General features: G+C 45.8%; 45 protein-coding genes and 1 rRNA gene (1 of these 46 running past the window's edge). 29 read left to right on the top strand and 17 right to left on the bottom strand.

What is annotated here, in order from left to right; all coding sequences use genetic code 11:
* A protein-coding gene (locus L5L91_RS15125; RefSeq protein ID WP_263237026.1) for an efflux RND transporter permease subunit crosses the window boundary here: on the top strand, window positions 1–2,753 show its 3' portion. 301 nt of this gene lie to the left of the window's left edge; the window shows 2,753 of its 3,054 coding nt (coding positions 302–3,054); its start codon lies beyond the left edge, outside the window; its stop codon occupies window positions 2,751–2,753.
* Window positions 2,750–3,055, top strand: coding sequence for a DUF3240 family protein (locus tag L5L91_RS15120; protein ID WP_105250730.1), 306 nt, complete (start codon window positions 2,750–2,752; stop codon window positions 3,053–3,055). The genes L5L91_RS15125 and L5L91_RS15120 overlap by 4 nt, the downstream gene beginning before the upstream one ends.
* Window positions 3,056–3,129: 74 nt before the next feature.
* Here the strand turns inward: L5L91_RS15120 and L5L91_RS15115 are convergent, their stop codons facing one another.
* From L5L91_RS15115 to L5L91_RS15105, 3 genes are all read right to left on the bottom strand, one after another.
* A complete protein-coding gene (locus L5L91_RS15115; protein ID WP_173248414.1) occupies window positions 3,130–3,765 on the bottom strand; it encodes a paraquat-inducible protein A in 636 nt (211 codons plus the stop codon).
* A gap of 113 nt (window positions 3,766–3,878) precedes the next feature.
* Window positions 3,879–5,069 (bottom strand): HD-GYP domain-containing protein, encoded by a 1,191-nt coding sequence (locus tag L5L91_RS15110; protein ID WP_263198571.1) that lies wholly within the window; start codon window positions 5,067–5,069, stop codon window positions 3,879–3,881.
* Window positions 5,070–5,375: 306 nt separating this feature from the next.
* On the bottom strand, window positions 5,376–6,746 hold the full coding sequence (locus tag L5L91_RS15105; RefSeq protein WP_263198573.1) for an ATP-binding cassette domain-containing protein: 1,371 nt from the start codon (window positions 6,744–6,746) through the stop codon (window positions 5,376–5,378).
* 515 nt (window positions 6,747–7,261) lie between these two features.
* On the opposite strand from L5L91_RS15105, the gene L5L91_RS15100 reads away from it, so the two are divergent.
* Complete coding sequence (locus tag L5L91_RS15100; protein WP_131524435.1) at window positions 7,262–8,620, top strand: isochorismate synthase MenF; 1,359 nt, start codon at window positions 7,262–7,264, stop codon at window positions 8,618–8,620.
* Between the two features lie 21 nt (window positions 8,621–8,641).
* Here L5L91_RS15100 and L5L91_RS15095 read toward each other — a convergent pair whose 3' ends face one another.
* A complete protein-coding gene (locus tag L5L91_RS15095) occupies window positions 8,642–9,379 on the bottom strand; it encodes a substrate-binding periplasmic protein (RefSeq protein ID WP_263222280.1) in 738 nt (245 codons plus the stop codon).
* 218 nt (window positions 9,380–9,597) lie between these two features.
* On the opposite strand from L5L91_RS15095, the gene L5L91_RS15090 reads away from it, so the two are divergent.
* Window positions 9,598–10,257, top strand: a complete 660-nt coding sequence (locus tag L5L91_RS15090) for a 7-cyano-7-deazaguanine/7-aminomethyl-7-deazaguanine transporter (RefSeq protein ID WP_263237025.1) — start codon at window positions 9,598–9,600, stop codon at window positions 10,255–10,257.
* Window positions 10,258–10,357: 100 nt separating this feature from the next.
* The gene (locus L5L91_RS15085) at window positions 10,358–10,816 is read left to right on the top strand and encodes a GNAT family N-acetyltransferase (protein ID WP_263237023.1); all 459 of its coding nucleotides are present in this window, start codon (window positions 10,358–10,360) and stop codon (window positions 10,814–10,816) included.
* Window positions 10,817–11,155: 339 nt separating this feature from the next.
* Here L5L91_RS15085 and L5L91_RS15080 read toward each other — a convergent pair whose 3' ends face one another.
* Both L5L91_RS15080 and L5L91_RS15075 read right to left on the bottom strand, forming a co-directional pair.
* Window positions 11,156–13,309 (bottom strand): cache domain-containing protein, encoded by a 2,154-nt coding sequence (locus L5L91_RS15080; protein ID WP_105250737.1) that lies wholly within the window; start codon window positions 13,307–13,309, stop codon window positions 11,156–11,158.
* Window position 13,310: 1 nt separating this feature from the next.
* Complete coding sequence (locus L5L91_RS15075; protein WP_105250738.1) at window positions 13,311–14,693, bottom strand: sigma-54-dependent transcriptional regulator; 1,383 nt, start codon at window positions 14,691–14,693, stop codon at window positions 13,311–13,313.
* A gap of 284 nt (window positions 14,694–14,977) precedes the next feature.
* Here L5L91_RS15075 and L5L91_RS15070 point away from each other — a divergent pair, with 284 nt between their 5' ends.
* From L5L91_RS15070 to mutM, 8 genes are all read left to right on the top strand, one after another.
* Window positions 14,978–15,802, top strand: coding sequence for a substrate-binding domain-containing protein (locus L5L91_RS15070; protein WP_263237021.1), 825 nt, complete (start codon window positions 14,978–14,980; stop codon window positions 15,800–15,802).
* The gene (locus L5L91_RS15065) at window positions 15,799–16,506 is read left to right on the top strand and encodes an ABC transporter permease (RefSeq protein WP_105250740.1); all 708 of its coding nucleotides are present in this window, start codon (window positions 15,799–15,801) and stop codon (window positions 16,504–16,506) included. Before L5L91_RS15070 ends, L5L91_RS15065 begins: the two co-directional genes overlap by 4 nt.
* 3 nt (window positions 16,507–16,509) lie before the next feature.
* Entirely contained in the window at window positions 16,510–17,220 is a 711-nt protein-coding gene (locus tag L5L91_RS15060; RefSeq protein WP_263237020.1) for an energy-coupling factor ABC transporter ATP-binding protein, read from the top strand.
* The gene (mobA, locus tag L5L91_RS15055) at window positions 17,204–17,794 is read left to right on the top strand and encodes a molybdenum cofactor guanylyltransferase MobA (RefSeq protein ID WP_113940167.1); all 591 of its coding nucleotides are present in this window, start codon (window positions 17,204–17,206) and stop codon (window positions 17,792–17,794) included. Before L5L91_RS15060 ends, mobA begins: the two co-directional genes overlap by 17 nt.
* A 36-nt stretch (window positions 17,795–17,830) precedes the next feature.
* Entirely contained in the window at window positions 17,831–19,642 is a 1,812-nt protein-coding gene (locus L5L91_RS15050) for a bifunctional molybdopterin-guanine dinucleotide biosynthesis adaptor protein MobB/molybdopterin molybdotransferase MoeA (RefSeq protein ID WP_263237019.1), read from the top strand.
* A 16-nt stretch (window positions 19,643–19,658) separates the two neighbouring features.
* On the top strand, window positions 19,659–20,642 hold the full coding sequence (moaA, locus tag L5L91_RS15045; RefSeq protein WP_011787489.1) for a GTP 3',8-cyclase MoaA: 984 nt from the start codon (window positions 19,659–19,661) through the stop codon (window positions 20,640–20,642).
* A 90-nt stretch (window positions 20,643–20,732) separates the two neighbouring features.
* Window positions 20,733–21,188: a hypothetical protein gene (locus tag L5L91_RS15040; protein WP_219254437.1), complete on the top strand. Its 456-nt coding sequence runs from the start codon at window positions 20,733–20,735 to the stop codon at window positions 21,186–21,188.
* A 35-nt stretch (window positions 21,189–21,223) separates the two neighbouring features.
* Entirely contained in the window at window positions 21,224–22,039 is an 816-nt protein-coding gene (gene mutM, locus L5L91_RS15035) for a bifunctional DNA-formamidopyrimidine glycosylase/DNA-(apurinic or apyrimidinic site) lyase (RefSeq protein WP_263167915.1), read from the top strand.
* 72 nt (window positions 22,040–22,111) lie between these two features.
* Here the strand turns inward: mutM and L5L91_RS15030 are convergent, their stop codons facing one another.
* Window positions 22,112–23,587 (bottom strand): capsule assembly Wzi family protein, encoded by a 1,476-nt coding sequence (locus tag L5L91_RS15030; protein WP_263237017.1) that lies wholly within the window; start codon window positions 23,585–23,587, stop codon window positions 22,112–22,114.
* 90 nt (window positions 23,588–23,677) lie between these two features.
* Window positions 23,678–24,169 carry a pantetheine-phosphate adenylyltransferase gene (gene coaD, locus L5L91_RS15025; RefSeq protein WP_105250747.1) on the bottom strand — a complete coding sequence of 164 codons (492 nt, stop codon included), beginning with the start codon at window positions 24,167–24,169 and terminating at the stop codon, window positions 23,678–23,680.
* Between the two features lie 283 nt (window positions 24,170–24,452).
* On the opposite strand from coaD, the gene L5L91_RS15020 reads away from it, so the two are divergent.
* Together L5L91_RS15020 and L5L91_RS15015 are read left to right on the top strand one after the other, a co-directional pair.
* The gene (locus L5L91_RS15020) at window positions 24,453–25,523 is read left to right on the top strand and encodes a glycosyltransferase (protein ID WP_263237015.1); all 1,071 of its coding nucleotides are present in this window, start codon (window positions 24,453–24,455) and stop codon (window positions 25,521–25,523) included.
* Window positions 25,524–25,880: 357 nt separating this feature from the next.
* A complete protein-coding gene (locus L5L91_RS15015) occupies window positions 25,881–27,053 on the top strand; it encodes a glycosyltransferase family 4 protein (protein WP_173497803.1) in 1,173 nt (390 codons plus the stop codon).
* A 48-nt stretch (window positions 27,054–27,101) separates the two neighbouring features.
* Here L5L91_RS15015 and L5L91_RS15010 read toward each other — a convergent pair whose 3' ends face one another.
* The 3 genes from L5L91_RS15010 to L5L91_RS15000 form a co-directional block, all read right to left on the bottom strand.
* Entirely contained in the window at window positions 27,102–28,184 is a 1,083-nt protein-coding gene (locus L5L91_RS15010; RefSeq protein WP_251073431.1) for a CDP-glycerol glycerophosphotransferase family protein, read from the bottom strand.
* A 24-nt stretch (window positions 28,185–28,208) separates the two neighbouring features.
* Window positions 28,209–29,294 carry a glycosyltransferase gene (locus L5L91_RS15005; RefSeq protein ID WP_263237013.1) on the bottom strand — a complete coding sequence of 362 codons (1,086 nt, stop codon included), beginning with the start codon at window positions 29,292–29,294 and terminating at the stop codon, window positions 28,209–28,211.
* Between the two features lie 91 nt (window positions 29,295–29,385).
* Window positions 29,386–30,429 (bottom strand): glycosyltransferase family 9 protein, encoded by a 1,044-nt coding sequence (locus L5L91_RS15000; RefSeq protein WP_263237011.1) that lies wholly within the window; start codon window positions 30,427–30,429, stop codon window positions 29,386–29,388.
* 98 nt (window positions 30,430–30,527) lie between these two features.
* Here L5L91_RS15000 and L5L91_RS14995 point away from each other — a divergent pair, with 98 nt between their 5' ends.
* On the top strand, window positions 30,528–31,283 hold the full coding sequence (locus L5L91_RS14995; protein WP_263198641.1) for a 3-deoxy-D-manno-octulosonic acid kinase: 756 nt from the start codon (window positions 30,528–30,530) through the stop codon (window positions 31,281–31,283).
* A gap of 26 nt (window positions 31,284–31,309) precedes the next feature.
* On the opposite strand, the gene waaA is transcribed toward L5L91_RS14995, so the two are convergent.
* Window positions 31,310–32,575 carry a lipid IV(A) 3-deoxy-D-manno-octulosonic acid transferase gene (gene waaA, locus L5L91_RS14990; protein ID WP_263237010.1) on the bottom strand — a complete coding sequence of 422 codons (1,266 nt, stop codon included), beginning with the start codon at window positions 32,573–32,575 and terminating at the stop codon, window positions 31,310–31,312.
* A gap of 147 nt (window positions 32,576–32,722) precedes the next feature.
* On the opposite strand from waaA, the gene L5L91_RS14985 reads away from it, so the two are divergent.
* The 5 genes from L5L91_RS14985 (at window position 32,723) to glpG (ending at window position 37,189) form a co-directional block, all read left to right on the top strand.
* The gene (locus L5L91_RS14985; protein ID WP_113940155.1) at window positions 32,723–33,370 is read left to right on the top strand and encodes a TetR/AcrR family transcriptional regulator; all 648 of its coding nucleotides are present in this window, start codon (window positions 32,723–32,725) and stop codon (window positions 33,368–33,370) included.
* 286 nt (window positions 33,371–33,656) lie between these two features.
* Window positions 33,657–34,850, top strand: a complete 1,194-nt coding sequence (locus tag L5L91_RS14980; RefSeq protein WP_263237009.1) for a glycine C-acetyltransferase — start codon at window positions 33,657–33,659, stop codon at window positions 34,848–34,850.
* An 11-nt stretch (window positions 34,851–34,861) separates the two neighbouring features.
* Complete coding sequence (gene tdh / locus L5L91_RS14975; protein ID WP_012090660.1) at window positions 34,862–35,887, top strand: L-threonine 3-dehydrogenase; 1,026 nt, start codon at window positions 34,862–34,864, stop codon at window positions 35,885–35,887.
* A gap of 154 nt (window positions 35,888–36,041) precedes the next feature.
* Entirely contained in the window at window positions 36,042–36,347 is a 306-nt protein-coding gene (glpE, locus tag L5L91_RS14970; RefSeq protein WP_006084745.1) for a thiosulfate sulfurtransferase GlpE, read from the top strand.
* Window positions 36,344–37,189, top strand: coding sequence for a rhomboid family intramembrane serine protease GlpG (gene glpG / locus L5L91_RS14965; protein WP_173497797.1), 846 nt, complete (start codon window positions 36,344–36,346; stop codon window positions 37,187–37,189). Before glpE ends, glpG begins: the two co-directional genes overlap by 4 nt.
* Before the next feature lie 88 nt (window positions 37,190–37,277).
* Here glpG and elbB read toward each other — a convergent pair whose 3' ends face one another.
* A complete protein-coding gene (elbB, locus tag L5L91_RS14960; protein ID WP_263237008.1) occupies window positions 37,278–37,940 on the bottom strand; it encodes an isoprenoid biosynthesis glyoxalase ElbB in 663 nt (220 codons plus the stop codon).
* A 387-nt stretch (window positions 37,941–38,327) separates the two neighbouring features.
* Here elbB and polA point away from each other — a divergent pair, with 387 nt between their 5' ends.
* On the top strand, window positions 38,328–41,096 hold the full coding sequence (gene polA / locus L5L91_RS14955) for a DNA polymerase I (protein ID WP_263237006.1): 2,769 nt from the start codon (window positions 38,328–38,330) through the stop codon (window positions 41,094–41,096).
* 1,023 nt (window positions 41,097–42,119) lie between these two features.
* On the opposite strand, the gene yihA is transcribed toward polA, so the two are convergent.
* Window positions 42,120–42,779 carry a ribosome biogenesis GTP-binding protein YihA/YsxC gene (yihA, locus tag L5L91_RS14950; protein WP_006079362.1) on the bottom strand — a complete coding sequence of 220 codons (660 nt, stop codon included), beginning with the start codon at window positions 42,777–42,779 and terminating at the stop codon, window positions 42,120–42,122.
* Window positions 42,780–42,946: 167 nt separating this feature from the next.
* Here yihA and L5L91_RS14945 point away from each other — a divergent pair, with 167 nt between their 5' ends.
* The 5 genes from L5L91_RS14945 (at window position 42,947) to hemN (ending at window position 47,855) form a co-directional block, all read left to right on the top strand.
* Window positions 42,947–43,570, top strand: a complete 624-nt coding sequence (locus L5L91_RS14945) for a c-type cytochrome (RefSeq protein ID WP_105250761.1) — start codon at window positions 42,947–42,949, stop codon at window positions 43,568–43,570.
* Window positions 43,571–44,386: 816 nt separating this feature from the next.
* The gene (locus tag L5L91_RS14940) at window positions 44,387–45,025 is read left to right on the top strand and encodes a class I SAM-dependent methyltransferase (RefSeq protein WP_105250762.1); all 639 of its coding nucleotides are present in this window, start codon (window positions 44,387–44,389) and stop codon (window positions 45,023–45,025) included.
* Window positions 45,026–45,115: 90 nt separating this feature from the next.
* Entirely contained in the window at window positions 45,116–45,676 is a 561-nt protein-coding gene (yihI, locus tag L5L91_RS14935) for a Der GTPase-activating protein YihI (RefSeq protein ID WP_105250763.1), read from the top strand.
* Between the two features lie 73 nt (window positions 45,677–45,749).
* Window positions 45,750–46,217 carry a DUF2489 domain-containing protein gene (locus L5L91_RS14930; RefSeq protein WP_212599427.1) on the top strand — a complete coding sequence of 156 codons (468 nt, stop codon included), beginning with the start codon at window positions 45,750–45,752 and terminating at the stop codon, window positions 46,215–46,217.
* Window positions 46,218–46,478: 261 nt separating this feature from the next.
* Window positions 46,479–47,855, top strand: a complete 1,377-nt coding sequence (gene hemN, locus L5L91_RS14925) for an oxygen-independent coproporphyrinogen III oxidase (RefSeq protein ID WP_263182235.1) — start codon at window positions 46,479–46,481, stop codon at window positions 47,853–47,855.
* 96 nt (window positions 47,856–47,951) lie between these two features.
* Here hemN and add read toward each other — a convergent pair whose 3' ends face one another.
* On the bottom strand, window positions 47,952–48,947 hold the full coding sequence (gene add, locus L5L91_RS14920; protein ID WP_219235140.1) for an adenosine deaminase: 996 nt from the start codon (window positions 48,945–48,947) through the stop codon (window positions 47,952–47,954).
* A gap of 210 nt (window positions 48,948–49,157) precedes the next feature.
* Here add and L5L91_RS14915 point away from each other — a divergent pair, with 210 nt between their 5' ends.
* Window positions 49,158–50,969 carry a DUF885 domain-containing protein gene (locus L5L91_RS14915; protein WP_263237005.1) on the top strand — a complete coding sequence of 604 codons (1,812 nt, stop codon included), beginning with the start codon at window positions 49,158–49,160 and terminating at the stop codon, window positions 50,967–50,969.
* Between the two features lie 95 nt (window positions 50,970–51,064).
* Window positions 51,065–52,048: an alpha/beta fold hydrolase gene (locus L5L91_RS14910; RefSeq protein ID WP_105250768.1), complete on the top strand. Its 984-nt coding sequence runs from the start codon at window positions 51,065–51,067 to the stop codon at window positions 52,046–52,048.
* Here L5L91_RS14910 and L5L91_RS14905 read toward each other — a convergent pair.
* Together L5L91_RS14905 and L5L91_RS14900 are read right to left on the bottom strand one after the other, a co-directional pair.
* Window positions 52,005–54,455 carry a GGDEF domain-containing phosphodiesterase gene (locus tag L5L91_RS14905; protein ID WP_263237003.1) on the bottom strand — a complete coding sequence of 817 codons (2,451 nt, stop codon included), beginning with the start codon at window positions 54,453–54,455 and terminating at the stop codon, window positions 52,005–52,007. The genes L5L91_RS14910 and L5L91_RS14905 overlap by 44 nt on opposite strands.
* 322 nt (window positions 54,456–54,777) lie before the next feature.
* Window positions 54,778–57,671, bottom strand: a 23S ribosomal RNA gene (locus L5L91_RS14900); the annotation flags it as partial.

Raw genomic sequence — 57,671 nt, 5'->3', positions numbered from 1 at the left:
CAGATATCTATTGGGCGCGCCAGCAGGTGAGCGAACGCATCGCCGCCGTGTGGGACAGTTTCCCTGAAGGTGTGACGGGCGGCGTAGCGCCAATGAGTACGCCACTCAGCGAAATCTTTATGTTTTCACTCGAAAATCCCAATCTATCACTGATGGAAAGGCGTCAATTACTCGAATGGGAAATCCGTCCGCTACTACGCACCGTTGCAGGTGTCGCCGATGTGAATATCCTCGGTGGCTATGCCAAAAGCTTTAGTGTGACCCCCAAACCTGCGGCTATGGCGGCCGCGGGCGTAAGTTTTGCGGCGCTGCAACAGGCGATAGTGGAGAATAATCACAACGAAGGTGCGGGCAAGCTCACGATTGGTACAGATACCATCATAGTGCGCGCCGAAGGTCGCATCGATGACATCGACGAACTCAAACAATTGGTGATCAAGGCCGATGATGCCAGAGTGTATCGACTGCAGGATTTGGCCGATATTCAAATTAGCCACTTAGCCCGCTATGGCGCAGTCACTAAAGATGGCAACGAAACAGCCGAAGCCTTAATCATCGCCCTAAAAGACGCCAATACCGCACAAGTAGTCAAAAACATTAAAGAAAAACTCGATCAAATCAGCCTAACCTTGCCAGAAGGGAGCCAGATCAACACCTTTTATGACCGCGCTAATCTGATCAATACCGCGATTGAGACCATCTCCAATGCCCTGTTCGAAGCCGTAGTGTTGGTGATCATCTTACTGGCGCTATTTTTAGGTAACGTGCGCGCCGCATTGGTCGTGTCACTCTCGCTGCCTCTTGCCGCGTTGATGACGTTTTTGATGATGGATTACTTCAATCTTTCTGCGAATTTAATGAGCCTAGGCGGGCTAGTTATCGCCATCGGCATGTTAGTGGATTCATCTGTGGTCGTAGTCGAAAACATGGTGAATCTTATCGCTACTAAGCAGAGATTACCGCGGCTGCATTTGATTTTTCGCACGACCAAGGATGTTGCCATTCCCGTGGTGTCGGGCACTGTGATCGTCATGATAGTGTTCTCGCCCTTGCTGACCTTGAGCGGGCTCGAAGGCAAACTCTTTACCCCAGTTGCGGTCACTATCGTGTTTGCCATGCTGTCGGCGCTGGTGTTGTCGTTAACTGTCATTCCGGTTATCGCCTCTTACCTCGTCAACGAAAAAGCCGCCAAGGAACCTAAGGCGATTGAAAAGCTTAAACAGCTTTATCTGGCCAGCCTCAAGAGCACGTTTAGCCATCAAAAACGCTTTATGGTGATCGCCTTTAGCTTGCTTATCGTCAGCTTAGGCTTGTTCGGGTTAGTGGGAAAAACCTTTATGCCGACCTTAGATGAAGGCGACATTATTCTGCAGCTGGAGAAATCCCCGTCGATTTCGCTCGAGGCTTCGATTGCCATCGACAAACAGATTCAGCAAACCTTGCTGGCTAAAGTTCCTGAAATAAAGCAAATGGTGGCGCGTACTGGCGCGGATGAAATCGGCTTAGATCCCATGGGACTCAATGAAACCGATGTGTTCTTAGAACTTTTGCCCCGCAGTGAATGGCGCTTTGCCAATAAAGAAGCGCTTATCGATGCGATCCGCACTGTGTTATTGGACTATCCCGGCGTTAATTTTAACTTCACTCAACCGATACAAATGCGTGTGTCCGAAATGCTCACCGGCAGCATTGGCGACGTGGCGATTAAGGTCTTTGGTAATGATATCGACACCTTAGGCCAGCTCACGAGCCAGATCCAACAGCTCGTTAATGCCACCAGCGGCAGCGTCGATGTGAAAATGGCGATGATCGAAGGCAGTCCTTTTATCAACCTCACCTTAGATAACGAGCTCGCCCGTGGCTTTGGCATGAGCACCATGGAGTTTGCTCGCTACCTGAAAAGCCAACTCGAAGGCGTGATAGTGACCGAAGTGCTGCAAGGTAAGAAGCGCACACCCGTACTGATGGCTAATAATCAGAGCCACTTAAGCAGCATTAATGAGCTTAAAAATCAGTTACTGGTGATGCCAGATCACTCCTTAAAACGCCTGAGTGATGTCGCCACCTTAAGCTATAAGCAAGGCCCCATCCTTATCGAGCGTGAGCAAGGGAATCGCTTTTCAGTGATCACCACCAACGTGCAGGGGCGCGATATTGTGAGTTTTGTAGAAGAGCTCAACGCTAAAATCGCAAAGGAAATCAAACTCCCGAGCGGTTATAGCGTGAGTTTTGGTGGCGAGTTTGAAAACCAGCAGCGAGCCACCAGCAATTTACTGTTAGTGATCCCCATTGCTATCGCACTGATCACTTTGATTTTATTCACCACATTTGGCTCACTGGCCAAAGCGGGCTTAATCCTCGCCAACGTTCCCTTCGCTATGATGGGCGGCATAGTTAGCCTGTATTTATCGGGGGAGTATTTGTCCGTGCCCGCCTCAGTTGGCTTTATCGCCCTGCTCGGCGTCGCTGTGCTCAATGGCGTGGTAATGGTCAGCTATTACGAACAAACCAAGCACATGTTCAGTAATCTGCGCGAACGGGTAGAACAAGGTGCGGCGCGGCGTTTACGCCCCATTTTGATGACGGCGACAACGGCCATGTTTGGTCTTATGCCGCTAGTGTTTGCCTCAGGTCCTGGGGCTGAAATTCAAAAACCTTTAGCGATTGTGGTGATTGGCGGTCTGCTCACTTCAACCATTACCACACTGTATTTACTGCCAATTCTGTATTTTTGGCTGGAGAAACGTAAATGAGCACAGAACAACTGTTAGTACTGATCGCCCAAAATGATATTAAGGACGACATAGTCGATACCTTGATAGAGTTAGAGTTTCTATCGGGTTTTAGCCTAGGGAATATTTGTGGTTTTAGCCGTGAACACAGCCATTTTAATATCAAGGAACAAGTGGAAGGTTATCGGGAGTTTTGCAAATTCGAAATCATGCACCCCGTTGCACAACAAGCCGCGCTGCTCGCTGCGCTGGCGTTGGTCTGCAAACATAATCCCTGTCGCTATTGGATTATGCCCATTTATCAAAATGGCACTTTGTCCTAACTCACTGCGCCATTAACCGCGTTAAATCTCGTCATCCGGCCTTATCGCTAAGGTCGGGATGCCTTATAAAATAGCTACAAAATTGGCGTTGGACGCCGCACTAAAAAACCACTCAGGATCGATAAAATGCAGTAAGCGGTAAAGAAGTAAAATCCATTTTCAAATTGCGCTTGGGTTTTTAGCATTTCCCCCATGCCACCTGAGGCGTTCCCCGCCATAAAGGTGATGATCAGCGCTACCACAAACACATCGGCCATCGACCACTTGGCGAGTGCGTTGACGACGGCATTAATCCTCAGTTTCAGGCCAATCGAGCTAACACATTGCTGTGCCAACATTAAGCTCAACTTCAAGGCTGGCACTATCACACTGAATAACATGACTAATCCCGCGACGAGCCCATTACCAGAGTGATAAAGCTCGGTCACTGTTCCCCAAATACTACGAGTCTTCTGCAACACTTGGACTTCACCTTTAAGACTATTAAACCCAAGCAAACCACTGACCATGCTTAACATACCGCGGGCACTGTCACGTCCAGAGTCCTCATCAAAGCTTTGGGCAACTTGCTCTATGCCTTGTTCCGCCAGCTTGGCCTTATCGATACTGCCGCTGATACTCAAAATAGGTTGAGTCACCCCAGGGATTAACAAAGCCAAGGATAAGATAATGATAAAAATAGGAAATAGAGATTTCATAGCACTGTTCATAGCATTGCTCGACCAGAGAAATACTTTCAGTTTACGGTTTTTAGCGCAGGCTCTGCAATCATTCACACCAGCCATCGACTCAGATGACCGGCATTTAAGGTAGGATTTGAAGATTAATAGAAAGGAGTCGGATCGATATCTAATGCACTCGGTGACACACCGCGTTCAATATAAAGTTCAGATTTTAATAAATCCACCATAGCGACATCAGTGTAACGTTTTACTTTTAAAGAATAAAAACACTTTACGATTGGATGTAGCGCATCCCTATCTTTCGAGGCCCAAACAATACCAACACGACCATCCGATAATTCAACTAAGGAACCCACAGGGTAAACACCAATACAACGAATAAACTCATAGACCAATTCTTGATCCAAATGGAATGGCGTCAGACTGAGTAAAATTTTAAAGGCCGCGGCAGGGCTCATAGCCTCTTTATAACATCGCGTCGCTGTCAAAGCATCGAAGATATCAACGATACAACTCATACGGCCATGGCGGGGGATTTCATCACCCTTCAAACCCCTTGGATAACCTCTGCCATCTAACTTTTCGTGGTGCATTAAGCAGATATCTTTACTGATCTGTGACAATCCATTAGTTTCGTTCATAATTTCAAGCGCATACACTTGATGCAGCTTCATATGTTCAAACTCTTCTGGTGTCAATTTACCCGGCTTGTGCAGCACTTTATTGTCGACTTTAATCTTGCCAATATCGTGTAAAATCCCGCCGACCGCCATTTCCCGTAGCATGACGCGATCTAGCTTTAAGTATTTACCAAAGGTAACCAGTAGAAAGGCAACATTCACTGAATGTTCAAGTAGATAGGCATCTTTTGAACGGAGTGCAGACATACATTTAAGCGCATCAGCATCCAACATCACTGACTCTATCATGGTATCGGCCAACGCTTCGAAGGGGGCAACTTCGATGGCTTTACCTTCGAAGGTCTCAGATAAGACTTTACGAATGAGGTCTTTCGCTTCGGTAAGCATGACTTTAGCTTGAGCTTGTTGCTTATCGCGGCTAATGAGCGCTTTTTTATTGTCAGTTTGATTATCGTTAGTGATTTTTTTCTTTAACCCACAATGTTCAGCCGAACGATCAGCGTCTACCCAAACAAATTTAATACCACTTTTAGCTAACTTTAAAATCGCATCCTTGTGTTTAATTTGTCCTGCATTTGCAATAGCAAGTTGACCTTTATCATTTTTGTCTATGGCACTGACAAACATACCCAATGTCAGCTGTGACACTGGTAATTTGATAAGTTCAACTGATTCTGCCGACTCACTCATATCTACAACCCCAAGGATGATGTGCCTGAATAAAATATCAACTTAACCATACGACATTAAAGCGACTTACGCTCAAATGTTCTGTTGTTATTTTTGATTATTATAGAACAGACGTGAGGGGCATTCTAAGACGAGGATTAGAAAATCACCATAGACTTTCTTGGTAAATAAAGGGGCTTAAACAAGATACGATGAAATCAGAGCTTAAGGTGTCGATTAGACTCATTTCAATCTCTCATTATTTCAACAAATGCCTAATAGCTAGGCATTCAAAACCAGCGACCCTCACGCGCGAAAAGCTCACAACTACCCCACATAACGCTCAGCCATTTCAGTTGACTCTTCCACCAATAAACCATTGCGTAAACTCAGTTGCCGTGACACTGCACTGTGTTCAATGCTTCTGTGAGTACTGAGCAAAATAGCGCAACCTTGGGAGCTTAACCGCTTTAGCAAGTACCACACTTTGCCGTAGTAATGCTTATCCATCCCCGCCAATGGATCGTCCAAAAGCAGCACCTTAGGGCGTAGGCAGGCGAGTGACGCTAAGGCAATCAAGTGCTGTTGGCCGTAAGATAATTTGTGGGGCGACAGATGGGCTAAGCTAAATAAATCCAACTCGTCCAACATTTGCACCGCTCGCTCTTTGGGGAGTTCAAAGCGCCTAAGGCTAAACTGCATTTCGGCTAGTACGTTAGACTCGAATAATTGTCGACTCGGCCTTTGCATCAACAGTCCCAATTCAGCGCCATAAATCCCCAATTTAGGTCTTCGCCCTAGCACTTTAAGGGGAAGACGCTGCCTTAAACTGTGCACGCCCGCTATAGTTTTCAATAGACTCGTTTTACCAGAGCCGTTGTCGCCCACTAAGGTCACTATCTCCCCCGCCTGTAATTGGAATCCTTGCGGACACGCAAATAACGTGGGACAAGCATCGAACCCAAAATCAAAGGCTTCGGCACTGACCAAGACTTTGCCTAAATGCTCAAATTTAGCTTGATGTCGCCACGCAGGCGCTTCAATTTGCGGCGCATCGCTCACTGTATAGATGCCTTCGGACAACTTGCCTGCCTCTAACTGCCAATAATGCTGAATAATCTCGGCGAATGCCGAGGCGTTATGCTCAACCAATACTAGCGCCATACCATCTTGGATAAGATTGCGAAGCACGACCAGCAGCTCACTCACACCGTGGTCATCGAGTTGTGCCCAAGGTTCATCGAGCAGCAGTAAATGCGGCTCTGATACTAGTTGGGCGGCAATCATTAAGCGATATTTTTGACCGAGGGAAAGCGTGCTGACTTGGGTATCGAGGCGCAGATACAAGCCCACACGCCGCAGTGCTAATTGCACTTTAGGTAGCATTTGCTCGGCGGGAATACCGAGGTTTTCTAAGGCGAGAGCCACCTCGGCACCAACGGTTTGCCTTAGTAGCTGAGTTTGTGGGTCTTGCATTACCAGACCCGTAACCAATTGAGGATAACGCCAGATGTCACCTTCATGCGGGCGATTTAACACGCCCGCCAGTAGGTTTAGCAGACTCGATTTTCCTGAGCCCGTAGGACCGCTCACGCAATGGCATTGGCCTGTACCAATCGCCAAGTTAATTTCCTGTAATACCGTCGGTAACTGGCTGCCATAGTTGAAGCTAACGCCTTCGAGATCTAAGAGTTTCATGCTATATCTGCCTATAAAGATCTAACGAACAGCCTATGACAAGGCTTCACCCTAGTCGTCTTTCATTCCCCACGGCGAGTCATACGTTAATAGACATCTAACTTGTCACGTAGAAAATTTAAGATGTGCCAGCTATTGTGGACCGCGATTATTCTGTCTCAACCGAAAAACGTTTAAAAACCAACCTAGATCGACTAATTACGACAAAGGGAAAGTACATTTAGCGACTAAGAGACAAAATGTCCACCGAGGGTGACTTGCCCGACAAAAAGACCCACTCAAGTCACATTTTTTATCAGCGTAAAATGAGACTATGGCGAAAGTCACACGATAGGGCCTTACATCTTGACACACTCGACCGTGGCCTTTAATTTGAGCGAAAGATTCTTATTTACAGACTAAAATCACTACAGGTAAATGGCTTGTAAAAGAGGATATTAACCTGAGTCGAATTTACTGACGCTGACAGAGTGACCTTCAGCTTTCGCCTTCATCCGTTATCTTTGGAGTTCTATTTGCCCGTTCATGCCCTGTCTGAAGACCTTAAGTCTCTCATCGACAAACTCATTCAATTAAAGCAAGTTCCACCGACGGAACCGATAGTGCAGTTGTCACTAAACACTGTCGCTATGCCTTTAATTTCATGGCTGGCATCCCAGACTCAATATCCAAGGATCTACTGGCATGGGCGCGACAGAATCGAAGAAGTCGCGGCGATAGGGGCGTGCAAAGACTTTAGATTTGAAACCGGAATCAATGATCAGCAACTGGCCATGGCCTACCAAGAGCAGCGAGCCTTATCGACGAATCAGAATATTCGCTACTATGGCGGTGTTGCCTTCGATCGCACTATAGAGTCTTGGCCTGAGTTCGGTAATAGCCGCTTTATCCTGCCGCGCATTGAATTTAGACGCAGTGGGAACAAATTTAGCCTATTAGTGAATCTTAATTTTGCTGATAATGATCACCATAGCGAGATAGATAAGGCCATCGGCGCTATCGAAGCCGTCATGCCTGCTAAGCCACTCTCGCCACCTAAAAAGATCGTTCCACTTGGGCGCAGTGACAAACCTGATTTTGAACGTTGGAAGACATTAGTCGAGCAAGTGGTAGATCCTAAGTTCAATCAAGATACCCCAAAAGTCGTGTTATCCCGCTTAACGCAACTTGAAGTCAACGAACCTATCGATCCTTGGATGGTGTTGGCTTGCTGGCAGGGCCGTAATCCCAATAGTTTCCAGTTTGGCTTTCAATTTAGCCCAGATCGCACTTTTATCTCTTGCTCACCAGAGCGTTTATTCCGCCGCCGTCAGCAGGAGCTATTTACCGAGGCACTTGCTGGTACAACGGTACGCGGTCTCAATCAAGAAGAAGATGTTGCGCTGGCGAACGCTTTATTAGAAGACAACAAAAATAGCGTTGAAAACCAACTTGTTCGCAGTCACATAGTGAATATGCTCACGCCGCTGAGCAATTATGTTGGCGCCGATGAATTAGCGACTATTTTTAAACTGAACCATATTCAACATTTACACCGTGCAATTCGAGCCGAATTAAAGCCGGGCGTAAATGATTTTCAACTGTTGCAAGCCCTGCATCCTACTCCTGCAGTTGGCGGCTTGCCGCGGTATTCAGCGCTAAACTTTATTCGTCAACGTGAAGGTTATATTCGTGGTTGGTACGCCGGTGCCTGCGGCTATTTCAATAAATATGAGAGTGAGTTTTCGGTAGCGATCCGCAGTGCGCTGATCGAACCAGGTCGGATTAACCTATTTGCGGGGGCGGGAATTATTGCAGGTTCTGAGCCCGAAGCTGAGTGGCAAGAGCTTGAAAATAAACTCGCAACCATAATGTCGATTTTATTCGAAATGTAATAAGCCTAGTAAACATTAAGACTATTCAGCGCCGTCAGCCCTTCGTTTTTCAATCGTTTCAAGGTAAAGCCTGTCCTGTTCACCCGAATCGATTAAGCGCTTATGTGCAAGGTCAAAATGTTGTTTCAACATCTGGCCTTTCTCGGTGTTAGCGAAAACAAAATAGGTTTCGGCCTTGAGTACACCTTGAATAATCACAAAATTTTGTGGCGCCTTTAATTTAGGAACAAACGTAAGTAAATTAGGTTTGTAATCTAGCACGGCATCTATACGTCCAGCATTTAAGCTATTGAGCATAGTCAACATATCGCTACTTTCTTCGTAATACATAGGCACAGGTGTCAGCATATTGTATCTGTAGGCCAGCATGGCCTGAACCTTCTTGTGGGATAGGCTTTCAATACCGGTCCAGCCTGCTGCTGCCTCGGCAGTAACAGCCACATCGATAGAGTCCACTTCAACCATATTCTCTGTTAATAGCCCCTTTTTAATATCACCCTTGTAAACGCTGAGCGTGATATCGGTACGATTGTGCTCAACAAGATATAAACTGCGGGCAAAAGGCATAAACTGCACATTGAGTTGCCATTCTGGCTCAGGGAAAATCCGCTGAAGTAACTCGAAGTAGTAACCCGTTTTATCACGATTGGCAAATCCCTCCCAAGTTGACGTTGCGACATTGACCACTATCGGCTGAGCGGCGGAAACAGATACAGGTAACACAGCTAAAAATAAGCAAAAAGTAGCAAAAAGTAGCAAAAAATCGTCTCATGGCTATCCTCCTTCGACGTATTCAAAGTGTAGAAGAGTTTTCATTCTATGTGCACATTTAAACAGCAGACTTGCATCTTAAAACTCGACCACTATAATGGCGACCCGATTTCAGCACGCTGTCATCGGCAATAAAGTCGTAAACATAATAAATTGAATATTAGCGGGTTCCCTCACCCCGCCCTACACAACTAAAAAGGCCACATATGTTAATGTTAACCACAGCGCAGCTTCGCCGCGCTTTATTCCTATTAGTAGGATTCCACATACTGATTATTTGCGTTAGCAACTACTTAGTACAATTGCCATTTCAACTGTTTGGCTACCACACAACTTGGGGGGCATTCAGCTTTCCGTTCGTGTACTTAGCCACAGATCTCACTGTCCGTATTTTTGGCCAACAAGCCGCACGCAGCATCATACTCAAAGCTATGATTCCCGCTTTGATGATCTCCTACGTGATGGGAGTGATGTTCCATCAAGGCAGCTTTCAAGGTGCTGATTCACTTGCAGAGTGGAATACCTTTGTGTTCCGAATTGCCTTTGCCAGCTTCGCGGCTTATTTGATTGGTCAGTTGATGGATATTAAGGTTTTTGCCCGTATTCGAGCCAGTCGCTCTTGGTGGGTCGCCCCAGCAGCCTCCACCTTAGTCGGAAATCTGGTCGATACTCTAGTCTTTTTCAGTATCGCCTTTTACGCCTCTTCCGATAGCTTTATGGCTGCCAATTGGCCCGAAATCGCTACAGTCGATTACGGCTTTAAGCTAATTGTGAGCTTAGGCCTTTTCCTACCGGCATACGGTGTTTTGCTAAAAGTCTTACAGGACAAGATTTTGCGAGCCAATCCGCAAGAATCAATTTCCTGATTAACTCAACTGGCCAGACCTGTTATAATTTAACCAGTTAATAGCTCAGCCCTGCTCCTGTTAACGCGCGAGTGGGGCTGATTTTTTATGAGAGTAAACTATGTATTCTATTGAAATTAAAGCAGAGTCAAGTTTGACTCCCGAGTTAGCCGCTCAGCTTATCGAACTTAGCCAACAAATCCCTGAGCTCGATCACCCACTCACAAACGATGTGTTGGACCAGCGCTTACAGGGCAAGACATGTTTGATCTTAGTCGCATATGTAGAAGGTGAATTGGCAGGGTTTAAACTGGGTTATGAGCAAGAAGAGGATATATTTTATAGCTGGTTAGGTGGCGTTGCATCCGACTTTAGACGTTTAGGCTTAGCGCAGAGTCTACTCGAATATCAAGAAACTTGGGCGCGCCGCCAAGGATATAATCATATTCAAGTGAATACGCTGAACCGCTTCCCTGCGATGCTTAATTTATTGATCAGTAATCAATATTTAATTACTGAACTGACAGCCGATCCTAAAAGCTTAGTCGATCATAAACTGTATCTGTGCAAGTCGATCTAAACCGTTAATGGATGAGAGCAAAACGATATTTGTAAAGATGTGCACTTTTTGCAATAAATAGCTTGCAAACACAATTGAGAATGATTATCGTTAACGTGCGTTCCAAAACTCATCTTTAACAACGATGACTGGTAATCGACGTTGTTATGGAGCTCCTGAGTTTGCAAGCACGACATTGCTCACACACACTCTTTGTGGCCGGACTCATCATCCGGCTTTTTTTTTGCCTAAAAATCAGTAATGCAAAGCCACATAATACAAAGCCAGCAATCGCTCGACATATTTTAATTCAAACTTAATCAGCCAAATACAACACACTGCCTATCTAACGGGATAAGACTAATCTGCAGACATATCGCTGTAGTTGCCCGCAAAGTGTAAGCCATCGTAGGGATTATTTTGCTGATCTTCCTTCGCTTCATGATACAAACCTATGGTAAATAAAGACCCTTTACCCAAAGTTGAACTCACTTCTATCGTGCCACCAATCCGCTTGATAATGCCGTAACTGAGCGAAAGACCTAAACCAGTGCCATCCTTACGTGTGGTATAAAAAGGGTCGAAAATCCGTCCAAGCTGCTCTGGCGCTATCCCTGAGCCTTCATCTTCCACTTCGATTTTGACGCCAATCGGCATATCCTGCTGCACCCAGTCATAGGTTCGCACCCAAATACGTCCTTTACCGTCCATCGCATGCGCCGCATTCACTACAAGATTAATCAAGACTTGCAACAACTGCGGACGATTAACCTGTACTGGACAACTGGCGTTTAACTCAGTGATCAACACGACTTCTTGTTTTTGAATCGAATGTCGCACCAACACCAACATTTCTTCGATAATAGGAGTCATCGGATGCATTTCTAGTGGTGCGTTGAATTCGCCTGGTCGGCTGTATTGCAACAGGCTACGGATGATAGTGCTGATCCGCCCAACCTGTTGAATGACTAGATCAATTTCTTCTTTCACTACTTCTGCATTATCGCCAAGCTCGTAGCGCAGTAATTCCATATTGCCGAGGATAACGGCCGTCGGATTATTGATTTCATGGGCGATACCTGCGGTCAATTCGCCAAGAGCTGTGAGCTTCTCGTTAGTGACGAGCTGTTGACGCGTTTCGTTTAGTAATGCCACGTTACGTTGCAGCTCTAAGGTTTTATCCTGCAGGCTACGAGTACGCTCTTCAACCTTCATTTCAAGCTGTTCTGCCGCCGCTTGAATTTGGGCATTTCGACGCTGTAGCAAGTCAAGCATACTGTCAAATTGCTCGGCTAAGTTCGATAACTCATTATCCCTATCTAATCCTAAGGCGCCGATACGAATATTGCGCCCCGACTGCACAGCTTGTACAACATGGTGAATACGTTCAATGGGCTGCAATAAACTATAAGCACCGCGATAAACCAGCAGGCCAGAGACCAACAGCACTAACATTAGAATCGTGCCTAGCTCTATGATATTGAGTAAATAATTATGGATAAATGGCGATTCAGAAAAGCCGGTATAGATCATACCGACACGTTGGCCGCGAACATCTTCCAAGGGGGCATAAGCGGAAATAAACCAATCGTTAAATACGAAAGCGCGATCGACCCACTGCTCGCCTTGAGTTAACACTTTGTCTTTCACTTCCTCCGACACTAAACTGCCAAGCGCGCGGCCCAGCGTCTCATTGCCTGTGGGATAAAAATGCAGCGGCACGTTGGTGGAAATACGGATGTTATCTAAGAAGATGGTCACAGTGCCGATGGAACGCTCGGGCAAGGTGCCTTTGTCGTATACCAGATCACGAATGTGGTCAACAATTCGAGTATCGCGATTAAACAAGATCCCACCATCGAGATACCAAGCCACTTTGCCTTCCATATCAGGGACGGGCAATAGGCTACGGCTCAATAAACCACGTTCTTCAACGGTTTTAACGGGGCTCTGCGCCCGCAAGGTTGCAACTATCGGAATGCTCGCAGTGATAGCCAATTCGGGATCGATACGTGCTAAACGCTCGGGCGGCAGCACCATCAAGCCGGAGTAAGGTAATAAACCGTCTAACTTAGGAAGGATTTGTCGTAAATCTGGGTCTGCGGCCGCTTCGGCAACACTGACTAAACGCAGATAATCGAGATTTAGCTGTTTTTTCTGTTCAAGGAGAAAAGCATCAATACTGGCTCGGTAGCTGACTTCGCCACTTAATTCTTTACCACTGAAAAGTGGCCTAAAGTCATTTTGAAAGGTCCAAGACGTCACCACACGTTCAAGTTGTTTTTCTTGGCGTACTTGCACTTGCTGCAAAGTGTTTTCGGCAACAGACAAGTCAGCTTTAACCTTCATAAACAGCTGCTTACCTGTATAACTGATGTTCCAGTAAATAGTGATAAACACTAAACTCACCAGTGTCAGTAGAATGGGCAGTAACGTCAGGATTAATATGCGATAGCGCACCTTGGCCTGCATTTGCTGCCAACTGACACCAAAAAAGTGAGTGAAGAATGACACCCTATGACTCCTGTTCGCCACTAAAATCAAACCACTCTTTATACTTGCGATCTAAGGTCTTGCGCGATACGCCTAAATCCCTCGCCGCAGCAGACTTATTGCCAGAATGTAAGTCCACAACACTGGTCACATGGTGTTTTTCCACGTCTTTCAATGGCCAATCCAATGGATAACCCGATGTAGATAAAGACTCACTCTTCAGCTGTTGCTTCCAATATTCCGCTGGCGGTTTGCCCAGCAAAATACAACGCTCAATCATGTTGCGCAGTTCACGAATGTTACCAGGCCACTCGTGTTGCTGTAGTTTCACCATATCTTCATGGCTCCACACGACTTCTCTTACCCCTAATTCAGCGGCAAGTTGGCGAGTGAAATGATGGGTTAACTCCACTACATCTTCGGGTCTATCACGTAATGGCGGGATTAAAATATCGAGCACATTCAGCCGATAATATAAGTCTCGACGGAAATTCCCTGCATCCACTTCATCAATCAGAGTACGGTTAGTGGCCGCGATCACTCGCACATCGATGTTAACTTCTTTCTCGCTGCCCACAGGACGAATTGCTTTTTGCTCTAACACTCGAAGTAAAGCCGTTTGCATTTTCAGTGGCATTTCGCCAATTTCATCGAGAAAAATCGTCCCGCCCGAGGCAAAACTGAATAAACCTTCACGATTGCCTTTCGCACCCGTAAATGCACCGGCGGTATGGCCAAACAATTCACTTTCGAGCAGTTCAGGGGCGATAGAGCCACAGTTAACTGGGACAAAAGGTCCCTGACGTCCACTAAGCAAATGCAATTGCCGTGCGACTAATTCCTTACCCGTGCCCGACTCACCTTGGATCAAGACGACGGCATTGGTCGGCGCCACACGTTCGATGATATGTTTCACCGACTTCATGGCTTCACTGCTGCCAATAATGGTCGATGAATAACCAATTGAAACCTCACGACGCAGCATCAAGTTTTCACGTTTAAGCAAGCGACGTTCGATACAGCGATCGACCGCAGTCATCATCTGTTCGAGATGGAAAGGTTTCATGATGAAGTCAGAAGCACCCGCACGTAGCGCAGTAATCGCGACTTCCATGTCAGCATAGCCAGTCATGAATATGATGTCCGAACGACGCCCCTGCTCATCCAACGCTTCATGCCATTCGATACCCGAACGACCAGGCAGACGAATGTCGACGATAAGCAAATCGAAATGGCAACGGCTACGCAGCTGCTCCGCATCTTCGATACTGCCCGCCGTTTCGACTAAGGCAAATTTCTTCGAGAGTGCCTTATTTAAAAAACTCCGCATTCCGGGTTCATCATCAACAATCAGTACCGATACTGCCGATGGAAGGGGCTTGAGGTTATTATCTATCTGGCTCATATTGTCTGCTTCTGGACATTTTGACTCATTTGCGACCAATTCTAGCACTGAAAATAGATGAATAGGTCACTATGAACCATCAGAAGTTTGTCCTGAGACAATTTGTCTGTAGAGTATTTGTTAAGCTTGGGATCAAGCTCACAAATTAGGTTAAGCTGTGAAGAAAATGACCGCATTCTCAGCTTGGCATCTAACTTGCTTTCAACCGAACGTATTACAATTTACGAGACCTTCCACTCAGTAGGCATTTGAGTTGGAATCCTATTTTCCGCCAAGGAGTACCCATGCTAAACATGAAATCTCATATGAAGTCATTACTGGGACTGGTTGTTGCAGCCAGTATGTTCACTGTTTTACCCGCTCACTCGACTGAAATTATCAAGTTAGCCACCACCACCAGCACAGAAAACTCAGGCCTATTGAAAGAACTGTTACCTAAGTTCGAAAGTGCATCAGGCTACAAGGTTCAAGTCATCGCCACTGGTACAGGTAAAGCCCTGAAACTAGGTGAGCAAGGTGACGTGGATTTAGTCATGACTCACGCGCCTAGCGCCGAAGCTAAATTCGTCGCCGATGGTTTTGGTGTTGAGCCCCGCGGCATTATGGAAAATGATTTCGTAGTACTTGGCCCTAAAAACGACCCAGCCAAAATCCGTGACAGCAAAACGGCCGAAGAAGCCTTCGTTAAAATGGCAAAATCAGGCGTACCTTTTATCTCTCGTGGTGACAACTCAGGCACTCACATCAAAGAGTTAGAAGTATGGAAAGCGGCAAATGTTACTCCTAACTTCAAAGGTTATACTTCAGTCGGTCAAGGCATGGGTAAAACCCTGCTGATGGCAAACGAAATGCAAGGTTACACTCTGTCTGACCGTGGTACTTTCGTGGCTTATAAAACTAAGCTCGATCTTGCTGTTGATTTCGATGGTGGCAAAACCTTAGCCAACCCATACCAAGTCATTCTCATCAACCCTGCTAAATACCCAGATCTGAACCACAAAGGCGCTAAAGCATTCAGCGACTGGTTGATCAGCAAAGAAGGTCAAAGCATGATCAACAGCTTCAAAGTTGAAGGCGAGCAATTGTTCAAGGCAACTTATAGCGAATGAACGACGGCTGGCTAGCACTATTACAGCAGGCGTTAAGCCTGCTGTTTTCTTTAGACCCTGACGTTTGGTCCATCATTTCGATCTCGTTTTCGGTTTCTTTCGCGGCACTGCTGATCACGCTGGTTCCTTCCATGGTGCTCGGCTTTGTGTTGGCGTTTGCGCCATTTCGCGGCAAATGGATAGTCACTAACTTAGTTCAAACTCTGCAATCAATCCCGACAGTGGTTATCGGTCTACTCGTGTATTTACTGCTAACACGCAACGGTCCTCTGGGCGATCTAAAATGGTTATTTACCCAAGAAGGCATGATTCTTGGGCAAATGTTCATCTGTGCCCCCGTGCTAATTGCAATGAGCCAAGCCGCATTCACTAGCGTTGATCGCAGAGCTTGGGAAACCTCACGCACCTTAGGTGCCTCTTGGTGCCGTGCAGTGTGGACAGTATGCCGAGAACTGCGCATGCCCTTACTGCTGGCGATTGTCGCGGCCTTTAGTCGCATTCTGACCGAAGTCGGCTGCTCTATGATGGTCGGCGGCAATATTTTAAACGTGACCCGTAATATTCCTACCGCAATCGCACTTGAAACCAGCAAAGGTGACTTCGCCCAAGCTATCGCCCTCGGGCTAGTGCTGCTAATCTTGGCCTTGATCCTCAACTTTGCCTTAGGTAGTTTACGCGGCAAAGCCATGCCTAGGAGCCATTAAGCAATGACTAAGGTCAAACTGATCGCCCGTGACGTAGAAATGTCCTTTGGCGCGCGCCTGTTATTCAAAGCCGACGTATTATCGTTCTGCCAAGGAGATGTGATTTATCTGCAAGGCGACAATGGCACAGGCAAATCAACCTTGATGAAAATTCTGGCGGGCTTAATGCCACCAACCAAAGGCCATATTGAGGCTGTCGGTTTTGCCCAAAATGCTTGGTGGCGACGCAATCCATTGTTAGGTAAGGCCGTTTATCTGCACCAACATCCTTATTTGTTCGACGGCACAGTGGAATATAATCTCACCTATGGGCTGAATTTCAGCTCAGAAACAAAAGCCAAGGCGAAACAGCGGATTACTCAAGCGATTGAGATGGCGCAGCTAGGGTCGCTGCTGCAGGCAAGGGCCAGTAATCTCTCTGGCGGCGAAAGACAGCGCCTCGCGATTGCGCGCGCTTGGATCCTACAACCTAAACTATTAATGCTCGATGAACCCACCTCCAATATGGACAAGGATTCCCAAGAGCTAGTATTAAAAATGATCCAACAACTCAAACACGAAGGCACAGGAATGTTACTGAGTAGCCATCAGAATTGCGCGTTAACAGCCATCTGCGAACAACAGTGGCACATAGAAAGTGAGCGCGTGATGACCTCTTATCAACAGCCTGAATCTTTGCCAGCACAGGAGCCTTTGTATGTCATCGCAAATTGATGCCGTTATTCTCGCCGGTGGTATGGCCCGTCGCATGGGTGGCGACGATAAAGGTCTTGTCGAATTAAACGGCGAAGCCATGATTAAGCACACAATAGATAGAATAAAACCTCAGGTTAAGGAGATCCTGATCAACGCAAATCGTAACCAAACACGTTATGCTGAGTTCGGTTTTAAGGTGATAAGTGACGAGCATAGTGGTTTCCTCGGACCTTTAGCGGGTATGATCACCGCTATGGGCCAAACAGATGCAGACTACTTATTGGTAGTACCCTGCGACTGTCCACTCCTGCCACTCGACCTTGTTCCGCGTATGTTGGCAGCAATTGAGGCAGAAAAAGCCGAGATTGCTGTCGCCAGTGACGGTGAGTATGAACAACCCGTTGTTTTACTCTTAAAACCTAGCTTACGTGACTCGATGAAAGCGTTTCTTGAGGCGGGTGAGCGTAAAGTGGACTTTTGGTATATCAAACATCACTTCGTCGTAGCGTCATTCGCCGACCAGCCCAATGCTTTTGTGAATGTGAATACGCCAGAACAAAAACAACGACTAGCGATAGAAATCACCCAATAGCTAAAAAGGCTCCAATAACCCAAATTAGAGGTGCAAATGAGTAACCCCTTCGTCAATCCGCTCGCTATTCCCGTTCTCGGATTTTGTGCCTACAGTGGCACGGGGAAAACCACCTTACTCAAGCAATTGATCCCCGAATTAAATCAACGTGGCCTGCGCTTAGCCGTAATCAAACATGCCCACCATAATTTCGACGTAGATATTCCCGGCAAAGACAGTTACGAAATGCGCAAGGCTGGCGCGCGACAAATGCTGGTCGCCTCCCATGTACGCTGGGCGCTGATGACAGAAGACGCGCGCGATGGCGATCCTGAGTTAGTCCATTTACTCAAGCAAATCGAAGCCGACAAAGTCGATATCGTCCTCGTCGAAGGCTTTAAAAAGCTCGCATTACCTAAAATTGAATTGCACCGCGCCGCCCACGGCAAACCTTTTATCTACACCCAAGATGAGAATATCCTCGCCATCGCCTGTTGCGATGATACTCAGTTGCCAAACGACGCACTCCCGAATGAGCTGCGCCGTCTCGATCTCAACAATGTCAGCCAGATTGCCGATTTTGTGATGGAGTACGCCCAAAACTGGGAAGCGCCACTCCAATACCCCATTTCGGCCGTGGATTCCTGCGCCATAGGCGACAATAAAAACCTCAGCGTCAGCCAAGGTTTAGCGCAAATTTTATCCCATGTTTCACCCGTGGCAGAGATTGAAGACATCGAGTTAGACGCCTTAGATAACCGCATACTGGCCAGCGACAGCATTTCTCCCGTCAACGTGCCACAACAAACCAATTCGGCGATGGATGGCTACGCCTTTGTCTATCAAGACCCCATGCCTACCACCTTAAAATTGGTGGGAGAGGTTCTTGCCGGTCATCAATATTCGGGCACGCTTAAAGTCGGCGAAACCGTGCGTATCATGACGGGCGCAACTGTGCCTGCGGGTGCCGATACAGTGCAGCCCCGAGAGCTTGCCAAGGAAGTCGATGGCATTGTTAGCTTTGAAGGCCGCATTCTTTCTGGCCAACACGTTCGCCTCGCTGGAGAAGATATTGCTCAAGGCCAAGTCGCACTTGCAAAAGCCACTCGCCTAAGCGCCGCAGAACAAGGTTTACTGGCCTCACTCGGGCTCAATCACCTGAGTGTATATCGCCGACCAACTGTTGCAGTATTCTCCACCGGCGATGAAGTGAGCCAGCCCGGCGAAGTACTCAAAGCTAACTGCATTTATGACTCAAACCGCTTTACCATCAAAGCGATGGCAAAACGTCTCGGTTGTGACGTTATCGATTTAGGCATTATCGAAGATTCTGAAGCCGCCCTTGAAGCAACTCTCGCTAAAGCCGCCAACCTTGCTGATGTCGTCATTAGCTCGGGTGGCGTGTCTGTCGGCGATGCGGACTACATTAAAACCGTGCTTGCACGCCTCGGCAAAATTGATTTCTGGCGGATTAGCATGCGTCCGGGTCGGCCACTCGCCTTTGGTAAAGTGAATGACAGCTTATTCTTCGGGCTACCGGGCAACCCAGTCGCAGTCATGGTGTCTTTCCTGCAATTTGTGCAGCCCGCTTTACGAAAATTAGCAGGTGAAGTGAATTGGCAAGCGCAGCTATTCCCTGCAATAAGTGATGAAACTCTACGAAGCCGTCAAGGCCGCACCGAATTTATTCGCGGGATTTATCAGCTTGGTAAAGATGGACGTCTGCACGTGAGTAGCACGGGCAACCAAGGTTCTGGGATGTTAAGTTCAATGGTCAAAGGGAATTGCCTCATCATCATAGGGGATGATGCAGAAGCCGTGAATGCAGGTGAAACTGTATTTATTCAACCCTTTGCGGATCTGCTTTAGGATCCAGTGAGTTTTTATGAGTCTAATTGTGGATTCCTTTGGCCGTAAGGTCGAATATTTACGGCTCTCGGTCACCGACCGCTGCGACTTTCGCTGTGTTTATTGCATGACGGAAGATCCCTGTTTTCTGCCAAAGGATCACGTACTCCACCTCGAAGAATTAGCTTGGATTGCCCAAGCCTTTACCGAGCTTGGTGTGACTAAAATTCGCCTGACCGGCGGTGAGCCCTTAGTTCGCACCGATTGCGATCAGCTAGTGGGTCTGCTTGGCAAACTACCTGGGCTTACGGATTTATCCATGACCACCAATGGTTCAAGGCTGACAAAATTCGCTAAACCCATGTTTGATGCAGGATTAAAGCGCCTCAATATCAGCCTAGATACCTTAAACCCCACACTGTTTACTCAGCTAACGCGTAACGGCAAATTAGACAGAGTCATCGACGGTATCGATGCGGCTATTGCGGCGGGATTTGAACGTATCAAGATTAATGCGGTGATTTTAAAACAGCAGAACGATAATGAAGTTATTGATTTAGTTGATTTCTGCCGTGGCCGCAACTTAGACATTGCCTTTATCGAAGAAATGCCGCTTGGCGAAATGGATGAGCGGAAACGCGCCCGTCATTGCAGCAGCGATGAAGTAAAAGCCATCATCAATAGTCACTATCCGCTACAGCTTTCCAACAAACGTACCGGCGGCCCAGCACGTTATTACACTATGGCTGACAGCCCAATCCATATCGGCTTTATCTCGCCCCACAGCCACAACTTCTGCCACGAATGTAATCGCGTGCGCGTCACAGTCGAAGGCCAATTATTGCTGTGTTTAGGCAATGAACATGCCGTTGATCTCAAAAGCATAGTCCGGGAATTTCCGGCTGATATTGAAAGATTAAAAGTCGCTATTCTCGCGGGAATTAATCTCAAGCCTAAGCAACACGACTTTGGCAATAATGAGGTACAAATCCTACGCTTTATGAACGCCACTGGCGGTTAAGCATCACCACTCCATCGCTTAAGGGCTAGCATCTCAATTTGGCCGTGATAAACTCGAAGCATCACCCCATACTTAGCGTTACACATTTCTATGGCATTAACTCGTAAGCAATGGAATAACATCATCATAGTCGCCTGCGCCTTTATGGTCGCCGTGCTGACTTTTATGGATAACAAAACCAATAATGTTCCGAGTGATGCTCAGCGACTGTTTGACGATAATGCACCGCTTTCACAGCTGCAACTCGACGGGTTATGGCTGCACAAGCAAGCATCACAATGGGAGTGCGACACTAAAATCCTCAACTGTGATGAATGGGCAAAGGCGTGGCAAACCATACGGGTATCCCCCTTAACCGCCGCGCCAGAAACCACAGATAATCCGCAAGAATTAGTTATACAGATTGCAGATATCCGCGATGCCCAACTGTGGATCTATTTTCCCAATGAAGGCGCCTTAAAGTCTCCCGCAGGTAATTGGTATTTAGTACCACCGAGTTTAAGATCTAAACTGCAACCGATCCTCGATGCGAAACCCGCAGCTTAATGCCACCCAATTTTACTTAAGATAAGAAAGAATCCATGCCGGAATTACCAGAAGTTGAAGTCACCCGTCAGGGTATTGCCCCCTACCTTGTCGAGCAAACCGTGGTTGATCTTGTGATCCGCAATGGCTCGTTGCGCTGGCCAGTGCCTGACATAGCCAAACAGATTATCGGCCAAGTTATACGCCAAGTGCGACGCCGTGCTAAGTATCTATTAATCGACACTGACGCGGGCACCAGCATAGTGCATTTAGGCATGTCGGGAAGTTTACGGATTTTGCCCCACGATACCCCAGTGGAAAAGCATGACCATATCGACTTAGTGCTCGCCAACGGCCGTATTTTACGCTTTAACGATCCCAGACGTTTCGGTGCTTGGCTATGGTGTGAACTCCCAGAAGAAGCCCATCCATTACTCGCCAAATTAGGGCCTGAGCCACTGACCCATGCCTTTAATGTCGCACAATTAGCGGCAGCTTTAGCGGGCAAGAAAAAAGCGATCAAACTCTGCCTGATGGATAATCATATCGTAGTGGGTGTAGGCAATATTTACGCTAATGAAGCCTTGTTTGCGGCGGGCATTCACCCAGAGGCCGAAGCAGGTAAAATCGATATCGAGCGTTTGACCGTTTTAGTTGCAGAAGTGAAGCAAATCTTAGCCCACGCCATTAAACAGGGTGGCACCACGCTGAAAGACTTCACCAATGCCGATGGCAAGCCGGGCTACTTCGCCCAAAAACTGCATGTCTATGGTCGCGGCGGTGAAACCTGCACAAGCTGCGGTAACTTGCTGAGTGAAATCCGTTTAGGCCAGCGCACCACAGTATTTTGTGGCATTTGCCAAACACGCTAACATTGCGTTATTTATAAGCCAAAATGCCAAGCAAGTGCTTGGCATTTTTCGTTATTTAATCAATTATATCTGTCAAAAACGATACTCAAAACTGCTAAATAGCGTGGCATTGGTATCATTTTCTTGAACTTCAAATTCCGATCTCGATACTGTTCCACCTAAGCTCCACATGCCTTTCCACACAGGCATACGGTAAGAAAGCTCCAGCATCAATAAATCTTCTTTTGGCGGTTGTGGTGCCCAAATGTTCGCCACATTGGAGCCATCTTTATTCAGCTTCGCATAACGCAGCAACGAGGTAAAACCACGGCTGTTATTAAACTGGCCAACTAATCCAACCACGAACACTTGTGCATCGCTATCATAGGTAGAACCCAAAGCACGACCATAGTAGCGAGCACCACTCAGATAGACAGGATCCTCATAGAAACAATTGGCACTATCACCATCGCATTTTACATAGGTGTCCGAATATTCCATGAACAACTTAAACTGCTTACCCGATGTGCCAAAATGGGTATCAATACCCCAAAGTGAGCCGCAGTCACTACCATTTTCACAACTATGTTCGAGATATAATCCAACGGGGATATCCTGCAAAGTATCGGCATAACGCATATCAATACTTTGAGTTCTATGGCCTGCATCGCGGCGCTCATTCGGCGCACAATCATTTGTACCATCGATACAAACAGCATTACTCGCAACCGAATCCCACCAAGAGTCAAAGTTACAATCTTGGCCCTCACCACAAAATAAGGTCGACCAAGACAATCCCACTTCTAACTGTTTAATCGGTCTTGCACTTAAGCGCATATCCCACTCAGCCGTCTTAGGCACAGCACGATCCACTTCAGTTAAGCTAAATCCGGTTTTAAAGGTCCAAGGGCCAATCCAAGATAACCAAGGTGTTTCAAAAGCCGCGGCATTGTTACGGCTCAAGGTTAACGATGACATAGGGCGGGCGTTATTAGAACGATGTAGAGCCGAGTCAAACCCCGGTCCCCACCACTGCTCAACCGCGCCTAAGGTTGCGATCCAATTGCCAAAAATGATGGCAAAATAAGACTCATCAAGGCGGAAGTTTTTATTATCTTGCGGATCATAGGTTTCTGCCACAGTCGCCTTATAAGCAACACGCGATCCTAAATACTCGTAGGAGCCTAGCACTTCACCTTTCTCGCGATAGTCAGAACCATAATGTTGAAAGCGAGCAGGATCAGATGCTGCCGATACTTTTATCCGTGCATTACCACGATTATCGACAGCATTTTGATAATAAAAATTAACCCGTGCAAAGGCTTGTACTAAAGAGGGAGAAAGCAGCTCAGGCTCAATTTTCGCTAAATCACCACCAATGCCTGACCACATCAATGGATAAGTATTCACAGGCACAGTGATCACACCCGCATCAGCAAGTGCTTGAATATCAGCTCTAAGATAAATATCAGAGGCATCGACCCAAGGTGCAGCAGCAAGCATTGAAGAAAAAAACAGGCCAGAGGCAATGCTAGTAGCAAGGATCGTGGGGGAAAAAAAAGCCTTCATAACATCCTTTTAAGTATCATCACAAGGCAACAATGCCCCAAAGTTAACACAAAACTCCTACGTAAAAACTATCTAGTTCGCAGGTAAAATCTAAGGTTTAACCAACTTAAGCTTTGCCGCCAATGCAGCAGTTACTTCAGGGTGAACAAACTGGCTCACATCGCCACCATGCAAAGCGACTTCCTTTACTAAGGTTGAAGAGATAAATGAGTTTTCCTCGGCAGGCGTTAAAAACACGCTTTCCAGATCAGGGCTCAATCTGCGATTCATATTTGCTAATTGGAATTCATATTCAAAGTCGGATACCGCGCGTAACCCACGCACAAGTACACTTGCCTTTTGCTCCTTGGCAAAATCCACTAGCAACCCAGAAAACCCCACCACCTCGACATTATCCAAATGAGCAGTCACCCGATTGACCAATTCAACTCGCTCTTCAAGGGTAAATCTAGGCTGCTTGGAAGGGTTAGCCGCAATGCCAATCACCACATGTTTAAACAGTTTAGCCGCACGCTCAATCAAGTCGGCATGACCATTGGTGATAGGATCAAATGTCCCAGGGTAAATTGCTCTTGTGTGCACTTTGCTGACTCAACTCACATGGATGCCAAAAATCATTGCTCGCCAGTCTACTCGTTTTAGCCAAGCGAGTGAATAATCGCAGCAAAAACGGCTTTAAATACCGATAAAAAACTTAAAAATAAGCAAGAACGCTATTGATTAAGCCCATGTAAAGGCACGAACAGGTATAATGTTGCACGAAATTAAAACCGACCACATACAATGTTGCTCCCCTGTTTAACGATATACACTGAGCAGTGTTAGGTTTAAAAAACGACGTTTGAAGACACGCAGAAGAGCATATATGAAGAAAATCGCGATTTTTTGCCATAACTTTTTCTCCAACGGCACAGTGAAAGTCGCCTTGTCGCAGGCAGAAGTGTTACAGGAAGCAGGACAAGATGTGCATTTGTTTGTGTTTCACAAGGAAGGCGATTTTATACCTCCGCAAAATGTGACCATTCATTATCTGTTTGAAGCGGGTCAAAAACCTTCGCGACAGGAGCAGATACAACAACTCAAAGCTAAAGTGAGCGCCGCCGAAAAAACGGGCAAGTTTTCACTCTTTCTAAGTAATTCAACTGACTGCGATGTTGTTGTTTCCGGCTGTCATTTCGATCCTTGCTACTACTTCTGTCATTGTGCGTTAAAACAAGAGTTATTGATGGAGTTAAAACGCGGTCCAGTACACTTCTGGCGCAGATGGAAAAAAGCCAAGGCTCTGATCGGCAAAAAAATCATCACAGTCTCAAATGGTATTGCCGACGAACTCAGAGCCACTTCTTGGTTAAAACCCCAGAGCGTGCAAACCATCTACAACCCTTTTCGCTTAGAAGAAATAAAAATTAAGACTCAAGAAGTTATCGCCGAAATTCCCAATGAGCCTTATATGATCCATGTGGGTAGAGTCACTCGTCAAAAGCGCCATGACATTCTCTTCAAAGCATTGAGGGATATGCCGACAGCACCTAAACTCGTGCTTCTCTGTAATCGACCAAATAAAGCGCGTAAATTAGCCAAAAAATACGGTGTTGAGCACCGAATTATCACACCCGGTTTTCAACATAATCCCTATGCTTGGATTGCCAACGCAGAATTAATGCTACTGAGCTCAGATTTTGAAGGCTTGCCAACGGTAGTCATTGAGTCATTGGCCTGTGGCACCCCCGTCGTAAGCACTGACTGCCCTCACGGCCCGAATGAAATCCTTACCGGACATTTAGCTAAATATTTGGTTCCCGTTCGCCAACCTGCATTGTTGGCACAAAAGGCTCTGGAATGTCTGGCATCGCCTCCATCGCTTGAAGACCTTGCTATTCTTAAAGCCGTAGATAGTCAAAATATTGCAAAGCAATATTTGAACTTAGCCGAATAAATATCTTTATACGGTAAAAAGTAGAAACTCTATTGAATATAAGTAGAGTTTCTACTTAACCTCCAACACCTGTTACACTCTGATACAGTATGACGGCCCATTTGAATTAGCCCCCGAAAACACAATGCATTAACAAATGCATCAAACAATAGAGTGATAACACACAGAAATACAATACATTTAGCCTGTATAATTACTATTATTGAACATCGATAAAACAGTTTATTATAAGGTTAACCATTCTGTATTTATGAATAAATAAATTCATTGATAGTCTATTTGAAAAATATCAAAATACTTCCCATCAAATAATTCTGCCTAAGTAGAATTAGCAATAAATGATTTTTTGGGGTAGTAATGAGTAAGCTTAAAGTGGCTTTATTAGTTGATGAGTACTTTGGTGGTACAGGCACAGTGTATGGTGGATACGGTTTTCTAGCACGCCACTTAATCGCCAAACACTTACCCAACGAAAATATTGAAGTAGAAGTGCTCATTAAGAAAGACTGCAGCAAACAAAGATTAATACCTCGTCGTTATATGATCGATGGTATTAAAGTTTATCGCTTAGCTGCTAAGTTTATGGATTTCCTTAATATTAGGTTTCTGAAAAAGAAGAATTACGATATATTTCTGTCAATAGAAATGACAACCCACTCATATCGCATTCTAAAAACCATCCCCAATATTGATAAAAAACTCCTATTTTGGGTTCAAGATCCAAGACCTGATTATGAATGGGATGAAATTAATACCGTAAAACTTTTCCCTGAGAAAAGTTATTGGGACAGTAATATTTATCAGTTTGTTCATGACCTTTGGGCGGCAGGGAAAGTCTCATTTATTTCTCAGGCACGCTTTTTAGATCGTAAAGCCAGAGATCTCTACAATCTCGATGATAAAACAGAAATCAAATATTTACCCAATCCTATCGAGATCGATCATAATTTCGATGTAGAAGCACACCCGAAGAAAAATCACATTATCTTTCTGGGACGAATTGAGTCAGTCAAACGTGGTTGGTTATTTTGCGAGATAGCTAAACTGATGCCTGAATATGAATTTTTCATGCTAGGTCAGTCATTTAGGCAGTCAAAGAAAAATCAGTCCATCATGAATGACTACCTAAATATTCCCAACCTACATTTTGTAGGGCATGTAGAAGGCGATCGAAAAAACCAGCTAATCAAAGATGCTAAAATTTTAGTCAACACTTCAATTCACGAAGCTCTACCAATTTCTTTCTTAGAAGCGTTATCTTATGGCACCCTTCTCGTCAGTTGCCGTGACCCCGACGAGCTGACGAGTCAATTTGGCGTATTTACAGGTACAGTGCTCGGAGATGGTTTTGATAAAGTCGATTTATTTGTCGATGGTATACGCCATCTGATGGAAAACGAACAACTAAGACAAGAACTCGCGGTTAAGGCAGTTGACTACATCAAAGCAAACCACAGTATTGAAGATTTCCAGAAAAATATGCAAGAAATCATCTTTAAACTGGTTGAAGAAACGAAACTGCAAGGCTAACAAAATGGGCCGATATTTCAATATCGGCCCATAAGTAACGACAACTAGCTAAAACAACTTCCAATAACCTAGCTTGCGCCGCATCTTAAAATGGCGCAACAAGTTCAATGGTTTAGGTTTTAGCCAGTCTGTGCCTTTATCAATCAAAGCATCTGTTGCGGCTAAAACTCGCTGGCTAGATTGACCATCGCCCGTAGGGTGAATTTGATTGCAATAATCATGGATGTGCGCCATCAAATCATCAGGACGACTCAGTGCTCGCGTTAATGCAGATTCAATATCCTCAACCCGACTGATATCGATTAAATGATCTTTCGGTGACTGATTTTTAAAGGTCACCACTGGTTTTCGCTGCATTAAAAACATCAACAGAATCGATGAAGTGTCACACAACATCACATCCCCCGCCTGCAGCAAAGGGATCACATTATCAGTTTCAACAAACTGTAAATTCTCGTTTTCTAAAGCCTTGTACTGCTCAACAATTTTAGGGTTCATCTTTGGATGAAATTGCACGAGCCAGCGCCATTGGCTCTTTTGCGACAGGGCTTTAATCTGCTCAAATACCACTGGTGCGCAGGTCAAACTTGGGGAAAATGTTGAGCAAAAGAGTACTACTGGCCTTGGGTCATCAGCTTTGATATAGGGATTATCTTTATTCTCAAGAAATAGGGGGTCGAGCGCAGGCCATCCCGTTTCAACGACAGTAAAAGTACCAAACTTTTTCTCTAGTTTCAGAAAGGGCAGAGTCGTCGCAGGGCCTTGGGTACAATACAAATCAAAACAATCTCTGATTTCGAAGTGATCTTCTCGGCCCTTATGATTCATTTTCCCCGCATTAAATCCATGAAATACGCCCACTTTAACTCCAGGAATAAAACGAGGGACAACGTTCCCAGGGACGAATACCGCATCTGGTTTCCACGCTTTCACAGCATCGATGCTCTGCAAGCGCAGTTCATCGGTTTTTAAAAACTTAGGATCGACCTCATTTCCCTCTAAGAACCAGCTAACCTCATCACCTCTTTCCAAAATGACTTGTTGAAGTGGCCTTAACATCGCATAGGAATAGTTTTGCGCTATGTAAAATAAATAACGTCTTTTGGCTTGTTTGGCTTCTTCCACAAGCATGCTCCTAAAACACAAACGGATAAATTATTTTGCCAACGCTAAATATTGTTCGGCAATTAAGGTCGCATCGACTTTGGCCAAAATCTCAACCTGCTCGAGGGATGGCGGCAAGCTAACAACCTCGTCTATCATTTTAGCTAACGCTTTGGGATCACGACGCGGCACGAGATAAGGGACTAAATTTCCGGTTAAAATTTCACTAGGTCCATGTGGGCAATCAGTGCTCACAACAGGAGTCCCACAAGCTAAAGATTCAATCAAGACTGTCGGTAAACCTTCAAAATCAGAGCTGAGCACTAATGCCTTAGCCAGCTTAATCCATGGAAAAGGATTACTTTGAAAACCGGGAATAATTAATCGCTTTTCAATACCAAACTTTTTCGCTGCTTTTATCGCTTTTTTGTGGTTATGGCACAAGAGCACGACAGGAAGTTGATTTTGCGTGAGCTTGAGGGCTTCAAACAACACATCATGGCGCTTTTGCTTAGCAAAACGACCGACATGAATAAGATAATCTCCCTGAGGGATTTGCGGATTATCTTGCTGTGATTGAGATATGATTTCGTTAAATTCAAATGGATTATAGATAGTTTGCATAGATGCTGGATGCAAACGACCTTTATCTTTAATCTCCTTTGCTATGCCATTTGAGACAGTAATCAAATGCTGGCCATTGAGCGCTTTTTTGGATTTTAGCTTCTTGAAATAAGCAAACGGTCCCAGTTTAAATTGGCGGCTCAACTCTTCTTCTACAGAAGAATGGACTATGACATAAAGCGGTGAAACACCAGTTTTGGTCATCATTAAATTGGTTTTATCTAAATTTGATAAAAACAAATCAAACTTGCCCACTTGAGATTCAATTTCCGCGATTTTTGCGCAGAGTTTGTTAACCGAAGCATTCAATCGCCCAAAATGGTCGAAATCTTTATCCTTAGGGGCAAAACATTGATGAATGGGTAAGTCATCTGGGATTTCATAATAGCGATTATCTTCCATAACTAAAAAATGCGGCTCATGCCCTAAGCGAATAAATTGCTTGGCTAAGGTAATCATGACCTTTTCGGCTCCGCCACCCGCTAAACTGTCAATGGCAATGGCTATCCGCATGATTTATCTCCTAAACGATATTCTGAATACCCACCGCTAATGCAGCGATATTTCAAGAGTGCTGAACAAGAATGCACGATACTAACAAGCCTTAACTGAGTGTCTGCTGAACCACTAACTCAAACTTCTCAATCACGGCTTCAACACTGATCAAAGCCATCAAATGCTCGCCTTTGGCGCGAGTGCCCCACTTAACTTCGCCGCTATGTTGGGATGCTATCGCCTCATCATAGGCGCTCGCCACATATTGCTGCGATAGGTAAGGACCTGTGCGCCCAGGATTGGAATGGGCATATAAACCGATCACCGGAGTACCTTGGGTCACCGCCATATGTGCAGGGCCCGTATCAGGCGCTAACACTAAACTGGCGCGTTTTAGCAGCGCCAATAATTGCGTCAGACTGGTTTTGCCCACTAAATTATCGATTTTAGAGGGACAAGTCTGCAAGATTTGCTCTGCTAAATCCTTCTCAAGCTGCGTTGGACCACCGCACAGCATGACTCTAAACCCTTTCGCAATCGCATGGCTCGCAACGGCGGCATAGCGCTCTGGTAACCAGTTACGTTCAGCCTTACTGGCTGCAGCGCAAATGATAAAGACTTTTTCATTGTCTTTAATCTGCGTCTGGGCAAATTCAGTATCCGCAATTGGCACAGGAATATGCCATTGAGGAGTGAGATCGTTAACGCCAATCACCTTAGCGAATCCCATAAATCCTTCGAGCACATGGGGATTTGCCAAGGGCTCCACCCTGTGATTTGTCACTAGCCACTGACCTTCTTTAGCGCGGGCACGATCAAAGCCTATGCGCACCTTTGCCGAAATGGCTAATGAAGCCAAGGTTGCACGTAGCGCAACCTGCATATGCAGCAGCACGTCAAAACGTCGACCTTTTAAGGCCTTACGCAAATTAAAATAACTGCGCCATCCTTGAGATTTATCGAAAATAACAAACTCAATGCCGGGTAAATGCTTCAACAATTGATATTCGAGTTTACCGATCACCCATGTGATTTTGAGCTCGGGATATTGTCGCTGAATCGCCTGCACCATAGCCACGGCATGACAGACGTCACCGATAGCGGATAAGCGCAGCAAACAAAGAGAATTCATGGTATTGGGATTTAAACTCATTGGGATTGAAGCTAAAAGCTCTTAAGGTTATTTGGCGCAAGCTAAGGATCTTAATGTAGAATGGCCCTAGGTGCCACGCTTAAGTCAACAAATCTCCGATGAATGCTCAGATACAGCTCATAAAAACCGCCCAAGGTAACATTGCAGTTTGCCAAGATACGCCAACAGATATCGATCCCGCGTGGTTCACGGTGGATTTTTGGCGGGCTAAAAATGCTGTCGTCGGTTCATCCAAAGGCCGCTACACCACTTGGTTTGTGGCATTTGAGCACAGTCATTGGGTATTGCGTCATTATTGGCGTGGCGGCTTAATGGAGAAATTCAGCAAAGATGCTTACGTTTATACTGGCCTCGAAAATACCCGCGCCATGGGAGAGTTACGCTTATTAGACATTTTGTATCGCGAAGATTTTGCTGTACCTAAACCGATTGCCGCCAACATAGTGCGCGATGGATTATTTTACCGCGCCGATATCATTATCGAACGGGTCGAAGGTGCCGAAGATTTAGTCGCTAAACTCGGCAAAGGGGTAATGAGCACAGAGCAATGGCAGGCATTAGGGGCTTGCATCGCCCAATTCCACCAGCGCGGTGTGTACCACGCCGATCTCAATGCCAAGAATATTTTGTTCCAGCCCGCACAAACTGAACCCTTAACGCCAGAGCGGTTTTATCTTATCGATTTCGACCGCGGCGAGTTAAAAACACCGAGCCCGCAATGGCAGCAATCAAATCTAGACAGACTGTTACGTTCCTTTAATAAAGAACAAGCCAAGCTACCAAACCTTGCCTTCACCGCTGATAACTGGTCATCACTAATGCAAGGCTATCAAGCGGCGATGCAAAGCGCCTGATCCACTAAACGAATTATCCAGTTGAATTAAGCGGTTATTAAAGATTGCGCGAGAAGATATTGTTGTTGCAAGGCACCGCGATTTGCCTCAACCACAGCCAATCCCGCGTTCACCGCCTGCTGGCGTAACTCAGGTTTAGCAAAATACTCAATCAAGTTAGCGGCAAGTTCATCCGCCGAAGCGACAACCCTTAACCCACCAGCATCCGCCAACATCTGCGTAATCTGGGCAAAGTCCCAATGGTTCGGCCCCACCATAACAGGTACGCCCATAGCAACAGGCTCCAAGGGATTATGGCCACCATTATTGATCAGCGTGCCACCGACAAAAGCTTGATCCGCGGCGCCATAAAAGGTCAGAAGTTCACCCATGGTATCGCCTACCAGCACTTGAGTCGTTGCCGCCACAGGAAGATTACCGCTGCGGCGAACAAATTTAAAACCTTGGCTGGCAACAACCTCAGCAACGGCAGAAAACTGCTCAGGATGACGCGGCGCAATAATCAGCAAGGCATCGGGCCACTGAGCCAATAATTGCCTATGGGCGATGAGCATGGCGTCAAATTCTCCAGGATGCACACTGCCTGCGACCCAAATCGGCGAGGTTTCACGCCCCCAAGCTTGACGTAGCTGCTTGGCATTGGCTAAACGCTCAGGCGTAATACTGAGATCAAACTTCAAGCTACCGCATACTGTTACTCTGTCCTGCGATACACCTAACTCGATAAAACGCTGCGCTTCTACTTGAGTCTGCACCGCAATAACATCGAGTCGCTGCAACATAGGCCGACTGAGTTTAGGACGCTTAGCGTATTGCGCCGCCGATTTGACCGATAGGCGAGCATTGGCCAACATCAAGCGCACACCGCGTTTGGCCGCTAAGGCAACTAAGTTAGGCCACAGCTCGGTTTCCATAATGATGCAGGATTTAGGTGACACTTGGTGCAAGAAACGCCCCACACACCAAGGTAAGTCAAAGGGTAAATAACAATGTTGCACTGAGTCACCAAAGGCTTTACGCACCTGCGCAGACCCTGTTGGGCTGGTTGTGGTAACCGTAATGCTTAATTCAGGGTGTGATTGCATAATCAAACGGATCAATGGGATTGCCGCAAGCGTTTCACCCATAGACACAGAATGGACCAGTAAATCCGTCGATTTAAGTCGAGTTAATCCAAAACGCTCCCCCCAACGACCGCGGTAATCAGGGCTTTTAATAGCACGAAATGCTAAATAGACGACTAGCAAAGGGGATAATAAATATAAGATCGTGGAATAGAGAAAACGATTCATTAAAAACGTGCTTATGAGTTTTGCCTGATGAATAGCGGCAATGTTAGCATATGCACCAAATTAGGGATAATTTACCAGCAGTTCGGCGGTCGTTGGTTAGCTTTCTTTGATCAATTATGTGGCGTTCACTAGCAATTTGGATAACTTATGAAAACCCGCGACAAAATAATCTATGCCAGTCTTGAACTGTTCAACGAGCATGGCGAAAGAAACATCACCACCAATCACATTGCTGCTCACTTAAATATGAGTCCCGGGAATCTTTATTACCATTTTCGCAATAAAGAAGACATTATCCGCTGTATTTTCAGTCTATATGAGAATCATCTCGAATCGGGTTTCCAACCCTATGAAGATAAGCAAGTGGATGTAGAACTGTTAATCGGCTACTTCGATGCTATGTTCTATACCTTGTGGCAATTCCGCTTTATGTACGCCAATCTTGCGGATATTCTCGCCCGCGATGAAGAACTAAAAAAACGCTATTTGCACGCACAGCAGCAAGTATTAACGCGTTCAAGCCATGTGCTGCATAAACTCACACAAGATGGATTTCTGTGTGTCGATGCTGACAAAATCACGCCACTGGCGGATACCATTAAGATGATCGTCAGCTTTTGGATTGGTTATCAACTCACACAATCCAGCACGTCCACCATTACTAAAGCGACACTTTATGAAGGCGTTTTAAGGGTGCTGATGATTTTCAAAGCCTATGCAACCCCAACTTCCGTTGCGACTTTTACTCGCCTAGAGCAACATTACCACGCGCTAGCGAGTCAAGAATCCCTATAACATCATCCCAAACGCCTATGTTGGGAACTCGCATTCGGAACTAAACTCAAAGCAATTATAGTACTGAGTGCGAACCCGTTTTCGCTCTACAACGCTTAAAAGAATACTCAGTCAAACAGTGGCAAACTTATGTTGCACATTAGTTTTTATAATGTAAAAACCACTTTAACCCTAAACTCGTTTATCTTGCGAACCTGCATGAAAAAAAGGCTGTAGGCCGATTAGGTTTAGAGTTAGAATGCCGCCACTCCCAAAATCAGAATAAAGTTAACTAAGGAGATATCAGGTGGCCTCTACCTCATTCTACGCACAGATTAATCAACAGCTTGCAGACATCAAAGCCGAAGGCTTATATAAAAGCGAGCGTGTTATTGCCTCACCACAACAGACTGCCATTCAAGTTAATCACCAAGAAGTTATTAACTTTTGCGCGAATAATTACCTAGGCCTAGCGAATCACCCAGAGCTAATCAAAGCCGCGCAACAGGGATTAGACAGCCACGGCTTTGGTATGGCGTCGGTACGCTTTATTTGCGGCACCCAAGATATCCATAAAAAGCTAGAAGCTAGCCTGAGCGAATTCCTCGGCACTGAAGACACCATTCTTTACTCTTCATGTTTTGATGCGAACGCAGGTCTATTCGAAACCTTGTTAGATGCAGAAGATGCGATTATTTCCGATGCGTTAAACCATGCTTCTATCATCGACGGTGTACGTTTATGTAAAGCCAAGCGTTTCCGCTATGCCAACAACGACATGGCCGATTTAGAAACTCAGTTGATCGCCGCGAAAGCCGCTGGCGCCCGTAACATCTTGATCGCCACCGATGGCGTATTCTCGATGGACGGCGTGATTGCTAACCTTAAAGGCGTATGTGATTTAGCCGACAAATACGGCGCACTAGTGATGGTCGATGACTCTCACGCGGTGGGCTTTATCGGCGCAAACGGCCGTGGCACGCACGAATATTGCAATGTGATGGACAGAGTCGACATCATCACCGGCACCTTAGGCAAAGCCTTAGGCGGCGCATCGGGCGGTTTCACTTCGGGTAAAAAAGAAGTCATCGACTGGTTACGCCAGCGTTCACGTCCTTACCTGTTCTCTAACTCATTAGCGCCGTCAATCGTGACGGCATCTATCCATGTGTTAGAAATGCTCAAATCAGGCCAAGCCTTGCGCGAAGCCGTATGGGAAAACAGCCGTTATTTCCGTGAGCAAATGTCAGCCGCGGGCTTTACTTTGGGCGGCGCCGACCACGCGATTATCCCTGTGATGATTGGCGATGCGAAACTGGCGAGCGACTTTGCTAACCGCTTATTAACAGAGCATATTTATGTTATTGGCTTCTCGTTCCCAGTAGTTCCTAAGGGACAAGCCCGTATCCGTACGCAAATGTCAGCGGCACATACCCGTGAGCAACTCGACAAAGCGATCGCCGCCTTTACCCGTATTGCCAAAGAAATGGGCATTATTTAGGACTTAAGACAATGAAAGCACTAAGCAAGTTAAAAGCCGAAAAAGGTATTTGGTTAGTCGATGCGCCTAAGCCAGTGATGGGCCACAACGATCTGCTGATCAAAATTAAAAAAACGGCGATTTGTGGCACCGACATGCACATCTACAACTGGGACGAATGGTCACAAAAAACTATTCCAGTCCCTATGGTTGTTGGTCATGAATATGTAGGCGAAGTGGTTGATATAGGCCAAGAAGTTCGTGGTTTTAAGATTGGAGACCGCGTGTCTGGCGAAGGTCATATTACCTGTGGCCACTGCCGTAACTGCCGCGCAGGCCGTACCCATTTATGCCGTAACACCTCTGGCGTGGGTGTCAATCGTGAAGGTTCATTTGCGGAATACTTAGTTATCCCCGCCTTTAACGCCTTTAAAATCCCTGATGATATCAGCGATGATTTAGCCTCAATCTTTGACCCCTTTGGTAACGCTGTGCACACAGCATTATCCTTCGATTTAGTCGGTGAAGACGTGTTGATCACCGGCGCAGGTCCCATCGGCATCATGGCGGCTGCAGTATGTCGTCACGTAGGTGCTCGCCATGTGGTGATCACCGACGTCAACGAATACCGCTTAGAGCTGGCCCGAAAAATGGGCGCCACGCGCGCTGTGAACGTGTCAAAAGAAAACCTAAAAGACGTGATGAAAGAACTGGGCATGACCGAAGGTTTCGACGTTGGATTAGAAATGTCTGGCGTACCCTCAGCCTTCCACGCCATGTTAGATACCATGAACCACGGCGGCAAAGTCGCTATGCTCGGTATTCCAAGTGGTGAAATGGCCATCGACTGGAGCAAAGTGATCTTCAAAGGTTTGGTCATTAAAGGCATCTACGGCCGTGAAATGTTCGAAACTTGGTACAAGATGGCCAGTCTTATCCAATCAGGCTTAGATATTTCACCTATCATCACTCACCACTTCAAGATTGATGATTTCCAACAAGGTTTCGACGCTATGGGCTCGGGCCAATCGGGTAAAGTGATCCTCAGCTGGGATTAATCCTCCAGAGCATTACTTATGCCCAAATGACCTGAAGATGCAGGATTCGTATCTTCAGATAGCTTGGGTATAGATAGGGGCTGTACACTCGCAGCCCCTTGTTGCACACTTATCCCATCTTGATTTCCATCTCTTAGCTTTGTCAGGTTTTATTATGTCTTCCTTTAAACACTTAAGCGTTAATCAATTGCTGCAAATGACCGAAGCACAGCCAGTGCAAATCGTCGATATCCGCGATGGCAATAGCTTCACCAACGGCCATATTGCAGGTGCAACTAACCTGAATAACGAAAACCTAGCGCAATTTATTAGCCAAGCCGATATGGATAGCCCACTGGTGGTGGTTTGTTATCACGGCATGAGCAGCCAAAATGCGGCGCAATATTTATGCGAACAAGGTTTTGATGACGTTTACAGCCTAGACGGCGGCTATAGCGCTTGGCATGAGGCGAATGCATGATAGAAATTGGCAGACTCCCCAACAGCAGAGCCGCGCAGGCATTTGTCGATTACCTCAAAGGGGAAGACATTGACTGCCAAATTGAGCCGCTGGTTCAGGGTGTTGCCATTCTGGTTATCCATGACAAAGATGTGGAGCAAGCACGCAAAGAGTTTGCCCACTTTATTGCTCACCCTTACGACAATAAATATCTGCAAGCCTCATGGGAACACGGCGATACCCAAACCAAACTCGATTATGGTGCCCCTTCGCTGCAGTTGTTCACCCAATTTATTACTGGCGCAGGCCCAGTCACGCTGATCATATTTGCGGCTTGCGTACTCATTTTTGCAGCGATGAACTTAGGATTCGCCAACCAAACCTACAAAGCACTGTCCTATTTTGGGGCAGTACCTCATTCAGAGTTCAGCCAGTTCTGGCGTGTTTTTACACCGAGCCTGCTGCATTTTTCCGCCATGCACGTCATCTTTAATTTGCTCTGGTGGTGGTATTTAGGCGGTAAAATCGAAACCCGTATTGGTACTGCACCATTACTCATCCTGCTGTTTGTCGCAGGAACACTGCCAAACGTTATCCAATATTATGTCGGTGGACCTAACTTTGGCGGGCTGTCCGGCGTTGTGTATGCAGTGGTGGGTTACACTTGGATCATGGGTATACGTAAACCCGCAGCTGGAATAGATTTCCCACCATCATATATGGGCTTTATGATGATATGGTTGGCATTGGGATTCACAGATATTCTAGGGGTTTCGGTTGCTAATGGTGCCCACATTGGCGGCTTACTCATAGGTTTAGCCCAAGGTTTATTTGATAGCCGCAAATCCTCGAGCTCAATCTAATAACTCAATCTAATATAGTGAACCAAGATAAATCCTGAAATTTATCTTGGTTCAATGACTCGATTGACTCCTCTACAAACCGCTCAAACTAACTCTGATCAGTCATTTCTAGTAGCTTAACGACTAGCTTCTCGATGCCTGAATGCGCTTCAGCAATATTACCAGCCAACATATAAGCGGGAGTGCTGACAATGCGATTCGCTTCATCCACGACTATCTCATGTACTGTCGCAACTTGATGCTCACCGCCCATCAAATTAAACGCTGCGACAGTATCGCTATCATTACCGATAGTGCCTTTTACACCCTGGGGATATAAACGCGGGATCATCATAGGAGCAATACAGATAAAACCAACGGGCTTTTTCGCCAGAATGAACTCATTGATAAAATCAGTCACCAGCGGTTCCACTTCACACTCACTGCCATTCGTCGCAAAGTTACACAGATTTTTCGCCGCACCAAAGCCACCGGGAATGATCAAGGAATCAAATTCGGCGATATCTAATTCTGTGGTCGCTTTGACTTCGCCACGGGCGATACGTGCCGACTCCACCAGCACGTTACGACTTGCAGCAGCATCGACCTCACCAGTGAGATGATCTACTACATGCATCTGTTTGATATCTGGTGCAAAACACTGGTAGTGAGCCCCTGATCGGGATAAGCATAAAAGCGTTAAAACCGATTCATGTATCTCAGTTCCATCGAAAACACCACATCCACTCAGTAACACTGCGACTTTTTTCATTAAAAATATCCTTCTTATGTCATTAAGTTTTAACAAACCATAAACAAACTAGTTGATCTGATTAAAAATCGTGCTAACTTAATTCGTCGAATCTGACGAGTGCCGAAAATTAAGCCAATCCTTAGATGTATTTTACGGAGTCAATAAAAAATCCACAAATTGGGAAGATTTTTTAAGAAACAGTATTGAACTCACACAAATCTTTTATAAACATAAAAAACAACAACTTAAAAAAATCGCACTAAGCCGTAATCATCGCCATTATTCTCAGTTGACTTTTTCACTCACAGACTTATCCACAGGCTGGGAGTAATTTTGCCATGGCTGAAATAGTGCTTCTGTGGCATGCTTAGCGCCATCTAAGTCATCGATAAACGAAAAATACCTATGCCAACCGTCGCTAAAAACCCACTTGTGCTTGTGGATGGATCTTCTTATTTGTATCGCGCTTATTATGCGCCTCCTCACCTGACAAACTCAAAGGGCGAAGCAACGGGTGCCGTTTATGGCGTAGTGAATATGTTGCGCAGCTTGTTGACCCGTTATCAACCAAGCCATATCGCAGTCGTGTTCGATGCCAAGGGAAAAACCTTCCGCAATGACATGTACAGCGAATACAAAGCACAGCGCCCACCTATGCCTGATGATCTACGTTCGCAAATCGAACCCTTACATCGCATTATTCGCGCACTAGGTTTACCACTGATTTCAATTTCCGGCGTCGAAGCCGATGACGTGATTGGGACTATTGCCCGCCAAGCCAGCTTAGAAAACCGTGCCGTGCTTATCAGCACAGGCGATAAAGACATGGCGCAATTAGTGGATGAGAACGTTACGCTCATCAACACCATGACAGACACCATAATGGGCCCAGAAGAAGTCGTCACCAAATTTGGTGTCGGTCCAGACCGTATCATAGATTTACTCGCACTGATGGGCGACAAGGCTGACAATATTCCAGGCTTACCCGGCGTGGGAGAGAAAACGGCGCTCGCTATGCTCACGGGAGCCGGCAGTGTGAGTAACTTATTAGCGGAACCCGAAAAAGTCGCCGAGCTCGGCTTTAGAGGTTCTAAAACCATGGCGGCAAAAATCATTGAAAATGCCGACATGCTCAAGCTTTCTTACGAACTCGCCACCATCAAAACCGATGTCGAACTTGAGCAAGATTGGCACGAACTCACTCTCATGCCAGCAGACAAAGATGAACTGATCAAATGCTACGGCGAGATGGAGTTTAAACGTTGGTTAGCTGAAGTCTTAGATAATAAAATGACGGCAAATACCTCAATTGATGCGGCATCCACAGAAACACAAGAAGACTCATCTCCTGTCGAAGCGATTGAAACCCAGTACGACTGCATTCTCACCGAAACCGAATTAGACACTTGGATTGCTAAGCTTAAACAAGCCGACTTAATGGCAGTCGATACTGAGACCACCAGCTTAGATTACATGGTGGCCGAATTAGTCGGGATTTCCTTCGCCGTTGAGACAGGAAAAGCCGCTTATCTTCCTTTGACCCACGATTACGTTGGTGCACCGACTCAAATCGATAAAACTGTGGCGTTAGAAAAACTGCGTCCACTGCTTGAGGATCCAAAGATCAAGAAAGTCGGTCAAAATCTTAAGTACGACATCAGTATCTTAGCCAATGCAGGGATCAAACTACAGGGCGTCGCTTTCGACACTATGCTCGAATCCTATGTCTTCAACTCAGTGGCTTCGCGCCATGATATGGATGGCTTAGCGCTCAAGTACTTAGGCCATAAGAATATCAGCTTTGAAGAAATTGCTGGCAAAGGTACAAAACAGCTGACCTTCAACCAAATTCCACTGGAAACGGCTGCGCCTTATGCGGCCGAAGATGCCGACATCACACTGCGTTTACACCAACATTTATGGCCAAGACTCGAGAAAGAAGCCGAACTTGCCGCCATGTTTACCGAAGTCGAATTACCGCTAATCCAAGTGTTGTCGGACATTGAACGTCAAGGGGTATTAATCGACAGTATGTTACTCGGCCAACAGAGCGATGAGCTGGCGCGTAAAATCGATACCTTAGAAGAAAAAGCCTACGACATTGCTGGTGAAAAATTCAATCTTGGTTCACCTAAGCAGCTGCAAGTCTTGTTTTATGAAAAGCTAGGTTATCCGATCACCAAAAAGACCCCAAAGGGTGCGCCATCGACCGCGGAAGAAGTATTAGTCGAATTAGCCTTAGATTTCCCACTGCCAAAGGTGATCCTCGAGCATCGAAGCCTATCTAAGTTAAAGAGCACTTACACCGATAAGCTGCCACTGATGGTCAACGCCAAAACGGGTCGCGTACACACTAGCTATCATCAAGCTAATGCGGCAACAGGTCGCTTATCGTCAAGCGAACCTAACCTGCAAAATATTCCGATTCGCACCGAAGAAGGTCGCCGTATTCGCCAAGCCTTTATCGCCCCAGCAGGCCGTAAAATTTTGGCCGCCGACTACTCGCAAATCGAACTACGGATCATGGCCCATTTATCCCAAGATGCAGGCTTACTCAAAGCCTTCGCCGAGGGCAAAGACATTCATAGAGCCACTGCTGCAGAAGTATTTGGTACCGACTTTGATGAAGTAACCACAGAACAACGCCGCCGTGCCAAAGCGGTTAACTTCGGCTTAATTTATGGCATGTCAGCCTTTGGTTTGGCGCGTCAGCTTGATATCCCACGCCATGAAGCACAAACCTATATCGATACCTACTTTGCCCGTTATCCTGGCGTATTACGTTATATGGAAGAAACGCGCGCGGGTGCTGCTGACTTAGGTTATGTGTCGACTCTGTTTGGTCGTCGCCTCTACTTGCCCGAAATCCGTGATCGTAATGCGATGCGCCGCCAAGGTGCTGAACGTGCTGCGATTAACGCGCCAATGCAAGGTACGGCTGCTGACATCATCAAAAAGGCCATGATCAATATTGCCCAGTGGATCAAAACAGAAACCCAAGGCGAAATCACTATGATCATGCAGGTTCACGATGAATTAGTGTTTGAAGTCGATGCGGATAAAGCAGAGGCACTTAAAAAGACAATCTGCACCTTGATGGCGCAAGCAGCTAATCTCGATGTTGAACTGCTTGCCGAAGCAGGCATTGGTGATAACTGGGATGAAGCCCACTAATCTCAGTAATATCCAGAAGAACACTATCAATATGATTTAACTGAAAATAAAGCTAATCTGACTTCAATATTTTGAGCTCAGATTAGCTCTCTCCCGTCTTAATCGCCTCTAAGAACATCAATACAGAGTCCTTTTCATCACTCAGCATAAATAACCCTTTCACAATACAAATTAGCTCGTTAAGTTAGACAAACTTCATCGGCAGAAAATGATTCACTCACAGCCAAACAATCTTTACCTGATACATTTGGCAGTAGAGTTCATCGATACACTGCCACAGCAGATGGATATTAAAAGGTGTGATTTACTCGAATTGAAACTGCATTCAAGTCAGCCATATATGCTCAAGAATGCCATAACGGTTGTTCTCTCACGCGTACACCAAAATCTTAGGTCAGGATTAGAGTAAAAAATCAAATCTCAAATATTGATCACTTTTGTATATAAATTTCGATTTTTCTCTTTAAATCAGCCAATTAACCATTTTCACTGAAATTTTAGGATCAATTTGAGATGCTTTTTCACTCACAACCTGAGATCAAGCGCACATAATTACCTCTTTTTTGAAAAAACTGTTTTCCATTTAAAGATAAATAGAGTAATATTCTCTGCGTAGGGTACAGAGGTTAAGATGTTCTATCTTTCAGACCTTTATTTCACTTATAGTGATGAGCCAAATTCTGGCGCCTCAGCAACTTGTTTGCTGAGGCTTTTTTTTTGCTCTTTTTTCAGACTTTAAGTAAATTTTAGAGTATTTACTTTAATAAGGGATGAATTGGCTGTATGCTAGTTTCATTGAGAACCATTGAAGCTAATTTGATGGTGCTTGAGTCTTGTTGAATTTAGCTTCTCCCCAAAAGAGCTAATATTTTTGGCCGATGATAATATCATCGGCTATTTTTTTGCCTGAGATTAACGAATAACCGATGGGAATGAGACTGAACAAAAGAGAAAAAATTGCAGTAAAAACAAAGAGGAGGTATACACAGTCAAATTCTACCATGTACACCAAAACAGGCGATATTATTCAGCGTTATTCGCTGCATCTAACTCATCAGTCAACCACTGTGGATGACACCATTCATTAAGAATTGCCAACACTTTAGGCTTACCGGTTCCTTTAAGTGATGAGAAGGGTTCAACTTGCACCCAGTCGCCAAACTCACTTAGTGCGAGACGCACTTCATTTACGGTTTTCATCTTAGCACTTTGGGCTAATTTGTCTGATTTCGTTAGCAAAGCTAATACTGGAATTTCACTAGCAACTGCCCATTCAATCATCTGCATATCGAGATCTTTTAATGGATGACGAATATCCATCAAGACAACCACGCCACTTAAACAAGCGCGTTTTTGCAAATATTCACCCAATGCTTGCTGCCATTTATTTTTCAACGCAAGTGGGACTTGCGCAAAGCCATAACCAGGCAAGTCAACTAAACGACGCTGAGCATCTAACTCAAATACGTTAATTAGTTGAGTACGGCCCGGTGTTTTACTGGTTCTTGCTAAACTTTTTTGCTCAGTTAATGCATTGAGTGCACTAGACTTTCCAGCATTAGAGCGGCCAGCAAATGCAATCTCAACTCCAACATCGCCGGGCAGATATTGATCCAAATGTGCAATGTCAGGTGCACTGATTAAAAACTTTGCCCTACGAAAATCTATACGAGATTCAGTCACTATTTACTCCGAAATTTTTCTACGCAATACCATAATTTATGAAGAATTACTTACTTTCCCACGTTTTCGTGTAAAATATTACTCCGATCACATTAATCATATTTTACCACGCTTGCGGGTCACCCTAGTAAGCTCAGGATAATAATTTAACCAGAAGTTGGAACGCCATGAAAAAGCTAGCTCTTGCGCTGTCTGTTGTAATTGCCGCCATATCTTCACCTGCGATTGCTGAAGGTAATGCTGAAGCGGGAAAAACGAAAATCATTGTCTGTTCGGCCTGTCACGGTATGGACGGTAACAGTATGATCGATATGTACCCCAAAATTGCGGGCCAACACGCCACTTATCTCCAAAAGCAACTACATGATTTCCGTAGCGCAGCACAAACTGGCGGTAAAGATGGTCGTATGGATCCTATCATGAGTGGCATGGCAATGCCTCTAAGCGATCAGGATATTCTCGACATTAGCGCATATTTTTCTAGCCAAGCAATCCAAGTGGCTGAAGCAAAAGATGTTCCTGAGTTAGGTGCTAAACTTTACAAGGGTGGTGATGTTTCTCGTGGCATTACCGCTTGTATGGCATGTCATGGCCCAGATGGTAAAGGCGCTGAGCTTGCAGGTTTTCCAACGTTGGCAGGCCAACACGCCAACTATATCAAGATCCAGCTGACAAAATTCCGTGAAGCGGGCCGCCATAATGACTTGAATGGCATGATGCAAGATGTGGCTAAAAAACTAAATGATAGCGATATCGACGCGCTATCAAAGTATCTTTCTAGCCTGAAGTAATCTTCGCGAGTGAAAAGAAGGGTGTATTGCCACCCTTTTTTTACACCCTAAAGTTGACGTGGACGTAAACTGCAAAGATTCGTACTTGACATAGATCACAGATTTCGGTTTAATAAGCCCCGTACCGAGATAAACCCATCTGTTTGTACAAAAAAATTAATAATAACTTACAGGTTTCGGTATAATTAACGTTCAAGATATAAGAATAAAGATACTCAATAACAATAATATACTTAAGACCACTCTCTAATAATAACAAGAGTCGTGATTTCCACTTGAAATCCAGGTCAGCACAATTTTGTAAGGGATGGCCGATAACGCCAATTTGCTTCTAGCAAAACACCTTACACTCAGGGTAACTTGCCCCATCAGGACATAGTTTACATGATGTAAACTGTAGCAAAGGAAGCGATAAGCTTAGGATGCACTGGCTGGATGCTTGTTATCACAGGAAGGTACTTAAGTAACATGGATGGTTAACTCGACGTCAATGATGACGATGCTTTAAAAGATGTGTTGCGAGACCATCTACGGAAACTGTAGTCAGGATGGCGACAGAAAAAAATAAAGTGTCTGGAAGACCATTAACAAAAATAATGCAGGGAAAGCAGTAAAAAAAAGAAGGATACCGACCGGGAAAGTCGCATAGCAAGTATGGATACTTGGAATCAGGATAAGGTGCTAAAGCACCCTTTGTAAGGCGGCAGTTTAACTGCCGCCTTTTTTCTTTTGTAACACCCCATTAGTGTCTAAAATGTGCACTCAACCAATATAATTGGTACAATCAAAGCCTTAATAACCACTTCAGCAGACTCAATGCCCAGATGCCCTCTTTGTCATAACAGTCAGACACGACTCCTTCATCAAGATAAAAAGCGGAGTTTTTATGTTTGCAAGACATGTGAGTTAACCTTTGCGGATGCGAATAGCCATTTACCCCCCGCGGCAGAGAAGCAAAGATACGGTCGTTCACGCATAGCGTCGAAGCAAAAACAGTTATCGCAATTTATTTTGCCGCTGTTAGCGCAATTAGAGCAGCAACAAGCGGGCAGTTTATTAGGATTGAATTTTGGTCGCATACTCGATGATGAGAGCCTGACGACCATAGAAAATGCGGGCCACAAGTTAAATCAATATGATCCCTTTTTTGCCCCGAATCATGATGTGTTAAAGCTAGAGTATGATTTTATCTGCTGTTATCGGGTGTTTGAGCATTTTCAAAACCCTATAAAAGAGTGGACTTTGCTCTCTCGGCTACTGCATTCTGGTGGTTGGTTAGCGATAAGCACACCATTACTGACTGAATTAGATGGTTTTGCTAAGTGGCATTATAAGAACAACCTCACCCATGTGAGCTTTTATCAGCGACAAACCTTCGAGTACCTCGCAAACAATAGCGATTTTGAACTATTATTTGCCGCAAAGGACCTCGTTTTGATGCAAAAAACATCATAATCTGGTATAACACTCGGCCTAATTTCGCACCTTGTAGACAAGCTCACCCTTAGTCTGCAAGGCCATACGTTGTAAATAATTGAGAAGACCATGTCTCGTAGCAAGAAAACACGCAAGGGCGGCGAGAACAGCCCTAAGTTACAGCCAAGAGTGAAGAAGCAAGATCGCGCTGTAGCGACTGGCAAACGTAAAGATTCTGGCAATAAATCAGGTAGTCGTCATAACGAAAGCTTAATTTTAGCGCAAGCGCCGCAACAGCAGGCCGCTAAGAAAAAAGACCCGCGTCATGGCAGTAAAAAGCCTGTGGCTTTAGCAATTCCTGCGGCAGTGGTAACAGATAAAGCCGCTCAGCCAAAAGTGAAACAAGCTAAGCTGACTGACGAGCAAAAACTGCTGAAATTGGAAGAAGATCCAAGACTAAATCAGCTGTTAGATATGCTTGAAGAAGGCCGCGACCTCAACGAGGTTGACCAAAAGTGGTTAGATCAACAGCTAAATAAGATTGAAGCTCTGATGATTAAACTGGGCATTAGCGACGATATGGATGATGACACACCTTCATCACCTGCTAAGTCTTTGTCTGACGATGAGTTGTTCGACAAGTTCGAATCAGGCGCTGACTTACTAAAAGATTATCAAGACAAGTTCTAACCTCTCAGTGCTAAGGCATAGGGAACTCAGTTTTTAGCTGTGGCTCCTTATGCCATTCATATAAGGAGTCTCTGTGTCTACGACTATCATTATTCTCGGTTTTATCATCATAGTAGCGCTAAGTAGCTACGCCACCTTCTTAATCCTAAAACTCAAGCAGCAAAAAAAGCGTCAGCAGGCTGAACAAGCCGAGCGTGAAGTGACTGCGAACGCAAAACGTGCCCAAGTTTTAGATGATATCCGCTATATCGCCACCGCCATGATTGAAGACCGCTGTGAGATCTCTGAAGGCGTGGTCAGGATTGGGCGATTATTTGAAATCCTGTCATTAAGTGAGCGTGTGGCTCCCGATTACCCTTCATTATTCAAACACTTTGAGTTAATTAAAAATCATCCCATCATGGATGCTCGTCAAGCCTTGCCTAAGCAAGAAAGAATGAAGTTAGACTTGATCAGAATGAAGTCCGAAGCCGCATTAGAGCAAGGCATCAGTGATGATGCGAAAAAACTGGCGGATTACCAAGCCAAAGCGATGCATTAAACCAGCCCATTGCTATACCTCAAGACCACTTATATTGTGGTTTTGAGGTTATCTCGATAAAACCTGCACCAATCTTACCCTCCTTACTCCCGTGAGCCTGCGCACAAAATCGCCAAATATCGACAGACAAGCGTACTTTTTTGATAGATATTGCGTAACTTCTAAAAAGACAGACGTCATTTTTACAACCTAGATCAAGGTTATTTACTTAAGAACCTTGCATACTTCGCTTGTTGCTAATTTACCCACGGAGGACACGCCTTGAAGCAGCCCACTCAGATTAGCTGGGATCAGTCGATGATCGAAAAATATAACTACAGCGGTCCCCGTTATACCTCTTACCCAACGGCATTAGAGTTCGATGACACATTCACCGAACAAAACCTGCTGACGGCCATTGAAAATAGCAAAAGCGATAAACTGTCGCTGTATATTCATATCCCGTTCTGCGCCAAGCTTTGTTATTACTGCGGCTGTAATAAAGTCATCACCCGCCACCAACACAAAGCCGATCAGTACATTGAATATTTAAGCCAAGAAATTATTAAACGTGCCCCCCTGTTCAAACATTACAGTGTGACCCAAATGCATTGGGGCGGCGGTACACCCACTTTCTTAAATCCAGAGCAAATTTTAAAGCTGACATCATTGATTAAAGCCAACTTTAACTTTGCGGATGAAGGTGAGTTTTCAATTGAAGTCGATCCTCGCGAGATAGAACTGTCAATGCTCGACACGTTGAAAGAAGCGGGCTTTAACCGGATCTCCATCGGCGTACAAGATTTCAATAAAGAAGTGCAAATTGCCGTTAATCGCGAACAAGACGAGCAATTTATCTTCGACTTAATGGCCAAAGCGAAAGCCATGGGTTTTGTGTCGACCAACATAGATTTAATCTATGGTTTGCCACACCAAACGCCAGAAACCTTTGCCGTCACTATGCAGCGCGTTTTAGATTTATCGCCTGACCGTCTGTCGGTATTTAACTATGCTCACTTACCTGCGCGCTTTGCCGCTCAACGTAAGATCAAAGACGAGCATTTACCTTCGCCAAAACAAAAACTCGAAATGCTGCACCAAACTATCGAGACCTTAACTGGCGCAGGCTACCAATATATCGGTATGGACCACTTTGCTAAACCCGATGACGAGTTAGCCAAGTTACAGCGCGAAGGCAGACTGCACCGCAACTTCCAAGGTTATACCACCCAAGAAGAATGTGATTTGTTAGGTCTTGGCGTATCGTCCATCAGTCAGATTGGCGATTGCTATGCGCAAAACCAGAAAGATATCCGCCCTTACTATGAGGCCATAGATAAGGAAGGCCATGCTTTGTGGAAAGGTTGCAGCCTAAACCGTGACGATGAAATCCGCCGTGTAGTGATTAAACAGCTGATTTGCCACTTCGAACTGGATATGGCGAAAATTGATGAGAAACTGGGGATTAACTTCGAAACCTATTTCGCGGAAGATCTTAAGTTAATGCAGACATTTATCGATGATAAGTTAGTTGAAATCGTCGACAGACAGATCACTATCAGCCCTACTGGCCGTTTATTGATCCGCAATATCTGTATGTGCTTCGATCTTTACTATCGTCAAAAAGCGCGTCAGCAACAGTTCTCACGCGTGATCTAAACGCTTATTGCTGCACTCGCAAACGCTCACAAAAAATCCGACTCTAGAGTCGGATTTTTTATTCATTGCAATTTTTAGTAACGACTCAGAATCGACTTATGCCTTAGCGGCATAAAGTGCTTTGCGCTCACTGTCCGATAAAAATGCCATTTCAACGCCGTTACGTTGCACCTGCGCTAACTCAGCATCGGTTAACTTGAGTTCAGATTTGGCGATACGATACTCATGCTTAATATCGATAGCGCTCACACCGGGATCATCGGTATTTAGGCTTATCAACACGCCTGCATCCATAAAGGTTCTGAATGGATGCTCAGCGTAAGAAGCCACAGTAGAAGTATGCAAGTTACTGGTTGGGCAAGATTCGATGCCAATACGGTGCTTAGCAAGATATTCCATCAACTTAGGATCGTGAATCGCGTTCACCCCATGACCAATTCGAGTTGCGCCAAGTTCTTGAATCGCTTGCCACATACTTTGTGAACCCGCAGCTTCACCGGCGTGAGCCGTAATCGCAAGGCCAGCATCACGAACACGTTTAAAGTGATCGTTAAATAACTCGCCAGGGAAGCCCAATTCATCACCGGCTAAGTCCATAGCCACGAGATGTTGTTTATGGGCGAGTAAGCCCTCAAGTTCTTGAGTACAAGCCGCTTGACCGAATGAACGTGACATAATGCCAATCAAATTGATCTTCACGTTATAGTCTTTTAAGCCCGCTTTAACGCCATCAACGACCGCCTCAACTACGCCTTCAATCGGTAACTTATGGTTCATCGCCATATAGTAAGGACTAAAACGTAACTCAGCGTAATCTAAGCCAGACAACGCCGCATCGGCAACGTTTTCATAGGCGACGCGTTTAACCGCATCCAAATCTGCGAGTACAGCAACCATCCAATCGAGCTTCTTTAAGAAGGCGACTAAGCTAGTTTCTTTCCCCTGAATTTGCACAAAAGGTGCGAGAGTCTCTAAAGAATCGGCAGGTAGCGCAATGCCGTGTTGGTGTCCTAGTTCCCAAATGGTATTTACCCGCACATTACCGTCTAGGTGACGATGCAGATCCACCAATGGAATGGATGTATCAATCATATTTAACCCCTATTTGAACTACCCAGCCAATGCTTTTGTTATTTGGTCGCGGGCGGACACTAAGTTTAACACGCATTTTCAAGGGCATTTATGCGCCAACCGCATTTAAATTCACATTCAGTCACAATTCTGCTTAATATCCATACAAGGAACTGCCGTATTCATCAGGCATAATGACTTCAATAACAACGAAAATATCAGAGATCGACTATGCATAAACTCTTAACCCCCAGTTTATTGATATGCGCATTAAGCGCCTGCAGTACTACTCAAACCACAAAAAATAGTCAAATCGCAGCGCCACAGACAATATCGGCAGCACAGTCGCAAGTTGAGCCCATAGCTCCCGCACTGCAAGCGATCATCGACCAAAGCTGGCAATTACAACTCAGTGCGAGTCCTGAAATGGCTTACAGCATGGGCGATGCCAGTGCAGCAGGAAAATTAGCGGATCTCTCGCCAGCCGCGCTCGCTAAGCTTAATCAAGGTCAAATCGCAGTACTAGCGCAGCTCAAAGTACTCGACCGCAGCAGTTTGAGTAAAGAAGATAAGATTAACGCTCAAATACTGGAAGATCAGATCCAAAACGATGTCGACCTGTATCGCTTTAAAGATTATTACTTGCCCATTACCGCAGAAAGCGGCTTCCACGCTTATATCACCTCAATCGCACAGGGAAGATTCAACACCCTTGAGGATTACCGCAACTATATTGCCAAACTCAATGCACTCCCGACCTATTTCGCCCAGCAAACTCACTGGCTAAAAAAAGGACTCGCCGAGGGAATAACGCCGCCTAAAGTGACACTCAATGGCTTTGAAGACAGTATCAGTGCTTATATCGTCCCTGTTGAAAAGAGCAGTTATTTCAAACCTTTTACTCAATATCCCAACTATTTCACTGAGGCACAAAAAACTCAGCTGACCCAAGAAGGCCGCACTTTAGTTGAGCAAAAAGTTCTACCTCTGTACCAAAACTTTTATGATTTCATGACTAAAGAGTACATTCCCAATGCCCGGGAAAATATCGCGGCCAGTAGCTTACCTAACGGCGCAGAATTTTATGAGAATAGGGTACGTTACTACACGACGTTGAATATGACGTCGACGCAAGTGCATGAACTGGGCGTAAAAGAAGTACAACGTATCCGCCAAGAAATGGAACAAATCATCGCGTCAGTAGGTTTTAAAGGCAGCTTTGCCGACTTCTTACATTTCCTGCGGACCGATCCTCAGTTCTACACCACCAGTGCCGATCAGTTACTCAAAGAAGCGGCATTTATTGCCAAAAAAGCCGATGCCATGCTACCTAAGTACTTCGGCAAACTCCCACGCCAACCCTATGGTATAGCGCCAGTGCCTGCCGAAATTGCGCCGAAATACACCACAGGACGATATTCAGGATCGAACAGCGATGATGAACCCGGTTACTACTGGGTCAACACTTATGCATTGGATAAGCGCCCACTCTACGAGCTAGAAGCCTTAACCTTGCACGAAGCCGTACCCGGTCATCATCTGCAAATTTCACTCAACTCTGAGCTAACCTCACTCCCAGATTTCCGTCGTTATGGCTATATCTCTGCCTTTGGTGAAGGATGGGGGCTATATTGCGAATATTTAGGTTTAGAAGCGGGTTTCTACCAAGATCCATACAGTAACTTTGGTCGCTTAACCTATGAAATGTGGCGCGCGGCGCGTTTAGTCGTAGATACTGGCATGCACGCCCAAGGATGGAGTCGTCAACAAGCCATCGACTTTATGGCCAGCAATACCGCACTATCACTGCACAATGTCACTACCGAAATTGACCGCTATATTTCGTGGCCAGGACAAGCCTTATCCTACAAAATTGGTGAGTTAACAATCAAACGATTACGTGCCAAGGCAGAACAGGAACTCGGCGACAAATTTGATATTCGTGCCTTCCACGATGCTGTGCTCGAAAATGGCTCTGTACCTATGTCGATCCTCGAACAGCAAATCAATGATTTTATTGAAGCGAAAAAGGCGACACGCTAAGTTAATGAAATTCATGGGAGTCGGTATTTTCAGACTCCCATGGTTGTCTGTTACACTCTAACAAACCATTCAAGCCAAATGATTTGCGACTGAGTATGAGCCAAGCCAAAGCGACATTTTCGACTGAACACGATTTAAATACCTCAGAGCAGCAAGCCTTCTGGCAAAGCGTTGTTCAAGACACGCTAGCCTCTGCCGACGGCGTCACGCTGGCCTATATGATGGTCAAACATCCCCAAGCGCATACCGCAATCGTTCTCAGCAGTGGCCGAGTCGAGTCCTATTTAAAGTATCAAGAATTGGTCTTCGACTTATACCAACAAGGTTACTCTGTTTATGCCATAGATCACCGTGGCCAAGGGCTGTCGGATCGTATGACAATCAATCCACACATGGGCCATGTGCGAAGATTCAATGATTATATTGATGACTTTGCTCTATTTATGCAGAAGATAGTGTTACCACAAAACGACAAACAACTCATGCTACTTGGCCATTCAATGGGTGGCGCGATTGGCACTTTGTATCTCAAACAGCATCCCGATATTTTTACCGCCGCGGCATTTTCAGCGCCCATGTATGGCATTAAATTACCTATGCCAAAAGCGTTCGTACGCTGGTTAGCCAGTAAACTCGATACCACACTCAATGGCGGCGAGCCTAATTATGTACTTGCAGGACAAAACTATAAACCTGTTCCATTCAAAGGTAATGAGCTAACTCACAGCCAGACCCGATACCAAGCCTACCGAGAATTGTATGATGCTGCCCCTAAGTTACAACTCGGTTCACCCACTAACCGTTGGTTGACTGAATCTTTAGATGCGGCAGATACTTGCGTACTGGCAACGGCACAAATTCGCACTCCGATACTGATACTGCAAGCGAGTGAAGATAAGATTGTTGATAATGCGGCCCAGAATCTCGCCGTGAGTACCCATTGCCAATTGAAAGTAATCGCTGGGGCTGCCCATGAGATTTTTATGGAAAAAGACGCCTGCCGAAACCAAGCCTTAAACTATGCTCTCGACTTCTTTAAACGCTACGCAATAAAGGACGAGGACAAACAAGCTGGATAAAGTCCGCTTGGTTTAAAGCTCGACTGAATAAATAGCCCTGATAGCCATCACAGCCTAGTTCAACAAAAGCTTGATATTGTTGGGATGATTCGACACCTTTGGCGACAACGCTCAAATTGAATTGCCGCGCAGAGGTAATAAGTACATTCACTTTTGTTGGCATTGTGGTTAATGAATCGATACAACTCATATCCAATTTAACCGCAACTAATGGCTGATTAGCTAAGCAGCTCAAGGCACTCAAACCCGAACCGAAATGATCGAGGATGATGCCTACACCTGCTTCAACTAACTTAGAGACATGCTCATCGACAAACTGTGGTTGCATTAACAATGCGGCCTCATTGAGCTCAATACCCAGTTGATTAGCCACAATACCATGCTCCTTAACTAACCCAACGAATGCATCAACAAAATCAGCCTGACCAAATGAGAATGCACTGATATTGAGAGTCAAAGGAGGCAAACTCCTTCCTTGAGCCCGCGATTTCTGAATAAACAGACACACCCGCTTTGCCACCCAAAGATCAAGCTCAGCAATAATTCCCCCTTGTTCTGCTAACGCCACAAATTCAGCTGGCGGAATAAACTCTCCATCAGCACGATACCAACGCGTGAGCACTTCAGCCGAGACAAGTTCACTGGTCGCATTGATCACAGGCTGGAACATTAACGTTAAGCTATCTTGTTGTAATGCGGTTTGTAATTCCTGTTGCAACAGCTCATCACGGCTCTGGCGAAAGTCCATTTCAGCATGGTAAAAAGCGCACCCAGCTTGACCTGCTTGCTTAGCGCTTAACGTTGCCAACTCGGCACGACGCATGACTAAAGCAGGATCTAAGGTTTCTATACTATCGAGTAAACAGATCCCCACACACGCGCTCAGCTCAAAGTGATGATGACCGTAATGGAATGGTCGAGCAATCACTTGCCTTAACTCACTCGCAAGGGCTAAAGCACGACGAGCAACGGCTGACGCATCTGCCGCTAAATCTTTAGCAAGCAAAACGAAATTACCAGACTCTAATCGACCGACCGTTATATTTTCAGTGAAATAACTCGATAAACGGGCCGCGATTTGCGTTAACAAGCGCTCTAATTCATGGGAATGTAAAGTGGCGACCAATCCTAAGCGATCCACCTCAACGAGCAGCAATGCCCCCCATTGCCCCGAACTATTACCTTGGGTTAAAAATTGAGATAAACGCACCATAAAGACATCGGGCAACATCTTGCGACCGACAACAGATTGATCTACAAGCTCAGTAATTGCAGCATGGTTCTTCGCGCTTTCTGACACATCCATATGAATGCCTATCATGCGAGTCGGGCGCCCTTGGGGATCCCAATCAACTAACATACCGCGGTCTAATACCCACACATAATGGCCATCTCTATGGCGTAAGCGGTGAACACTTTCAAATTCTTTACTCTTTCCGCTAACGTATTCCTGCAAAGCATCTAACACAATCTGCTTATCATCGGGATGTAGCCGCGTCTCCCATGTCTGGAATACTCCAGCCAATTCATCAGGCGCATAACCAATCATCTCTTTCCAGCGATCAGAAAGAAAAACCTCCCCCGTACTGATGTCCCAATCCCAAATACCATTACGCGAACCTTCCACAGCAAATAACCAACGCAATTCACTGTCATTCAGCTGTTTAACTGCCCGACTTAAACGCTCATGTGCCTGCTGCAAACTGGCTTGCAAAGATAAAACTTCAGATGAACTCCAAGGTATCGATGTCGAAAAGGAAGAAGTGCCGACCTGCTTAGCGGCCTCGCTCAACATTTGGAATGGGCGGATCAACAGGAAATATAAAATAAAGGTAAAGCCAATCAGCAATAATCCGCCAAGGCCCCAAACCCGCATAAAACGTTGCTGCAACTTAGCAGAAGCTTCGGCCACTAAAGGGGCTAAATCGGCTTCAAGATAAATCAAATCAACAGCCCCACCATACTGGGGAAGAACGGGATAATATGCTTGAATAGTTAAACGGTCGAGATTAACGAGGATCTGCGGAAGAAAAGCTTGAACCACAGAGCGGTGAAGGTCTACATCATAACCATCGATGACTTGAGTCGCATTGCTATCTCGCCACACAGTATGATTAGCAAAACGAATACGGCTTTCAGCATCAACCAAGATATACACCATAGTGCCCATATCCAGCGCAGCTAAGGAAACTTCCTGCTCAATCCGCTCCACATCCTGTAAAGCTTGCGCCGATTGAACCACATTCTGCATGCGGAACAACTGTTGCTTTATCAAAGCCGACTGTCGCTGCGCAAGTTCAGCCCTAATTTGGTCACTTTCGAACAGGTACTCGCCTATGACCAACACTAAATATAGGGTCAGCATACAAAGAGGAAGCAGTACCGCGAGCGAAAGCTTACGAAGCATAGGCAACAGATGGCCGTTAACAAAAAAATTAATATTTTTGTATGCTAACGGGAAACTAACCACTAAGCAAAAGGACTTATCAAACTAAGCGAGATCTTCATGTAAATAATCAACTTAGAGTATAAAAGTCTGAAATAAAGGAAGGAAAAAACGTAAAGAGCTAGCAGAAGATGGCTAGATGAAGAACAGAGAGAAAAGCAGAAAAATCACTCCAATTAACAAATTGCAGACGCAAAAAAGCCAGCTTATTCAGCTGGCTTCGTTACATCTCAATGAGATAATTAGGCGCTTGGCGATGACCTACAAAACCCATCTGGGTTGTATGGTTAAGCCTCTCGAGTCATTAGTACATGTTAGCTCAACGCCTCACAACGCTTACACACCATGCCTATCAACGTCCTAGTCTCGAACGGCTCTTTAGAGGAATTAAATTCCTAGGGATGACTCATCTTAGGGCTCGCTTCCCGCTTAGATGCTTTCAGCGGTTATCGATTCCGAACGTAGCTACCGGGCAATGCCATTGGCATGACAACCCGAACACCAGCGGTTCGTCCACTCCGGTCCTCTCGTACTAGGAGCAGCTCCCTTCAATCATCCAACGCCCACGGCAGATAGGGACCGAACTGTCTCACGACGTTCTGAACCCAGCTCGCGTACCACTTTAAATGGCGAACAGCCATACCCTTGGGACCGACTTCAGCCCCAGGATGTGATGAGCCGACATCGAGGTGCCAAACACCGCCGTCGATATGAACTCTTGGGCGGTATCAGCCTGTTATCCCCGGAGTACCTTTTATCCGTTGAGCGATGGCCCTTCCATTCAGAACCACCGGATCACTATGACCTACTTTCGTACCTGCTCGACGTGTATGTCTCGCAGTTAAGCTGGCTTATGCCATTGCACTAACCGTACGATGTCCGACCGTACTTAGCCAACCTTCGTGCTCCTCCGTTACTCTTTGGGAGGAGACCGCCCCAGTCAAACTACCCACCAGGCACTGTCCCTAATCCCGATAAGGGACCTAGGTTAGAACATCAAAACTACAAGGGTGGTATTTCAAGGACGACTCCATCATGACTAGCGTCACAACTTCAWAGTCTCCCACCTATCCTACACATGTAGGTTCAATGTTCAGTGCCAAGCTATAGTAAAGGTTCACGGGGTCTTTCCGTCTAGCCGCGGGTATACGGCATCTTCACCGCAATTTCAACTTCACTGAGTCTCGGCTGGAGACAGCGTGGCCATCATTACGCCATTCGTGCAGGTCGGAACTTACCCGACAAGGAATTTCGCTACCTTAGGACCGTTATAGTTACGGCCGCCGTTTACCGGGGCTTCGATCATGAGCTTCTCTTGCGATAACCCAATCAATTAACCTTCCGGCACCGGGCAGGCGTCACACCGTATACTTCCTCTTGCGAGTTTGCACAGTGCTGTGTTTTTGATAAACAGTTGCAGCCACCTGGTATCTGCGACTCCCGTCAGCTTAGAGAGCAAGTCTCATCACCAACARGAGCGTACCTTCTCCCGAAGTTACGGTACCATTTTGCCTAGTTCCTTCAGCCGAGTTCTCTCAAGCGCCTTGGTATTCTCTACCCGACCACCTGTGTCGGTTTGGGGTACGATTCCCRCTAACCTGAAGCTTAGAAGATTTTCCTGGAAGCATGGCATCAACTACTTCAGTCCCTTAGGACYTCGTCATCAGCTCTCAGTGTGTACATTAAAGTACGTGTCCCCGGATTTGCCTAAGAACACCACCTACCACCTTAAACGCGGACTACCAACGCCGCGCTAGCCTAGCCTTCTCCGTCTCTCCATCGCAGTTAGCGGAAGTACAGAAATATTAATCTGTTTCCCATCGATTACGCCTTTCGGCCTCACCTTAGGGGTCGACTCACCCTGCCCCGATTAACGTTGGACAGGAACCCTTGGTCTTTCGGCGAGGGGGTTTTTCACCCCCTTTATCGTTACTCATGTCAGCATTCGCACTTCTGATACCTCCAGCGTGGGTTACCCCTTCACCTTCAACGGCTTACAGAACGCTCCTCTACCGCGCAACCCTAATGGGCTGCACCCGTAGCTTCGGTGACTAGCTTAGCCCCGTTACATCTTCCGCGCAGGCCGACTCGACTAGTGAGCTATTACGCTTTCTTTAAATGATGGCTGCTTCTAAGCCAACATCCTAGCTGTCTAAGCCTTCCCACATCGTTTCCCACTTAGCTAGTACTTTGGGACCTTAGCTGACGGTCTGGGTTGTTTCCCTTTTGACGACGGACGTTAGCACCCGCCGTCTGTCTCCCGAGTAGTACTCATTGGTATTCGGAGTTTGCAAAGGGTTGGTAAGTCGGGATGACCCCCTAGCCTTAACAGTGCTCTACCCCCAATGGTATTCGCTCGAGGCGCTACCTAAATAGCTTTCGAGGAGAACCAGATATCTCCCGGTTTGATTGGCCTTTCACCCCCAGCCACAAGTCATCCGCTAATTTTTCAACATTAGTCGGTTCGGTCCTCCAGTTGATGTTACTCAACCTTCAACCTGCCCATGGCTAGATCACCGGGTTTCGGGTCTACACCTTGCAACTAAACGCGCAGTTAACACTCGGTTTCCCTACGGCTCCGCTATTCGCTTAACCTCGCTACAAAATGTAAGTCGCTGACCCATTATACAAAAGGTACGCAGTCACGGTCTCAAGAACCGCTCCCACTGCTTGTACGTATACGGTTTCAGGTTCTATTTCACTCCCCTCACAGGGGTTCTTTTCGCCTTTCCCTCACGGTACTGGTTCACTATCGGTCAGTCAGGAGTATTTAGCCTTGGAGGATGGTCCCCCCATATTCAAACAGGATGTCACGTGTCCCGCCTTACTCGTTTTCATCAATGGTTAGTTTTCATGTACGGGGCTATCACCCTGTGCCGCTGYGCTTTCCAACRCATTCCACTAACACCCCACTGACTTAAGGGCTAATCCCCGTTCGCTCGCCGCTACTAGGGGAATCTCGGTTGATTTCTTTTCCTAAGGGTACTTAGATGTTTCAGTTCCCCTCGTTCGCCTCGCAACACTATGTATTCATGTTGCGATAACAGCTTATGCTGCTGGGTTCCCCCATTCGGACATCGTTAGCTCAAATGCTTGTTACTAGCTCGCCAACGCTTTTCGCAAGTTACTACGTCCTTCATCGCCTCTGACTGCCAAGGCATCCACCGTATACGCTTA

The organism is Shewanella sp. SM55 (assembly GCF_025654025.1).
In the GTDB taxonomy this organism is placed as follows: Bacteria; Pseudomonadota; Gammaproteobacteria; order Enterobacterales; family Shewanellaceae; genus Shewanella; species Shewanella oncorhynchi.
The sequence above is the reverse complement of the archived record's forward strand: the minus strand, read 5'-3'. Positions and strand labels throughout refer to the sequence as shown.

Coding starts and splice junctions, on each gene's coding strand:
- L5L91_RS15120 (WP_105250730.1), top strand. CDS start 2,750: ATGAGCACAGAACAACTGTTAGTACTGATCGCCCAAAATGATATTAAG.
- L5L91_RS15115 (WP_173248414.1), bottom strand. CDS start 3,765: ATGAACAGTGCTATGAAATCTCTATTTCCTATTTTTATCATTATCTTA.
- L5L91_RS15110 (WP_263198571.1), bottom strand. CDS start 5,069: ATGAGTGAGTCGGCAGAATCAGTTGAACTTATCAAATTACCAGTGTCA.
- L5L91_RS15105 (WP_263198573.1), bottom strand. CDS start 6,746: ATGAAACTCTTAGATCTCGAAGGCGTTAGCTTCAACTATGGCAGCCAG.
- L5L91_RS15090 (WP_263237025.1), top strand. CDS start 9,598: ATGTTAATGTTAACCACAGCGCAGCTTCGCCGCGCTTTATTCCTATTA.
- L5L91_RS15085 (WP_263237023.1), top strand. CDS start 10,358: ATGTATTCTATTGAAATTAAAGCAGAGTCAAGTTTGACTCCCGAGTTA.
- L5L91_RS15075 (WP_105250738.1), bottom strand. CDS start 14,693: ATGAGCCAGATAGATAATAACCTCAAGCCCCTTCCATCGGCAGTATCG.
- L5L91_RS15070 (WP_263237021.1), top strand. CDS start 14,978: ATGCTAAACATGAAATCTCATATGAAGTCATTACTGGGACTGGTTGTT.
- L5L91_RS15065 (WP_105250740.1), top strand. CDS start 15,799: ATGAACGACGGCTGGCTAGCACTATTACAGCAGGCGTTAAGCCTGCTG.
- L5L91_RS15060 (WP_263237020.1), top strand. CDS start 16,510: ATGACTAAGGTCAAACTGATCGCCCGTGACGTAGAAATGTCCTTTGGC.
- mobA (WP_113940167.1), top strand. CDS start 17,204: ATGTCATCGCAAATTGATGCCGTTATTCTCGCCGGTGGTATGGCCCGT.
- L5L91_RS15050 (WP_263237019.1), top strand. CDS start 17,831: ATGAGTAACCCCTTCGTCAATCCGCTCGCTATTCCCGTTCTCGGATTT.
- moaA (WP_011787489.1), top strand. CDS start 19,659: ATGAGTCTAATTGTGGATTCCTTTGGCCGTAAGGTCGAATATTTACGG.
- L5L91_RS15040 (WP_219254437.1), top strand. CDS start 20,733: ATGGCATTAACTCGTAAGCAATGGAATAACATCATCATAGTCGCCTGC.
- mutM (WP_263167915.1), top strand. CDS start 21,224: ATGCCGGAATTACCAGAAGTTGAAGTCACCCGTCAGGGTATTGCCCCC.
- L5L91_RS15030 (WP_263237017.1), bottom strand. CDS start 23,587: ATGAAGGCTTTTTTTTCCCCCACGATCCTTGCTACTAGCATTGCCTCT.
- L5L91_RS15020 (WP_263237015.1), top strand. CDS start 24,453: ATGAAGAAAATCGCGATTTTTTGCCATAACTTTTTCTCCAACGGCACA.
- L5L91_RS15015 (WP_173497803.1), top strand. CDS start 25,881: ATGAGTAAGCTTAAAGTGGCTTTATTAGTTGATGAGTACTTTGGTGGT.
- L5L91_RS15010 (WP_251073431.1), bottom strand. CDS start 28,184: ATGCTTGTGGAAGAAGCCAAACAAGCCAAAAGACGTTATTTATTTTAC.
- L5L91_RS15005 (WP_263237013.1), bottom strand. CDS start 29,294: ATGCGGATAGCCATTGCCATTGACAGTTTAGCGGGTGGCGGAGCCGAA.
- L5L91_RS15000 (WP_263237011.1), bottom strand. CDS start 30,429: ATGAGTTTAAATCCCAATACCATGAATTCTCTTTGTTTGCTGCGCTTA.
- L5L91_RS14995 (WP_263198641.1), top strand. CDS start 30,528: ATGAATGCTCAGATACAGCTCATAAAAACCGCCCAAGGTAACATTGCA.
- waaA (WP_263237010.1), bottom strand. CDS start 32,575: ATGAATCGTTTTCTCTATTCCACGATCTTATATTTATTATCCCCTTTG.
- L5L91_RS14985 (WP_113940155.1), top strand. CDS start 32,723: ATGAAAACCCGCGACAAAATAATCTATGCCAGTCTTGAACTGTTCAAC.
- tdh (WP_012090660.1), top strand. CDS start 34,862: ATGAAAGCACTAAGCAAGTTAAAAGCCGAAAAAGGTATTTGGTTAGTC.
- glpE (WP_006084745.1), top strand. CDS start 36,042: ATGTCTTCCTTTAAACACTTAAGCGTTAATCAATTGCTGCAAATGACC.
- glpG (WP_173497797.1), top strand. CDS start 36,344: ATGATAGAAATTGGCAGACTCCCCAACAGCAGAGCCGCGCAGGCATTT.
- elbB (WP_263237008.1), bottom strand. CDS start 37,940: ATGAAAAAAGTCGCAGTGTTACTGAGTGGATGTGGTGTTTTCGATGGA.
- polA (WP_263237006.1), top strand. CDS start 38,328: ATGCCAACCGTCGCTAAAAACCCACTTGTGCTTGTGGATGGATCTTCT.
- L5L91_RS14945 (WP_105250761.1), top strand. CDS start 42,947: ATGAAAAAGCTAGCTCTTGCGCTGTCTGTTGTAATTGCCGCCATATCT.
- L5L91_RS14940 (WP_105250762.1), top strand. CDS start 44,387: ATGCCCAGATGCCCTCTTTGTCATAACAGTCAGACACGACTCCTTCAT.
- yihI (WP_105250763.1), top strand. CDS start 45,116: ATGTCTCGTAGCAAGAAAACACGCAAGGGCGGCGAGAACAGCCCTAAG.
- add (WP_219235140.1), bottom strand. CDS start 48,947: ATGATTGATACATCCATTCCATTGGTGGATCTGCATCGTCACCTAGAC.
- L5L91_RS14915 (WP_263237005.1), top strand. CDS start 49,158: ATGCATAAACTCTTAACCCCCAGTTTATTGATATGCGCATTAAGCGCC.
- L5L91_RS14910 (WP_105250768.1), top strand. CDS start 51,065: ATGAGCCAAGCCAAAGCGACATTTTCGACTGAACACGATTTAAATACC.
- L5L91_RS14905 (WP_263237003.1), bottom strand. CDS start 54,455: ATGCTTCGTAAGCTTTCGCTCGCGGTACTGCTTCCTCTTTGTATGCTG.